Origin of the sequence: Actinoplanes solisilvae, assembly GCF_003999975.1 — a bacterium.
GTDB classification, from domain to species: Bacteria; Actinomycetota; Actinomycetes; order Mycobacteriales; family Micromonosporaceae; genus Actinoplanes; species Actinoplanes solisilvae.
Genome location: NZ_RJAC01000006.1, coordinates 171,393 through 229,063, shown reverse-complemented (window position 1 = coordinate 229,063; position 57,671 = coordinate 171,393). Strand labels below are relative to the sequence as shown.

Below are 57,671 nucleotides of genomic sequence, written 5' to 3'. Positions count from 1 at the left end.
GACGGAGAAGATGGTCGACTACGCGCTCGACGTCGCCGACCGTCTCGAGGGCGAACGGGTGACGGCCTTCCTGAGCGAGGTCGTCGGCTGGGTTCCGGAAACCGACCGCGGCTACCTCGACCTGAGTGATCGCCTGGGCGACGCGCTGGTCGCGACCGGCGATCTCGACGCCGCCCGGGCCCGCTACGAGCTGGCGCTTCAAGCCGCGCAGCGATCGGTCGACGCCGACCCGTCCGACACCACGGCCCTGCGAGATCTCGCCGCCTTCCACAACCGGGTGGGCAACATGGCCCAGTTGCGGCACGACCATCCCACCGCCGAGGCTTCCTACCGTGCGGGACTCGCCATCGCCCGGCGCCTGGTCGAGGCCGACCCTTCCGACACGCCGACCCAGCAGGACCTCTGCATCTCCCTCGACCACGTGGGCGACGAGCTGATGGTGGAGGGCGACACGGCCGCCGCCGAGGCGGTCTACCGCGAAAGCTTCGACATCCGCCGGCGTCTGGCCGAGGCCGACCCGGGCGTCGAACGCGATCTCGGCATCTCGTACTCGAAGCTCGGTGACCTGGCGATCGAGATCGGCGACCTCGACTCGGCCGAGAGCGCCCACCGGGAAGCTCTCGCGATCACTCGACGGCGGGCCGCGGCCGAGCCCGCCGTCGAGCAGGCCCAGGTCGACCTGAGCCTGTGCCTGCTCGGCATCGGCGACCTCGAGATGGAACGCCTCGATCTGTCCGCCGCCGAGACCGCCTTCCGCGACGGCCTCGCGATCGCCGAGCAGGTCGCCGGGCGCATCGCCGACGACGACGTGGCCGCCTTCGACGCCCGCGACGCGCTTTTGCTCCTGCGCGACCGCATGCGGGGTTTCACCGACGGCTGATCCCGGGCACCGCCGGCGCCCGGGACTCCGATCTCAGCCTCGGCGCCACTTCTGGTTGGCGCCGCCCGTGCACTCCCACAAGATCAGCACGGCCCCGTCGTTGGGGTTCCAGGCGTCGATGTCGACACACTTGTTGGCCTGCGGGTTCACCAGGTCACCGGCGGCCGACAGCACGAACTGCTGGGCCGGGTTGCCGCTGCAGGTGACGATCTGGATGACCGCGCCGTTGGCCGTCGAGCCCCACGCCACGTCCAGGCACTTGTTGTTCGAGGTCTGCAGCGTGCCGTTCACGAAGTTCCAGCGCTGGGCGCCGGTCCCGTTGCAACCCCACATCTGCACCCGTACGCCGTCCGAGAAGTTGGAGTTGGGCACGTCCAGGCACTTGTTGTTGAGGCTGCTGATCAGCGACGACGTCGATCCGCCCCCGCCGCTGGTGGTCAGCGACAGTCCGTAGACCGACAGGATCTCGTTGACCGGCTGGAACCACATGGTCGCGCCGCTCGAACAGTTGCCGCTGCCGCCGCTGGTCACGCCCTGGGCCTGGTTGCCGGTGATCCACGAGCCGCCCGAGTCGCCCGGCTCGGCGCAGGCGTTGCTCCTGGACAGGCCCGAGACGGCGCCCTGGGCGTACACGATGGTCTCGTTGCGGCCGAGCAGCGTGCCGCAGCGCCAGCCGGTGGTGCGGCCGGACCGGCAGATCGAGCTGCCGATCGCCGCGTCCTGCGAACCGGCGACGGTGACGTTGCCGCCGGCATAGTTGTTGACCCACGGTTGTGAGGTCCAGTTCCCATTCGTACGCACCCACGCGTAGTCGTTGCCGGGGAAGGACGACCCGGCGAACGTGCCCTGGACGACGTTGTTGTAGCCGAGCGTGGGGCTGCCGGTGCCGCCGCAATGCCCGGCTGTGACGAAGCCACCCGCGACCGCGAACCCGACCGAGCACAGCGTGTTGCCGTTGATCACGTACTGGTCGCCGCCGCGGGTGTCGTACAGGGGGCGGGGTTGCTCGGCGGGCACGACGGTGACCGCGCCGGCGCCGCTCGCCTCGGCGAAACCGCGGGCCGCGCTCTCGGCGCCCGGGGCGGCCATGACGACGACCCGGTTGTTGGGTACATCGACGTACCAGCCGCGTACGACCGACGGGCGGGCCGACGAGGCGCGCTTGTCAAGGGCGGCGCGGGAGGAGGCGAGGTCGGCACCGGTGCGGGCCACGACGCGGGGGTCGGCGCCCTCGGCCCGTACGGCTTCCGCCGAGGCGGAGTCGGTGACCGCGACCGTCAGTCGCTGAGCGCCCGCGGGGATCCAGGCGCCGGCGAAAGCGGGGCCGAGCTTGGCCCGCAGGCGCTTCTCGACCAGGGGCGCGGCGGCCTCGGTGCGCAGCCGGGCGGCGACCTGCTTGTCGCCGAGCTTGAGGTCGCGGCGCATCGCGCTGAGCATGCCCGGATCGGCCGCGGGGGCGGCGGCTGGGGCGGCGGCTGGGGCGAGACCGGCCGCGGGGGCGGCGGCCGAGGCAAGACCAGCCGTGGGGGCGGCCTGGGCGGGTGTCGGGCTGAGGGTGGCGACGGTGATCGCCGCGGCGGCGATCGCCAGGGAACGGTGGCGCATGTCGGGGGTCCTTTCGGTGCGCCCGGGGAAGCGGGGATACATCGGAGATTGTCTATGTGTGACAACGGTGTCAAGAAACAGGAAGGAAACCTGCCCGAACGAACCAGCGGTGAACCACGTGTGCTCCGTCGCCTGCCCTCGCCGATAGGCCGCCGCGCGTGCAAGGCTGTGACTCGGCGCTCGTAATCGGGGACAGGGGTACTGAGGCATGGGCATGGTCAAGGTCGTCGGCCTGGTGCTGCACCCGCGGCGCGACTGCGGATCGGCGATCGACGCGATCGTGAAGTGGGCCGCCCGGCGCGACGTCACCGTGCTCGGCCTGCACGACGAGATCGACCGCATCGACTGCGAGGCCGTCGCGGTCAGCCAGGAAGAGATGGTCGAGCGGGCCGGCCTGCTGGTCAGCCTGGGCGGCGACGGCACGATGCTGCGCACCATGCGGCTGGTCGAGGGCCGCAAGACCCCGGTGCTCGGCGTCAACGTGGGCCGGCTGGGCTTCCTGGCCGAGGTCGACCTGCCCGAGCTGCCGTCCGCGCTCAGCGCCATCGACGAGCACAAGTTCACCGTCGAGCCGCGCCTGGCCGTCCGCACGCGGCTGCCCGACGGCAAAGAGGTCTCGGCCTTCAACGACATCGCGCTGGTGCGGGTGCCGGGCGACGGGCTCGCCGCGATCGGCATCGCGGTCGAGAAGAAGAACTTCGTGAACTACGCCGCCGACGCGGTCATCGTGTCCACCCCGACGGGCTCGACGGCGTACAGCTTCTCGGCCGGCGGCCCGATCGTCTCGCCCAACGTCGAGGGCTTGATCGTGACCGCCTCGGCCGCCCACTCGTCGTTCAACCGCCCGCTGATGCTGGCCCTGCAGGAACGACTCGACCTCGACGTGCTGCCCACCAGCGGCCGGCTCGCCATCGAGGTCGACGGCATCATCGAGGGCTACTGCGGCCCGGGCGACCGGCTCTGCGTCGAGCCCGTGCCGTCGGCCGCCCAGGTGATCCGGCTGGGCAACACCAGCTTCTACGAGCGCGCTCGCCGCAAGCTGCGGGTCGAGGGCAGCGCCCAGGTCGGCGTGCCCGAGTCGGCCGAGGCCGTGGTGGTCGACGCGTTCGAGCGGCAGCGCTACGAGCTGCTGGTCGGCGGCGAGGTCGCCGGCGTGCTCCACTACCGCCGTCACGGCGACCAGATCGAGCTGATGCACACCGAGATCGAGCAGACCTTCTCGGGACGGGGGCTGGCCAGCCGGCTCGCCACCGCCGCGCTGGAGGACGCCCGCAGCCGGGCCACTCCGGTCGTGGCCTCCTGTCCGTTCGTCCACGGATTCCTGGAGCGCCACCCCGAATACTCCGACCTGCTGGCCAAGCAACCCGCAGATAGCTGAGGTATCCCATGGGCCACCCCGCGATCCTGACCGTCGACGACGACCCCGCGGTCTCCCGGGCGATCGCCCGCGACCTGCGCCGCCGCTACGGCGACCAGTACCGCATCCTGCGTGCCTCCTCGGCCACCGAAGCCCTCGAGGCCCTCAAGGAACTGAAACTGCGCGGCGGGCGGGTCGCCGTCATGCTCGCCGACTACCGCATGCCCCAGGTCAACGGCATCGAGTTCCTCGAGCAGGCGATGGACCTGTTCCCCAACGCGCGGCGGGCCCTGCTGACGGCGTACGCCGACACCGACGCCGCGATCCAGGCGATCAACGTCGTCGACGTCGACCACTACCTGCTCAAGCCGTGGGACCCGCCGGAGGAGAAGCTCTACCCGGTGATCGACGCGCTGCTCGACGCGTGGGTGGCCACCGGCGACCGCGAGATGGAGGACATCCGCGTCGTCGGCCACCGGTGGAGCGAGCCGTCGTACGAGATCCGCGACTTCCTGGCCCGCAACCTGGTGCCGTACAAGTGGCTCGGCGCCGATGAGAGCGAGGGCCGCCGCCTGCTCGAGGCCGCGGGCGTGGGTCCCGAGTCGATCCCGCTGGTGGTGACGGCCGACGGGCGCGCGATGACCCAGCCGTCGACGACCGAGGTGGCCGAGGCGGTCGGGCTGTCCACGGCGCCGGGGCGCGACTTCTACGACCTGATCATCGTCGGGGGCGGGCCGGCCGGGCTCGGCGCGGCGGTCTACGGCGCCTCCGAGGGCCTGCGGACGCTGCTGGTCGAGCGCCAGGCGGTCGGCGGCCAGGCCGGGCAGAGCTCGCGCATCGAGAACTACCTGGGCTTCCCCGACGGCATCTCGGGCGCCCAGCTCACCGACCGGGCGCGGCGGCAGGCCGGCAAGTTCGAGGCCGAGGTGCTCACCACCCGCGACGTGACCGGGCTGCGGCCCGACGGTTCGGCCCGCACGCTGACCTTCGCCGACGGCGGCGAGATCTCGGCCCACTCGATCGTGCTGGCCACCGGCGTCGCCTACCGCCCGCTGGTCGCCGACGGCGTGGCCGAGCTGACCGGTCAGGGCGTCTATTACGGCTCGGCCTCGACCGAGGGCCCCTCCTGCGCGGGCACCGACGTCTACATCGTGGGTGGCGCCAACTCGGCCGGGCAGGCCGCGCTTTTCTTCGCGCGATATGCCAAGACGGTCACGCTGCTGGTCCGGGGCGCGGCGCTCGAATCCTCGATGTCGTACTACCTGATCCAGCAGCTCAACAAGATCGACAACATCCGGGTGCGGACCCGGTGCGAGGTCGTCAGCGCCCAGGGCGACGGCCACCTGCAGGCCATCACCATCTGCGACAGCAAGGAAGGCGTGAGCACGACCGTCGAGTGCGGTTACCTGTTCGTCTTCATCGGCGCCGAGCCGCGCACCGACTGGCTGGGCGCCGCGGTCTCCCGCGACGAGAAGGGCTTCGTCTACACCGGGCCGGACCTGCTCTCGAATGGCACCCGCCCGGCGGGATGGGATCGGGAGCGCGATCCGTTCTACCTTGAGTGCAGTGTTCCCGGCATCTTCGCGGCGGGCGACGTGCGGGCCAACTCGGTCAAGCGGGTGGCCTCGGCGGTCGGCGAGGGCGCGATGGCCGTCACGCTGGTCCACCGCTACCTGGAGGCTCAGTAACCCATGACTGATATCGCCGCTGACGAGGTCAAACTCGCTCCCTGCGAGCCGGGGCAGCTCACGCCCGCCGAGCTGCGCACGCTCTTCCTCTTCGAGAAGCTGACCGACGACCAGCTCGCCTGGATCTCGGCGCACGGCTGCACCATGCACATGCCCGCCGGCGGCACGGTGCTGCGCGAGGGCGACCCCGCCCGGCAGTTCTTCGTGCTGCTCAGCGGCACGATCGCGCTCTCCCGCCGCATCGGGCAGGACGACGTCGAGACCACCCGCACCGAGCAGCGCGGCGTCTACATGGGCGCCACCCAGTCCTACCTGCGCGACGACGGCCTCGAGCGCAAATACATGGCCAGCATGCGCGCGCTCGACGACGCCGACTTCTTCGTGATGAGCGCCGACGACTTCGGCCAAATGATGCGCGAGTGGTTCCCGATGGCGATCCACCTGCTCGAGGGCCTCACCCTCGGCATGCGCAGCACCCAGGCCGCGGTCAGCGAGCGCCAGCGGCTCACCGCGCTCGGCGCCCTCTCGGCCGGCCTCATGCACGAGCTGAACAACCCGGCCGCGGCTGCCTCGCGCGCCACCGCCGCCCTGCGCCAGCGGGTCGCCGGCATGCGCCACAAGCTGGCCATGCTCGCCGCCGGCAAGGTCGACCCGGAACGCCTGGTCGCCCTGGTCGAGCTGCAGGAAGACGTGATCGAGCGGGCCGCCAAGGCCAAGCCGCTCACCGCGATGGAGACCGCCGACCGCGAGGACGAGCTCGGCGACTGGATGGACGAGCGCGGCGTGACCGGCGGGTGGGACCTGGCCCCGGTCTTCGCCCAGGGCGGCATCGACATCGACTGCCTCACCCTGATCGAGGAGCGGGTCGGCACCCGCGAGCTGCTCGACCAGGCGATCCACTGGATCGGCTACGCCCTCGAGACCGAGCAGCTGATGAGCGACATCGAGGACGCGACCGGCCGTGTGTCGTCGCTGGTCTCCGCCGCGAAGCAGTACTCACAGATGGACCGCGCGGCCCACCAGTGGATCGACGTGCACACCGGCCTCGACAGCACGCTGGTGATGCTCAACCACAAGATCGGCGAAGGCGTCAAGGTCGTGAAGGAGTACGACCGTACGCTCCCGCAGGTCCCGGCCCACCCGGCCGAGCTCAACCAGGTGTGGACCAACCTGATCGACAACGCGGTGCAGGCCATGAGCGGCGCCGGCACGCTGACGATCAAGACGTACCGCGAGGACGACCACGTGGTCGTCTCGGTCGGCGACACCGGTCCGGGCGTGCCCGAGGAACTGAAGAAGCGGGTCTTCGAGCCGTTCTTCACCACCAAGCCGGTCGGCGAGGGCACCGGCCTGGGCCTGGACATCTCCTATCGCATCGTGGTCAACGGGCACGGCGGCGACATCCGCCTGGAGTCGAAGCCGGGCGACACCCGGTTCCTGGTGCGGCTGCCGCTCACCGAGCCCGCTTCGTCCTGAGCTACAGAAGACCGCGCACGTAGGCCGCTTGGCCTGCGTGCTGCGCGTCGTCGTCGTACACGCTGACCAGCCTGGTCCCGAGGGTCACCGGCGGGTCCCAGTTGGTGTCCACGATCCGGTCGAGATCGTCGTCGCGCAGGCCGGCGAGGTAGCCGAGCGTACGGTCGTTGACCGCCTCGAAATAGTCGAGCAGCACCTGGGCGCTCTCCGGGGCGACCGACGCCACCCGGGACGCGTCATGGCCGTACCCGGTCTCGGTGGTGTCCTTGAGCCCGAACCGCGGGGCCCAGTCGCCGGTCGCGTAGACCTGCTCGGCCCCCATCACATCGGCCACGTGGTCGTCCTGAACGCGGGTGAGGTGCCAGACCAGCCAGCCGATCGAGTTGGCCTCGTCGGCCGGCCGCCACCGCAACTGGTCGGGGGTGAGGTCGTCCACGGCTAGGTGCACGAGCTCGGGCAGACGCCCGAAGGCATCGGTCAGCACGCCCTTGGCGTCCATCGGCTCACTCCGCTCCGTCGGTCAGTCCGGTGCCGCTCTGCTGATTCTGCTGGTTCGGTTGCTCCTGGCCGCCCGTCCCGCCCTGCTGAGTATCCCCGTCGGTGGGGTCGCCGGTGGGCTCGTCGGTCGGCGCGCCGGGTTCGGTCCCGCCCGTCTGCTGCGGGTCGGCCGGCTCGGTCGTCTGCGTCGGTGCCCCGGTGGGCTCGCCCGTCGGGCTGGTGGTCGGAGCGCCGCTCTCCGGCGCTTCCTCGCTGGGAGACGGCGACGGCTCGGCCGATTCCGACGGCGCGGGCTTCGGACTGTCCGATTTACTGCTCTTCTTGCCGAAAGCCGAACCGAACGTCGTACTCGAGCTGGTCTTGTGCCCGACCGCGTCCGCCACCGTGCGACCGGCGATCAGCTCGTACGCCGTCAGGGTGCCCATGGCCAGCACGAAGAGTGCGCCGGCCACGGCGACGATCCGCCCCCACCGCACGTTGCGCCGCGCCGCGTACACCGTCGACGCCGGCACCGGCTCGTCGGACGGAACCTCGCGCCGGGCCGCGACCACCGGTGGCGTACCGATGGCGGCCGGTTCCGTCACGAAGGTCGACTTGATCTTGTTGCTGCCGCGCTGGATGAAGCGGCTGTAGAGCTCCGTGCCGAGCGAGCCGATGACGCTGGCCACGGCCGCGCCGATCAACGTGCCCGCCACTCCTAGAAATGAACCGACCACTGCGGCGGATACCGCGGCGAGGGTTCCAGCGATGATCTTCGGGAAGTCGATGCCGGACCAGATGCGGTCCGGTGCGTGCTCAGACATGTCCTCCTCTGCCTTACCTAGGTTCGGGTCTTCGCCTTTACCGTTCGGGGCGGGGCTAAACCACGCCGCTGTGCCCATACCTCGCGGAGCGGGCGCACGACGATGCCCTCCTCGGCCATGCGCTGCCGGGCCAGCCTGCGGGTTCGCAGGATTCCGACCAGCCCGGCGGCGATGAAGATGTACTGCACCGACATGGCGACTTTGAAGTCGTTGATGTCGTACGTCGTCCCGCCGCCGGTACGCGCGTCGAGGATCAGCCCGATCAGCTCGATCGAGAGCAGCGACGCGACGAACCCGCCGACGTTGACGACCCCGGTCGCCGTGCCCAGGCGGTTCGGCGGGTTGAACGTACGGGCGTAGTCGAACCCGATCATCGAACCCGGCCCGCCCAGGCCCAGCGCGACGATCAGCACCACCAGCACCGGCAGCGGCGCGTGACCGGGCCAGGCCAGCACCAGTCCCCAGCCGGCCGCGTTCGCGCCGACCACGCCGAGCACCAGCCACGAGCGGCGCAGCGGATGTCGCTGCACGAGGATGCCGATCAGGGGCCCGGCCGCCATGCCGACCAGCACGAACAGCGTCAGCAGGGAACTGGCCGTCTCCTGCGGCAGGCCCTGCCCGGCGATGAGGAACGGGAAGCCCCACATCAGCGCGAAGACCGTACCGGTGAACTGGGTGGTGAAATGCGTCCATAGACCGAGCCGGGTGCCCGGATGCCGCCACGCGTCGCCCAGGTCGGTGCGCAGCTGCCGCATCGTCACCGAGGCGCCGCTGTTGATCCGCCGTTCCGGGGTGTCGCGCAGCGCGGCGAAGGCGGCGACCGCGACGAAAAGCCCGGCGCCGGCGGTGGAGAGGAACGCGGTGCTCCACCCAGGCCCGGCGAGCAGGACCGCCAGCGGCACCGCCGAGAGCACCTGACCGGCCTGACCGACCAGCCCGGTGAGCTGGGTCAGCACCGGCACCCGTTTGGCCGGGAACCACTGCGGCACCAGGCGCAACACGCTGATGAAGGTCATTGCGTCGCCCGCGCCGACCAGGATGCGTGCGGCGACCGCGCCACCGACGTGATCGGTGGTCGCCATCAGAGCCTGACCGGCCGCCATCAGCACACCGCCGGTGACCACCAGTCGCAGCGACCCGAAGCGGTCGAGCAGCAACCCGACCGGCACCTGCAGACCGGCGTAGACGAGAAGTTGCAGCACGGCGAACGAGGCGAGCGCCCCGGCGCCGATGCCGAAGCGGTGCTGCGCGTCCAGCCCGGCCACGCCGAGCGAGGTGCGGTGCAGCACTGCGATGATGTACGCCGCGAGGCCGACGGCCCAGACCGCCCAGGCCCTCGTCGAGGGTCGCAGGGCCATGAGTCGCCTTCCACTAGCTTTCCTTGCACGTACGGCCCCTAGCCTTGCCCGGCCGCCCCCTCGGTCACAACGAATCGGGACTCGAACCACACGTGGGTCCGGTCACTGCCGCCACGGTCAAGCGGAATTCGTCACTTGTGATCACCGCAACGACGTGTCACACCCGGGGAACAAATACTTCCGCCGGCAACTTGTGGCCGGAATGCGCGCCGAACTCTCCCCAGGAGAACTCCTGCCCGTCCGCCGCCGGCTGGGCATCGTTCTCATCCTCGGATTCCTGACCGCGCTCGGCCCGCTGACGATCGACATGTACCTGCCGTCGCTGCCGACGATCACCACCGACCTGCACACCACCGAGGCCGCCGTGCAGCTCACGCTGACCGGCACGCTCGCCGGGCTGGCCCTGGGGCAGTTGGTGATAGGTCCGCTCTCCGACGCCATCGGGCGTCGCGGACCGCTGCTGTTCGGCATCGGCGTCCACGTACTGGCGTCCGTGCTCGTTGTCGTCGCGCCCAACCTGGCCGCGCTCGGCGTCCTGCGCGTTCTGCAGGGCCTCGGCGCCGCGGCCGCCGCGGTCATCGCGGTGGCGGTGGTGCGCGACCTGTTCGCGGGCAACGCCGCCGCGCGGCTCTTCTCCCGGTTGATGCTGGTCGTGGGGGTCGCGCCGATTCTCGCGCCCACCATCGGCGGCACCGTCCTCAACTGGACCTCGTGGCGCGGCGTCTTCGTGGTGCTCACCCTGGTCGGCATCGCGATGCTGACGGCGGCCGCCCTGTTCCTGCCCGAGACCCTTCCGGCCGAGCGCCGGCGCAGCGGCGGCGTGGCCGGCACCCTGCGCGACTACGGCACCCTGTTCACCGACCGCGCCTACGTGGGCCTGATCGTCGTCGCCGCGCTCGCGTTCTCCGCGTTGTTCGCCTACGTCAGCGGCTCCTCCTTCGTCTTCCAGGAGGAGTTCGACCTGAGCGAGCAGCAGTTCGCCTACGTCTTCGCCGCCGGTGCGATCGGGCTCATTGCCTCGACCCAGTTGAACGTGCGGCTGCTGCGCCGCTGGCAGCCGGCCCAGATCCTGGGGGCCGCGCTGATCGCCGGCCTGGCCGCCGCCGTCGCCCTGCTGGCCACGGCCATGACCGGCTTCGGCGGCCTGACCGGCTTCCTCATCCCGTTGTTCCTGGTGCTGGCGGCCGTCGGCTTCGTGCTGCCGAACGCTCCGGCGCTGGCCCTCTCCCGCCACGGTGAGGCCGCCGGAACCGCGGCCGCCCTGCTGGGCGCGATGCAGTTCGGCATCGGCGCGGTGGCCGCCCCGATCGTCGGCGTGCTCGGCAACTCCTCCACCGCCACGGCGATCGTCATCGCCGTCTCGATGGTGGCCGCCGTCCTGGTCCTGGTGGTGGTCGTACGCCCCCGCCAACTCCCGGTCGACATCGACGCGCCAGTGATGGCCGTCGCACACTGAGCGACGCGCGTCGCATTCTCGTGAGCCGATCTCACCGGCGGGGTAGCAGCGCTGCATGCGCGAAAATCCCCGCCGGTGGGCCTGGCTCGGCGTTCTGTTCATCGGCCTTGTTCTCTACGTCGTCGTTCTGCGGACCCTCGTCCACACGCAGAATCCCAACTTCGTGCCCGCACTGATCCTGCTCGGCGCGACCGTCGTCCCCCTGGCCTTCCTCACCTTCGCCCGCGCCCACTCCGGCCGCTGGCAGGTGCCCACGTCGGCCCTGGTGATCTCCGCGTTCTTCGGCGGCGTCATCGGCATCGTGGTGGCCGGCACCCTCGAATACGACACCCTGCGCGGCCTCGGCGTGCTCCCGATGGTGCTGGTGGCGGTCATCGAGGAATCGGCCAAACTCATCGTCCCGCTGATCCTGCTGCTCACGATCATGTCGAGGCACGAGCGCCGCCTCCCCTCCGACGGCCTGCTCATCGGCGTCGCGTCCGGCATGGGCTTCGCCGCCCTCGAGACCATGGGGTACGCCTTCACGGCCCTGCTCGCCTCGGGCGGCAACATCGGCAGCGTCGAGCAGACCCTGTTCATCCGCGGCCTGACCTCCCCCGCCGGCCACACCGCGTGGACCGGTCTGACCGCGGGCGCGCTGTGGGCCCTGCTGGCCGCGCCGAACACCCGCCACGTGCTGGCCTTCATCGGCACCTTCATCGGCGCGGTCATCCTGCACACGAGCTGGGACACCTTCGCCTCACCGATCGCATACGTCATCCTCGCCGCGATCAGCCTGAGCTGGCTGTTCCTGTCCCTGCGCCACTACCGCACCGTCGCCGATCACGCCCCGGCCACGATCGCGATGCGCCCCCTGACGATCTGACGGCGCTCCTCCCGCGAGGCAGTGCCGCACGGTGCCGCCGGTCGCGGCAACAAGTGCCCACGCCAAGCCGAACGACGGATCGCAACTTCAAGCAAACGGGCCCCTCCCTCCCCATGATCATGACGAGATCCTGAACGTAGGCCTCTCCGACGCGGTCGAGACCCCTGCATCAAGGATCAGCTGAGTGATCAAGCAAGGGGAGGGGCCCAGTTCCTGGTTGTAGGGCCGAACGAAGAGATGCTTGCACCAGGTCGCCGGGGATGGACCCGAACCTGGAGGCTTACTAGCCTCGTGGCATGACCAGCCCGGACCGGCCCGCCCCGACGATCATTCGGGCGCGGCCGGCTGATGAGCACTTCGCGAGCGTGGCCGCGCTGTTCGACGAATACCGGGTCCACTATGGTGAGCCGGCCGCGCCCGCCGAGACCCACGCCTGGCTGACCGAGCAAGTCAGCACGGGACGGATGTCGGTCGCCGCCGTGCTCGACGGCCCGGCCGTTCGCGGCATCATCACCGTGGCGGTCATGCCCGCCTCACTCACCCTCGGCACGGCCTGGATGGTCCGCGACCTCTTCGTGCCCCCACGGGCCCGCCGCCAAGGCATCGCCCGCGCCCTCTTACACCACGTGGTCGGTGCCGCTCGTGACGCGGGCGCGCTCCGGGTGTCGCTGCAAACCGAGATCGACAACACCGCGGCACTCACCCTCTACGCGGAGGCCGGTTTCCGCCCGGTGACCGGCTTGGAACTGCTCAACCTGACCGTACTGCCGGGCCACGAGCGTGGATGAGCCGTGTCACCGCCGGTGAACTTCGGGTCGGGCCGCCCGTCTGCCGAGCATTCTGTCCGAGCTCGCGCCCCGGTCGTACGGGGATCACGCCGCCCGGGTCTACGGGACGCGGACGCCGCCGCACCTGGCCTGAGCTGCGGTCATAGGATGCTTTCATGACTAGTGACGCCACGGCCGAGCAGCTTCGCAAAGAACTCGAGGACATCGACGGCGAGATCGCCGAGCTGCGCCGTCTGAGCGGGGACGCCGAATCCCGCCGCGGGCAGGACAGCGACACCTCCGAGGGCTACCGCGAGCCCGAGGAGCTGGCCACCGAGCTGACCGGCATCGCCGAGAACGAGGCGATCCTCGACACCCTGCAGCAGCGCCGCGAGCGCGTCGAGGCGCAGCTCAAGGCGCTGAGTTGAGCTGAACTACGGGACTCGGACGGCCAGGGCCAGGAAACGGTCGTCCGGGTCTTCGTAGCGGGTCAGGCGCCACCCGGCCGCGCGCAGCGCCGGGTCAAGGTTTTCCCTGTTCAGAGGCTCGTCGGCGGTCAGCGTGCGGCCGTGGCGGGCGGCCAGGGCGGCGCGACCGCTCGGGTGGAAGAGGATCAGCCGGCCGCCGGACCGGGTGACGCGGGCCAGCTCGGCCAGGCCTGCGGCGGGGTCGGGCAGGTGGTGCACCAGGCCGGCGGCGAAGACCACACCGGCCACCGCGTCGGCGATCGGCAGATGCCGGGCATCCGCCTGGGTCAGCACGGCGCGGGTGTCGCGGCCCTTCGCGCGGGCCGTGGCCAGCATGTCGGGCGTGCAGTCGAGCCCGATCACCCGGCCGGACGGGCCCACCGCGTCGGCCAGCGCCGGCAACGCCCGGCCCGTGCCGCAGCCGACGTCCAGCGCGACGTCGCCCGGTGAAGGCGCGGCGGCTTCCACGGCTTTGACATAGGCGGGCAGGTCGTTGCCGAACCGTTTGTCCCACCCGGCCGCCTTCGGCGTGAAGAACGCGCGGCTCTCGGGCAGGTGCCAGCGCTCGGGGTCGGCCAGGCGCGGATGCACGTGCCGGATCACGGGCCACTGCGGGTCGTGGTTGTCGATGACGACCTGCGCCCGCTTCTCGCCCTCCCCGCCCCTCGGCCCCGTACGCAGATAGACGATCACGCGGTCGGCGGCCGGCTCGAGCACGTTGAGAGCCGAGTCGAGCACACCTCCGGCGGGGCCGCTCAGACCCATCACGGCGTCGACGTTCCAGGCTCGCGCGGCGGCGGGGAAAGCGGCGGCCAGTCGGGCCGCGAACAGCGCGGCGCCGCCGTGGTCACCGCCGTCCACGATGACGGTGAGTGGCGCTCGGGGGGTGAGAACCTCGGCCAGGAACTGCGTGACCTCGGTCAGGCGCTGGGACACGCCCATCAGCATGCCGTTGCCAGTGTGAGGACCGCAACGTTTCCGCATCTGCTAGCTCGTTCCTCTTTCCAGCCTCGCAGATGCAGCCCTAGGGTGACGCTGTGACGACCTACCGCATCGGGGAGGCGGCTGAACTGCTCGGCGTCAGCGTCGACACGGTCCGCCGCTGGATCGACGCGGGCCGTCTGCCGGCCGGCCGAGACGACCACGGTCACCGTCTCGTCGGCGGCGCCGACCTGGCCGCCTTCGCCCGATCACTGGCCGACGAGCCCGACCCGGGCAGCGGCCGCTCCTCCGCGCGCAACCGGCTGCGCGGCATCGTCACCGCGATCGTCCGCGACGCCGTGATGGCTCAGGTCGACATCCAGGCCGGCCCGTTCCGGGTGGTGTCGCTGATGAGCCGCGAGGCGGTCGACGACCTGGGCCTCGAGGTGGGTTCGACGGCGGTCGCCGTCGTCAAGTCGACCACTGTGGTCGTGGAGCGAGGAGACGAGAGATGAGACGCGTCCTGACCGGGCTGGCTATTACGGCCGTGCTGGCCACGGCGGCGTGCGGCGGCACCCCGGCCAACAGCGACGGGGCCAACAGCGACGGCCCGACCGGCGGACCGACCGGCAGCGTCGGCCCCGAGACCACCGGGCAGCTCACCGTGCTGGCGGCCGCCTCCCTCACCGAGTCGTTCAACCAGATCAAGACCGACTTCGAGGCGCGCAACCCGAGCGTCAGCGTCACCATCTCGTACGGTGGCAGCTCCGGCCTCGCCCAGCAGATCGTCTCGGGTGCGCCGGCCGACGTCTTCGCCGCCGCCAGCCCGTCCACCATGAAGACGGTCGTCGACGCGGGCGACGCCGCCGGTGAGCCGAGCGTTTTCGTGAAGAACCAGCTCGTCATCGCCGTACCCAAGGGAAACCCCAAGGGAATCGCCGCGCTGACCGACCTGACCAGGCCCGACCTGAAGGTGGCTCTCTGCGCCGAGCAGGTGCCGTGCGGCTCAGCGGCCAAGAAGGCGACCGAGGCGGCCGGCGTCGCCATCAAGCCGGTCACGCTGGAGCAGGACGTCAAGGCCGCCCTCTCCAAGGTGAAGCTGGGCGAGGTCGACGCGGCGCTGGTCTACCGCACCGACGCGACGGCGGCTGCCAAAGACGTGGACGGCGTCGAGTTCCCGGAATCGGCCAAGGCGATCAACGACTATCCGATCGTCGCGTTGAAGAACGCGCCCAACCCGGCCGCAGCCGCCGCTTTCCTCGATTTCGTACGCAGTGAGCCCGAGCTCAGGGTGCTCACCGACGCAGGGTTCCAGAAGCCCTGAGTCGTTCACGCATCCCGCTCGCGCTGGCGGTCCCGGCGGCGATCGGCCTGGCGTTCCTGATCCTGCCCCTGGCCGGGCTGCTGATCCGGGCGCCGTGGTCGACGCTGCCGGAGCGCCTCACCGAACCGGGCATCCTGCAGGCGCTGCGGCTGTCGCTGCTGACCGCGAGTCTGGCGACGGTCGTGTGCCTGATTCTCGGCGTACCGCTGGCCTGGGTCCTGGCCCGGACGAGCTTTCCCGGACGCCGGCTGGTGCGGGCGCTGGTCACCGTGCCGCTGGTGCTGCCGCCGGTGGTCGGCGGGGTCGCGCTGCTGCTGGTCTTCGGGCGGCGCGGGCTGCTCGGCGAGTGGCTCGACCAGACGTTCGGGGTGAGCCTGCCGTTCACCACCGCCGGGGTCGTCGTGGCCGAGGCGTTCGTCGCCATGCCGTTCCTGGTGATCGCGGTCGAGGGGGCGCTGCGCGGGGCCGACGCCCGGTTCGAGGAGGCGGCGGCCACCCTCGGCGCCACCCGGTGGACGGCGTTCCGGCGGGTCACGTTGCCGCTGATCGCCCCGGGGGTGGCGGCGGGCGCTGTGCTCTGCTGGGCTCGGGCACTGGGCGAGTTCGGCGCGACCATCACCTTCGCCGGCAACTTCCCCGGGCGTACGCAGACCATGCCGCTCGCCGTCTATCTGGCGCTCGAACAGGACGTCGACGCGGCGATCGTCCTGAGCCTGGTGCTGCTCGCGGTCTCGGTCGGCATCCTGGCCGCTTTGCGGGACAAGTGGGTGGCCGCATGACTCTTTCGGCGCAACTGGCTGTTCAACGGCCCGGGTTCGCCCTCGACATCGAGCTGGCGGTTGAGCCGGGTGAGGTCGTCGCGCTGCTCGGGCCGAACGGTGCGGGCAAGACCACCACGCTGCGCGCGCTCGCCGGGCTGCTGAAGCTCGACGCCGGCCACATCACCCTCGACGGCGTACGCCTCGACAGCCTGCCGCCCGAGCAGCGGCGCATCGGCGTCGTGTTCCAGGACTACCTGCTCTTCCCGCACCTCAGCGCGCTCGACAACGTCGCCTTCGGGCCCCGCTGCCGCCACGTGCCGCGCGCCGAGGCCCGGCGGAACGCCCACGACTGGCTGACCCGCGTGGGTCTGGCCGAGCACGTGCGCAAGAAGCCCCGGCAGCTCTCCGGCGGTCAGGCCCAGCGGGTCGCCCTGGCCCGCGCGCTGGCCAGCGAACCCCGGATGCTGCTGCTCGACGAGCCGCTGGCCGCCCTCGACGCCCGCACCCGACTCGACACCCGGGCCCAGTTGCGCGGTCACCTGGCCGCCTTCCCGGGCGCGACCGTGCTGGTCACCCACGACCCGCTGGACGCGCTGATGCTCGCCGACCGCCTCGTCATCGTCGAGGACGGCCGGGTCGTGCAGACCGGCGACGCGGCGACGATCACCGCCCAGCCCCGCACCGACTACGTGGCCCGCCTCGTCGGCCTCAACCTCTACCGTGGCCGCGCCGACGGGGTCACGGTCTTCCTGCCGGACGGGTTCCCGCTGGTCACCGCCGTCGAGGAACACGGCGAGGTGTTCGTCGCGTTTCCGCCTTCGGCCGTCGCCCTCTATGCCGCCCGGCCCGACGGCAGCCCCCGCAACACGTGGCCGGCCACGGTGACCACGGTCTCGCGGCACGGCGACGCGCTGCGCATCGAGCTGGCCGGCACTATCCCGGTCGCGGCCGACGTCACCCCGGCCGCCGCGGTCCACCTGGGCCTCGAACCCGGGCGCGAAGTCTGGGCCACGGTCAAGGCGACGGAGGTTCACGCCTACCGCGCCTGACTTCGATGGTCATCGTCACGCGGCTTTTCCCGGCCGGGCGGCCTAGCCTGAGAACCATGCAGGCACTCGAACTGACCGACTACCGGGCGGCCGTCGCGCGGATGTACCTGTCCGACACCAGCCTCGAAGAGTTCCGCGCCGAACGCGACAAGATCTTCGGCACCCACCCGCAGTCGGCGATCCCGGCGGCGGAGCGGTCCTCGTTCAGCGGCCTGCGCTACTTCCCGCCCAACCCCGACGTGATCGTCGAGGCCGAGGTGCGGCCGGCCAACGGCGAGATCGACATCGACACGGGCGGGCCCGACGGGGTCGTCCGCTACCACCGCGCGGGCATCATCGAGACCCCGTTCGGCGAGCTGTCCCTGTGGTGGATCGCCGCCTACGGCGGTGGCCTGTTCCTGCCCGTGCGCGACGCGACCTGCGGTCATGGGGCGTACGGCGGCGGGCGCTACCTGACCGACACGGTAAAGGGAACCTTCGGCCGGGGGCTGCAAACCCTCGGGGGTTCGCGAGTGCACCTCGACTTCAACTACCTCTACAACCCGTCCTGCGCCTACGACGACGAGTGGCTGTGCCCGCTCCCGCCGCCGGAGAACCGGGTCACCGCGGCGATCGCGGCCGGAGAGCTCACGTATCACTGACGATCGGCCAGTTCAGTCGCCGCCGACACGATCGGACCACGACTGAGTGCCCGCCAGGTTGACCGCTCCTCCGTCGAGCACAGCCGTGTACGCGGCCCGCGCGAGCGGAGCACCCCAGGTCGAGCGCGGCCCGGCGTAGTCGGCGGCCACCCCTTCGGCCGGACAAAGGACACAAACCGCGTCGGTCGCCGTCCCGGTGGCCGCCAACCCGAGTTCCCTGATCGCCTGCGTCTTCGCCTCGGTCACCGTCGCCACCGCGTTAACCAGCGCCCCCGCGCTCAACCGCACCGGCACCCACGCCACGATGTTGACCGTGCCGACGTGGGGATCGGACTCAGCCTCAGCCGCGGCCGCCTGCACCGGAGCGCCCAGCCCGACCGTTGCCCACAACCGCACCCCGCCTTCCGAGGCGGCGACGACATCGGCCACGTCGACTCCGGTCATCAGGCCCACGCCCGGGCCGTGCAGGCCCAGATCCCCGGCGATGCCGGCCAGATGCTCGGCGGGGTCGTCGCGGTCGTAGGACATCGGAACGGTGGCGTTGACCAGCCAACCGCACGGGCCGATGCCGCCGCCCAGCACCGCCGACGAGATCGCCAGCACCGGCTCGGGCAGCCGCCACACCAGCAGCGGCACATCACGGCCGTCCTCGGCGCGACAGGTCAGTTCGGGTTCCGGCAGCAGCGGCCAGGGGCGCCCGGATCTCGTCACGCGGGTTCGCCGGAGACCGGCGAGGCCGGCGTTCCGGAGGCGCGATCGGCGGATTTCCCGAGGCCCGACCATTCGGAGGCCAGGACCGCCCACACCTCGCTGTCGTAGCGGACACCCTGCCACGGGAAGTTGGCCCGCAGCGTGCCCTCGTGCGTCAGGCCCAGCCGGCGGGCGACGTTCGAGCTGGCCACGTTGTCGGGCCGGCATTGCCACTCGACCCGGTGGATGCCGAGCTCGCCGAACAGCCAGCCGATCAGGTGCGCGGCCGCCTTGGTGATCAGCCCGCGGCCGCGGCCGGCCGGTTCGAGCCAGCAGCCGACCTCGGCGTTGCCGAAATGCACGCCGAACGCCATCACGCCGCCGACCAGCACCCCGTCGAGCCAGATGCCGAGAATCCGGCCCTCGCCGCGAGCGAGCAGATCGGCGTACTTCTGCAGGGTTGCCGTCGCGGACTCGAGATCGGTGCTGCGGCTCGCCCAGGAGATCCACTGGTTGACGCTCTCGCGCGCCCGATCCATGTGGGCCAGAAACTCCGTCGCCTGCCACGGCTGCAGCGGGCGCAGCGAGGCTCCCCCGCCCAAATCGATCTCGAACACGAAGCCAGCCTACTGAGTTCGGTGGCTCCGCTTCGCTCCGCAGGGTGGCAACGCATCGACGGCAACCACCCGTCCACCGGCAATTTTTTCTTCGCCTGCCGTCAACCCGTTCCCGAAAGGATCCCCTTAGATTTACGATCATCGATCTGAGGGGGGTAGTCATGGGTGTCGTTCGCAGGGCCGCGGCCGCGATGGCCGGCGTTCTGGCGGCGACCGGGCTCGCCACAGTGGCGGCGGCTCCGGCGCAGGCCGCTCCGAGCCGGGCCGAGCTGGCGCTTCGGTGGGCGCCGATCCACTACCAGGACGTCGATCAGACCGGGGCGCACGCGCTCGCCGGCAAGAGCGACTTCATTACCCGCTACGACTTCGACGGCAATCTGAACGGCCGGGACAACTGGGACAACACCGGGAGGAACACCGCGGCCGCCGTCTACTACTCGGTGCTCGAGACCGGCACCCACTACTACCTGACGTACTTCTTCTTCCACCCGCGCGACTGGATCGACCACCCGTTCTTCGAGACCGAGCACGAGAACGACGGCGAAGGCGTTCTCGAGATCGTCGCCAAGGACGGCTCGGCGTACGGCACTCTCAAGGCCGCGGTCACCGTCGCGCACAGCGACTTCTTCTCGTACGCCCCGAGCGGCTCCGACTGGTCCGACGGGGGCGAGACGATCGACGGGACCCTGCAGCTCAAGCCCTCGCCGCACGACGCGTTCCAGCACCCGGTCACCGCCCAGGAGCGCGGCGGTCACGGGCTCAAGGCCTGGCCCCAGTACGACATCGACGGCGACGGCGTCGTCTACTACCCCTCGGCGAACGTGTCGGAGTCGCCGAGCAGCCCGGACGACCGGGACGTGCGCTACGAGCTGATCGACATCTTCGCGGGCGGCGGTCTGTGGGCCCAGCGCGCCAACGCGAACCTGTTCGCCAACCTCGGCACGTTCGCCGGTGACACGTCGGGCGGCTGCGGCACCGGCACGTACTCGTGCGGCACGAACTCGGCCAACGCGCCGTGGGGCTGGGACGACGGCAACGACGTGCCCGCGCGCGGCGAGATCGCGACTGATCCGGCCCGGCTCGCGGCCGCGTACTTCCGGGTGCCGGGCACGCTCGACCGCTCGTACTCCTACAACCCCTACCTCAGCGAGGCGGCCGCGCTGAAGGCCGCGCGAAACCTTCCGCCGACGATCGACTAGGTCGATCGTCGGGTGCTCCCCGGCGGGTGCGAACCCGCCGGGGAGCGCCTCAGCGCACCTCGAACTCGTAGAGCGAGAAGCCGTACTGGTTGGAGCGCTTCGTGCCGTACATGCGCACGTAGCGGCCGATCGCCCCGTCGGCGTCGACCCGGACCGTGCCGCCCTGGCCCGCCTTCGTCGACCAGATCGTGGTCCACTTGGCGCCGTCGGTCGACACCTCGACCCGGTAGGCGACCGCGTACGCCCGTTCCCAGGCCAGCGTGACCGTCGTGAGCCGCCGGTTCTCGCCCAGGTCGACCTTGAGCCACTGCGGGTCGGAGAAGCCACTGGCCCAGCGGCTCACGCCGTCACCGTCGGCCGCATAGCGGGCGACCCACAGCGCGTCCTCGGCGCTGCTCGCTGTAACCGTGGCGGTGAGCGCGAGGTTGGCCCCGGACGGATTCCCGCGCGCGACGACCCGCGGCGCGGTCGCGGTTGTCTTCACCGTGGGTGATGATGACGGCACCGGAATGCTCGCCGACGGGGTGGCCGACGACGTGGCCGCACTCGCCGACGGGGTGGCGACCGCGGTGTGCGCGGTCCCCGAGGGCGCGGCCGGCGGCGTCGAGGCGGCCACCTGGGCGGCCGGAATGTCCACCGGCGGCACTCCCCGATCGGGGACAGTGGCGTCCGTCGTGACCCGGTAGGCCACGACCAGTCCGCCCGCCACGGCCAGCGTCCCCACCACGCCGACCACGGCCCACCAGGGCTTCCGCGTTTTCCGGCCCTTCTGAACCGGCGGCGGCGGCGCGGGCGGCACCGGCGGCGCCCCCGCGCCGGGCCGCTCCGACGGTCGCACGTCCGGCATTCTCGTCAGCCTCAGGCTGTCCGCCCGCGACGGCCGCTTCGACTCGTCCATCGATCCCTCACCTGCTCCAGCGCGGTCACCCCCTCGCGACCGCCGGACTATCTTGGCGGATCTTGGTTACAGAAGGGAGTTACGCACGAGTAGACACAGATCGATCACATGTCAGTGTTGCGACAAAGATCGGAAGTCACTCTGCGTTCAGTGAGGTTCCCCTTGCGGGCTGTACGCGGTGAGGAATTTGTCACGGAACTCGTTCATCGGCCAGAGCGGCGCGTCCGGCGCGGGGGTGAGCCCATTGGTCCAGCCCCAGCTCCCGATGCGGTCGAGCACCTTCGGGTCCTTGGCGACGATCGAGATCGGCACGTCCTTGGTGGAGTGCGAGCCGACCACGCTCGAGTTCGGCTGGTGGTCCCCGAGCAGCACGAGCACCAGGTTGTCGTCGCCGAAGTCACGGACGTACGAGATGAGGCTGTCGACGGAGTAGGCGATCGACCCGGCGTACGCCTGCTTGACGTCGTCGCCGCCCGGCGCCTCTTTGATCATCGGGCCGTAGACCGAGCCGTCGCCGATCTTCTCCCAGGGCAGCATCGAGGGCACCGGCTTCCACGGCGTGTGGCTCGAGGTCAACGTCACCTCGGCCAGCAGCGGTGGGCGTTTCGCCTTGCCGAACTCGTAGTCGTGGACCTTCTTCATGACGTACTGGTCGGGCATCGTCGACCAGCTCAGTGCCGGCCCGTTGTAGCCCAGCGTGTGCGAGTCGTAGACCTGCTGGTAGCCGTAGAAGTCGCCCTCGGGCCAGGCGAAGGTGACGCCGGGCTCGAAGCCGACCGTGCGGAAGCCGGCGCGCTTGAAGGCCGAGGTCAGCGTGAGCCGGTCGGTCGCGACGAGGCTACGGTAGCGGTTCTGGTTGTCGATCCACAGCCCGGACAGGAACGTCGAGTGGGCCAGCCAGCTGCCGCCGCCGAAGGTGGGCGAGGTGAGATAGCCGCTGCGGGCCGCGAAGCCCTTGGCCTCGAGCTCGGCCTGCCCGGCCCGCAACCGGTCGAGTACGGGCTGGTTGAACTCGGGATTCTCGACCGCGTCGCGGCCGTAGCTCTCGACGAAGCCAACGATCACGTCCTTGCCGCGCAGCGCGCTGAGGAGCTGGTCGTTCGGCAAATTCGCGAACGCGTCGTCCTGCACCTCACGGGCGAAGTCCTTGCGTTCCTGGATGTTCTGCGGGACCGCCAGCACCGTGTCGCGGGCCAGGTCGGTGGCGGTCTGGCTGGCCACCGGGATGCCGCCGACGAGCTGGAAGCCCATCACGGCCAGGGTGACCCAGGCGATCGACAGGGTGACGACCGAGCCGCGTACGGGCCAGGGGTGGGCGGCCAGCAAACCGCTCAGCCGCCGCGCCGAGAACGTCACGGCGACCAGCGCGGCCACCGCGAGCAGGACGCCCCCGGCCGCGGCGCCGAGCGCGGCCGGCCAGCCGTTGGCGTCGACCAGATAGTTGAAGCCGTCGCGGAACAGCACCCAGTCGAGCACGGGGTCGAACTGGCGGGCCAGCACCTTGAAGAACCCGACGTCGATGATCTTCAGGACGGTCAGGAAGCCCAGGGCCAGGCCCAGCACGGTCGCGGTGATGCGGCGCGCCCGCGCGGGCAGGGCCAGCAGCAGGGCGACGGCCAGCAGCGCCTCGATCGGCACCCGGACCAGGGCCGTGAGCCAGAAGTTGCCCGGCGGGAGCCGGGTGATCTGGTCGGGGAGCACCAGCGCGAGGAAGACGAGAATGGCGGCGAGAGTGGTGACCACTCCGCCGCCGATCCGGCGCACCTGCTTGTTGACCGACACTGGGGCTTCCTCACCGCTCGGCTGCTGTACCTACCAATTGGTACACGCGAGGTGGGCGAAAGTGGTTCAAGACAAGATCACGTTCACCTCGCCCAGCAGGGCCCGGATCTGCTCGGCCCCGCCTGGGGTAAGTCCTCAGGCCGGCGCCCATGACAAATGTCAGTGGCTGAGTGAGTGCTCGCTCATTATGCTCGTCGCCGTGGAGAGCAAACGAAGACGTGTCCCCGCTCTGGCGCCCGAGGAGCGCCGGGCGGCCCTGATCGAGGCGACCATCCCGCTGCTGCACGAGCACGGGGTCGATGTCAGCACGCGCCAGATAGCCCAGGCCGCCGGGGTGGCCGAGGGCACCATCTTCGGCGTCTTCGAGACCAAGACCTCGCTGGTCGTCTGCTCGGTGATCAAGGCGCTCGAGCCGCAGCCGACGCTTGACGCGCTGGCCGCGATCGACCGGGGCCTGCCTCTGCGCGAGCGGCTGACCCAGGCGGCCGAGCTGATCCACACCCGGTTCGCCGAGAACGCGCAGATCATGTCGGCCGCCCGCAAGCTGATCCTCAGCGGCGACGCCTCCCACCAGGCGATCTCGAACCGCCGCGCCCTGCAGGACGCGCTCACCGAGGTGCTCGCCCCCGACGCGGACCTGCTGCGCCGCTCGCCGGCCGACGTGGCCTCCCTGCTCCTGCTCTTCTGCGGCGCCAACACGTACGGGCCGTTCGGCGACCCGGACAACTTCAGCGGTGCGGAGACGGCCTCCTTGCTGCTCGACGGATTGCTCCACCGACGGGGGAACCAGTAGTGCTCATACAACTGTTACGCGGCCATCTGAGGCCCTACCGGCGAGACATCGGACTGGTCGTGTTCTTCCAGTTCCTGCAGACGCTGGCCACGCTCTACCTGCCCACGCTCAACGCCGACATCATCGACAACGGCGTCGTCAAGGGCGACACGGGCTACGTCATGCGGATCGGCGGGTGGATGCTCGTGGTCACGCTGGCGCAGATCGCGACCCAGGTCGTCGCCGTCTATTTCGGCGCCCGCACCGCGATGGCGGTCGGCCGCGACGTCCGCGCCTCGATCTTCGGACGGGTGCAGGACTTCTCGGCCCGCGAGGTCGGCCAGTTCGGCGCGCCCTCGCTGATCACGCGCACCACCAACGACGTGCAACAGGTTCAGATGCTGGTGCTGATGACCTTCACGTTGATGGTCTCGGCGCCGATCATGTGCGTCGGCGGCATCGTGCTCGCCCTGCGGCAGGACGTGCCGCTCTCGTCCCTGCTGCTGGTCATCGTGCCGGTGCTGATCGCCACGGTCGCCGCGATCATCGTACGGATGCGCCCGCTGTTCCGCTCGATGCAGAAGCGCATCGACCGGGTCAACCAGGTGATGCGCGAGCAGATCACCGGCATCCGGGTGATCCGCGCCTTCGTCCGCGACGAGCGCGAGCAGGCCCGCTACGAGGGCTCCAACGCCGAACTGACCGACGTGTCGCTCAGGGTCGGCAAGCTGATGGCGCTGATGTTCCCGACCGTCATGCTGATCGTGAACCTCTCCAGCGTGGCGGTGCTCTGGTTCGGCGGCCACCGCATCGAGGACGGCGCGATGCAGATCGGCGCGCTGACCGCGTTCCTCAGCTACCTCATGCAGATCCTCATGTCGATCATGATGGCGACGTTCATGTTCGTCATGATCCCGCGGGCCGAGGTCTGCGCCGAGCGCATCGAGGAGGTGCTCGGCACCGAGTCCAGCGTCGCGCGGGCCGCCGAGCCGGTCACGTCGGTGAGCGAGCACGGGCGGCTCGACCTGCGCGGCGTCGAGTTCCGCTACCCCGGGGCCGAGGCGCCCGTACTCAGCGGCATCGACCTGATCGCCCGGCCGGGCGAGATCACGGCGGTCATCGGCAGCACCGGCAGCGGCAAGACGACCCTGCTCAACCTCGTACCGCGGCTGTTCGACGCGACCGCCGGGCAGGTGCTGGTCGACGGTGTCGACGTACGCGAGCTCGACGCCGGCCTGCTGTCGCGGCTGGTCGGCCTGGTGCCCCAGCGGCCCTACCTGTTCTCGGGCACGGTCGCCAGCAACCTGCGGTACGGCAATCCGGACGCCACCGATGAGCAACTGTGGGAGGCGCTCGAGGTCGCCCAGGCGCGCGACTTCGTCGAACGGATGGAGGGCGGCCTGGACGCGCCCATCGCGCAAGGCGGCACGAACGTGTCGGGCGGGCAGCGGCAGCGGCTGGCGATCGCCCGCGCGCTGGTGCACCGGCCCGAGATCTACCTGTTCGACGACTCGTTCTCGGCGCTCGACTACGCGACCGACGCGGCGCTGCGATCGGCCCTGACCGACCACATCGGGCAGGCCACCGTGGTGATCGTGGCCCAGCGGGTCAGCACGATCCGCGAGGCCGACCGCATCGTCGTGCTCGACGACGGCCGGGTCGCCGGAACCGGCACCCACGCGGAACTGATGGACACCAACGAGACGTACCGCGAGATTGTTCTTTCGCAGCTCACAGCTCAGGAGGCTGCAGCATGACCGCCCCTCGCCGGCCTCCCGTGGGCGGGCCTCCAGCCATGCGCATGATGGCCGGTCCTGGCCCGACCGAGAAGCTCCAGGATTTCAAGGGTTCCACCAAACGGCTGCTCGGGTTGCTCAAGCCGCAGCGCCTGCTCGTCGGGTTCGTGATGCTCGCCGGCGCGGTCAGCGTGACCCTGTCGGTGATCGGCCCCTACCTGCTCGGTCACGCCACCGACGTGATCTTCGCCGGCGTGATCGGGCGGATGTTCGACGGCGACGTGACCAAGGCCGAGGCGATCGCGGCGCTGCGGGCCCGCGGCGAGGACACCCAGGCCAGCCTGCTCTCGGCGGTCGACTTCGTCCCCGGTCAGGGCATCGACTTCGACCGGCTCGGGCGCGTGCTCGCCTGGGTCGCGCTGATCTACGTCTTCGCGTGGGTCTTCGGCGTGCTCCAGGGCCGCATCACCGCGCACGTCGTGCAGACCGCCGTCTATCACCTGCGGCAGCAGGTCGAGGCCAAGCTGTCGCGGCTACCGCTGTCCTACTTCGACCAGCAGCCGCGCGGCGAGGTGCTCAGCCGGGCGACCAACGACACCGACAACATCGCCCAGACTTTGCAGCAGACGTTCGCCCAGCTCACCACGGCATTGCTGACCATCGTCGGGGTGCTCGGGGCGATGTTCTGGATCTCGCCCCTGCTCGCCGTGATCGCGCTGGTCACGGTCCCGGTCTCGTTCGTCATCACGATGGCGGTCGGCAAGCGTTCACAGCCCAACTTCGTCGCCCAGTGGGCGACCACCGGACGGCTGAACGGCCACATCGAAGAGATGTTCACGGGTCACTCGCTGGTCAAGGTGTTCGGCCGGCAGAACGAGGCCAACCAGACCTTCCAGGAGCACAACGACAAGCTGTACGCCTCGTCGTTCCGCGCGCAGTTCATCAGCGGCCTGATCCAGCCGGCCATGATGTTCATCAGCAACCTGAACTACGTACTCGTGGCTGTGGTCGGTGGTCTTCGGGTGGCTTCGGGCGCGCTGTCGCTGGGCGAGGTGCAGGCCTTCATCCAGTACTCGCGTCAGTTCAGCCAGCCGCTGACCCAGGTGGCGAGCATGGCGAACCTGATCCAGTCGGGGGTGGCGTCGGCCGAGCGGGTATTCGCGCTGCTCCACGCGCCGGAGCAGTCGGCTGAGCCGTCACCCGTCGCGCTGGGGAACGTGCGCGGGGAGGTCGCGTTCGAGGACGTGTCGTTCCGCTACGTGCCGGACAAGCCGCTGATCGAGCACCTGTCGCTCGACGTGACGCCCGGCCAGACCGTAGCCGTCGTGGGGCCGACCGGCGCGGGCAAGACCACGCTGGTCAACCTGCTGATGCGCTTCTACGACGTCGACTCGGGACGCATCCTGATCGACGGGGTCGACATCGCGACCATGCCGCGCTCGCAGCTCCGCGAGGAGATCGGCATGGTGCTGCAGGACACCTGGCTGTTCGGAGGCACGATCGCCGAGAACATCGCGTACGGGGCCGACTCGTTCGACCTGGAAGAGGTGGTGAGGGCAGCCGAGGCGGCCCACGTCGACCCGTTCGTGCGCATGCTGCCCGACGGCTACGACACGGTGATCGACGAGGAGGGCTCGAACGTCAGCGCCGGGCAGAAGCAGCTGATCACGATCGCCCGCGCGTTCATGGCCGAGCCCAGCATCCTGATCCTGGACGAGGCGACGAGCTCGGTCGACACCCGTACGGAGGTGCTGATCCAGCGGGCGATGGCGACGCTGCGGCAGGGCCGGACGAGCTTCGTGATCGCCCACCGGTTGTCGACGATCCGCGACGCCGACGTGATCCTGGTGATGGAGCACGGTCAGATCGTCGAGCAGGGGACGCATGATTCGCTGATCGCGGCGGGTGGGGCGTACGCCCGGTTGTATTCGGCGCAGTTCGCCCAGGCGGTCGCCGAGGTGGAGTGAGGTCAGACAAAGGCGACGGGGGCGGCCTCATGGCCGCCCCCGTCTTCGTTGGTTCAGGTGATGCTGTTCTTACCTATCTGACAGTGGTCGTCTGCTGCGGGCTGAAGGCCGGCAACGTGCCCCGGCCGGACTCACCGGAGACCCAGGCCCTCAGGACGATCTTGCTGCCCGAGGCGAACGGGATCGAGCCCCGCCAGACGGCGTCCCCACCGGTCTTGCCGGCCCGAATGGTGGCCCAACCCGAGTTCGTCCAACGCTGCACCGCCACGGTCTGACCGACGGCCCACGGGTAGCCCTTCACACCGAAGTGGATGGCACCCTTGGTCGACGTGCTGACCACGAAGATCGGCTTCTGGACGACCCAGACGACCTTCTCGTCCGACTTCATGTCCTGCGACTCCACCAGGAAGCGGTGACCCCAGGTGATGGAGTGCTCGAAGTCGTAGTGACCCTCGTCGTCGCTGTCCACGTTCTTGATCCACTTAAGAAGGCCGCCACCGACCGGGGCTCCCCAAAGCTCGACCTGCTTGTTCGGGGCAACCATGCCGCTGAGCTCGACCTTCGACGGGCCGTAGACCCGGCTCGCGCCCAGAATGGTCGGCTTCGGGCTGTCACCCGGCTCACCCGGCTGCTCGCCGTGCTCGTTGATCTTGATGACGCCGTCGGTCACGGTGCCGATATTGTTCAGCCCGAAGCCCGAGGCCACGATCGCCTCAGCAGGCTCGGCCTCATCGGTCTTGAGCAACTCGATCGTCGCCACCGAAAGCGACGTGCCGGAGTCGGTGCCACCCTCGATCTTGATCGCCTTGGCTCCCGGGTTCACGAAGTCCGACGGGCTCGCCGCCCGAATACCGTCGACAGTTTTGCCGGCGAAGGTGACGTTCACCGTGACATCGTCCTCGGCGACACCATCCACAGTGCCGGTGACGTTGACCGTCTCGCCCTCGTCGCCCGTCACGCTGTTGATTTCCAGGTTCGGCGCGTCATCGTCGTTGTTCAGCGTGAACTTCGCGGTTTTCGGAGAGCCGGTGATAAATTCGCCATTCGTGGAAGCGGTGATGGTGACGTGTGTCGACTCGTTGCTCTCGTAGACCTTGTCACCCTTGACGACCACGACGCCGTAGCCCGTCGACTGCTCCGCCGGGATGACGACTGTCGTACCGGCGAGCGCGTAGTCCTCAGTGCCGGGTGCCCCGACGATCGTGCTGAGGTAGTCGCCGGTCGTGTTGGCGGCGCCCATCGTGAACGTGATGGGGCGATCGCTGGTGGTACCCACGAGCTTCACCGGCAGCAGCGCGGCCCACACGACGTCGGCCTCGTCGACAGTCGTGTCTTCGAACATGAGAGAGGGCTTGTCGTCGTCGTCCGTGATCATCACCGGCGTCACCTGCACGACCGGGCTGGCGTTCGTGCCGAGGCCGGCAGCCGTCTCATCGACGTTGTGCAATTCGACGTCGAAGGATTCGCCGGTGTCCTCGTCGACCACATCACCCAGGACGTCGACAGTGAAGGTCTTGGTGAGCACACCGGGCTCGAACACGAGCCGGCCCTCGGCCGCCTTGTAGTCCTTGCCGGCGACGGCGTAACCGAGCCCCGGCGTGTGGTCCCCGGTCTCCCAGTCGATGGTGACGGTGCGACCCGACGCCTTGGTAAGCGTCGCCGTGAACGTCTTCGTCAGAGTGCCGCTGTTACCTTCGGTCACCGGTGTGCCCGTGATGTTGACCGACGGAGCCGTGTCGGTGCCGGCGTCGGCGATGACGCCGTTCATCGTGGTGATGGTGCCGGCCTCCGCGTTCGTCAGCGACGCGATCTCGATCGCATAATCCTCGGGCGACTTCTCGTTCAGATTGTCCGCGAACAGGTTGAGCGGAATGGTCGCAGTGGTGCCGACGATGGTGACCCTCCGCGCGTCCGCCGCCGGGTACGGGAAGTCCGTACCCGGAGTGGCAAGGCCATGGGTCGCATCGACCGGCGAAGCCGCTACGGCGTTCCACTGGAACGAGATGGGAAGCTCGGAACCCGGCGTCGCCGTGACCGTGTAGGTCACAGCGTTGCCTTCCTGCTGGGTGCCGGTCCTCGAGAGGTTGAGCTTCGGCGTCGTCTCGTCGTCCGTGATGCTGATGGTGGTCGACGCGGCCGGATTCAGCGTGCCGGTCGCCACACCGTTGACCTTGAAGGTCTCCGTGTCAGCGCTGTCCTTCACGATGTCGTTCAGGACAGTGACTACGGTGGCACTACTGGTCATCGCGCCTGCGGCGATGATGACATTAGTCGTCGCCAGCGCCGTAAAGTCGGATCCACCGGTCGCGGTGCCGTTCTCCGTCACCAGGTCGACGCTGACGGGCACGTCCGAAGCCTTGCTCAGTTCAGCCGTTACCGAGGTCGTCAGAACCGAGGCCGATTCCGCCACAGTGGGCGAGGTCGCGGTCAGCGAGTAAGTCGGCGGGGGGTCACCATCGGCCTGAATGGTCGCGACAACCTCGGCAACCGTAGTAACGGAATCACCGCTAAGAGTGATGCGGAGCTTGAACGTCTCGCTGGTCTCATAGGTGGTGTCCTGTGTGGTCGGCACAGTGACGACCCACGGGCCGTTTCCGGCGGTGGCATCGATGGTTGCCGGTGACGGCGTACCAAGGTCGTTCGCTAGGTTCGCCTTACTGGCGCCAAAGGTGTCGTCCACAACCGTGGCCACATTAAAGGTGCCGGTAGACCCACCACCTTTCTCGGCAATGGAGAACGACAGCGTGCCGCCCTCTACCACGGAACCAACCGTCGGCGTGATAACTAGGTCGCCGGCCGCGGCGGACGCGGGTGTGGCGCATACGAGTGCGGGAACGAGTCCGATGACGCCGGCGGCGACGACAGCCACTGCTGTTCGCAACGACTTGGGGCCACGCGCCATGAACGGAACCGAGCCGCTCCTGGCTGCATGGGCTTCTGGATAGCGCATGTCTTTCCTTCTCCTTCGGCGGCTGGGCGGCCTCCGTCGGGGAGGCTCCTGGCTTTGCGTCCCCGCCTCGCAGCGGGTTTGCCTGTTCGGGTACAGCACCGGTGGGCGGGCTGGAGGGAGCCGGCTGGAGCCGGCCCGAGCAGCGAAATCCGAGAAAGATCCGGCTTCTCGCCTTCCGTAATCTAACCGGCGTATCCCCTCGTTAGCGGCGGAACGCTTTTTTCGGCCGAATTCGGCCTTACGGCCCAACGCATCCCCTATAAGCGGCCCTGCAGCGGGGATCGTGCGTGGCCGGAAGAAGGTCAGACGGGAGCAGACCGACGCCGCCGGAGGACCGCCCCAAGCAGCCACGGCGTGATCCCTACCGCGAGGAAGAACGTCAGCAACGGCATTTGCCACCAGCGCGTGAGCACCCGGGACGGCGGTTCGGCGGGCGGCTCGTGCTCTTCTCGGACAGGCCGACCAGCTCGATCACCTCGGCGGGCGGCCGTGGATCACGGTAGAACCGGCGACGTGCCGCACCATCTCGCGTACGGTCAGTTCGGCGATGTCATCCGTGGTCTGCAGCACGATGCCGATCCGGGCCCGCCAGTCCCGCACCTCAATGGCTGTCATGCCATCGATCGTGCTGCCTACCGAGGTGTCCGCGGGACGACCGCACGACCGTCAGCGGTTGTCCACCGATCGATGGACAGGCTCACTCCCAGCGGAACTTGCGGGCGGCCGCGGTCACGAAGACGACCGCCCAGGCGCCCAGGCTGAGCCAGATCGACAGCGGAACACTCGCGTCGTGCGAGAGCGTCGCCCGCAGCGCCTCGGCGTGCGCGGCCAGCGGCAACAGGAACCAGCCGACCGTGCCCAGGTCAGGGGCGGCGAACATGATCCCGCCCGCGGCCAGCATCAGGACATAGATCAGCGTCGCCGCACCCGTCGTGGCTTCGGGCCGCAGCACGCTCGCCATCAGAAGCGCCAATCCGCTGTACGCCGCGGTGGCGAGCACGGTGACGCCGACCGCCGACAGGGTCGCGCCGAAATGCGGCCGCCAGCCGACCGCGACGCCCACCGCGGCCAGCGCGACGAGCTGCACGACGATCAGGCCCAGCACCGCCGAGGTCTTGGCGAAAAGCAGACCGGGCCGGCTCAGCGGCGAGGCGCCGAGCCTTTTCAGCACCCCATACGCCCGCTCGTAACCAGTGGTGATCGCCTGGCCGGTGAAAGCGGTCGACATCACGGTCAGTGCCAGCACGCCGGGCACCACGAAGGCCAGCCGATCGTTCCCGGGCACGTTGGTGACCTCGGTCAGACCCGCCCCGAGCAGCACCAGCAAGGGGACGCCCATGGCCAGCACGACGGCCTCGCCGCGGCGCGCGGTCAGGGTCAGCTCCATGCGGATCTGGCTGGCCACCACGCTGCGCATGGGGGCACGGCCGGGGGCGGGTGCGAAGATCCCGCTCATCGGTACGCCTTCTCTCCGGTGGTCAGGGCCAGATAGACGTCCTCGAGGGTGCGCCGGCGCGTGTTCACAGCGGTGACCTGGGCGCCCGCCGCGGCGAACCAGCCCAGCACCGCCGAGATCGCCGCTGCGTCGAGGGCGCCCGTCACGGCATACTCCCCCGGGGTGGTCTCCGAAATTTTCAGGTCGGTGAGCCGGCCGTCCGCCGGTTTCAGGCCGGGCTCGGCGCGCACCTCCAGCAGGTCGATGCCGGCGGCGGCGGTGAGCTCGGCGGGCGTGCCGGTCGCGGCGACCACGCCCGAGCTCATGATGACCACGTCGTCGGCCAGGCGCTCGGCCTCGTCGAGCAGATGGGTCGTGAGCAGGACGGACACACCGTCAGCGCGCAGCTCCTCGATCAGCCGCCACGTCGTGTGCCGGGCCTCGGTGTCCATGCCGGCGGTCGGCTCGTCGAGAAAGACCAGCTCGGGCCGGCCGACCAGCGCGATGGCGAGCGAGAGGCGCTGCTGCTCGCCCCCGGAGAGACGGCGCCACCTCGTACGCTCGAATTTCCGCAGGCCGAGGCGGTCGAGCAGCATGTCGACGTCGAGGGGGGAGGCCGCGAACGAGGCGAACAGGCGCAAGATCTCGCCGGCCGTGGCCCAGGGGTAGACGCCGCCGGACTGCAGCATGATGCCGAGGCGGGGCATCAACGTGTCGTGGTCGGCGATCGGGTCCAGGCCGAGGACGCGGACTGTGCCGCCGTCGGCCTTCCGGAAACCCTCACAGACCTGCAGCAGGCTGGTCTTGCCGGCGCCGTTGTGCCCGAGCAGCGAGAGCACCCGGCCGCGCGGCACGGTGAGCGACACACCGTCGACCGCCGTCGTGCCGCCGTAGCGCACGACGAGCCCGTTGACCTCGACCGCGTCGTCCGACATCCGCCCGCCTTGCTGCTCGAGTACATGCGGTCCACTACTTTACGTGCTGCCCTCTGTGGTGACTGGTGGGGCGGGTACGCCCCGTTAGGGTGCTCACATGAGCGTGGTGGAGATTTACACCGACGGGGCCTGCGCGCCCAATCCCGGGCCTGGCGGGTGGGGTGCTGTGCTGCGCTATGGCACCAAGGAGAAGGACCTGTGCGGCGGCACGGCGGAGCAGACCACGAACAACCGGATGGAGCTGATGGCGCCGATCCGGGCGCTCGAGACGCTGAACCGGTCGCCGCTGACGGTGAAGCTCTACACCGACAGCGTCTATGTGCGCGACGGAATCACCAAATGGCTGCCGCGCTGGGCGGCCAACGGGTGGCAGACGTCGGCGAAGCAGCCGGTCAAGAACGTGGACCTGTGGCAGCGGCTGAACGCGGCCGTGCAACGGCACGACGTGCAGTGGCACTGGGTGAAGGGGCACGCCGGACATCCGGAGAACGAGCGGGCCGACCGGCTGGCGGCCCGGGGCCTGCAGGAGGCGGTCGCCAGCGGCGAAATCGTCGGCGGCCCCTGAATTGTCAGAGGCTCCTGATACCAAGGGTGCATGAGCGAAACCTTTCGCGTCGCCATCTCCCCTGAGGCCGTTGCCGACCTGCGGGCGCGACTGCGGCAGACGCGGTGGCCCTCGGCCTCGCCCGTGCCGGGGTGGGCACAGGGGACGCCGCTCTCCTACACGCAGTCACTCTGCGACTATTGGGCCGCTTCCTATGACTTCACAGCGGCCGAGGCCCGGCTCAACCGGCATCCGCAGTTCCGCGCCTCGGGCATCCATTTCGTGCACGTGCGGTCGGCGCGTGCCGACGCCGTGCCATTGCTGATGACCCATGGGTGGCCCGGGTCGATCGTCGAGTTCTTCGACGTGATCGGACCGCTGTCGTCGTCGTTCCACGTCGTCTGCCCCTCCCTGCCCGGCTACGGTTTCAGCGACGCTCCCACCGTCGCGGGCTGGGGCGTCGAGCGGGTCGCCGACGCGTGGGCCGACCTGATGACCCACCTCGGATATGCCCGATTCGTCGCTCAGGGCCACGACTGGGGGACCAGCGTCAGCACGGCCATCGGGCTCCGGCACCCGTCCCGCGTGATCGGCCTGCACCTCGTGCCGCCGTTGGTGGCGCCCGACCCGGCCACCTTCGGCTCTCTGACCCCCGTCGAGCAGAAAGCTCTCGATGACCTGGCGGCGGCGGCCGACGGTGACGGCTACTCCTTCGTGCAGGCCACCAGGCCCCAAACCATCGGGTACGGCCTGGTCGACTCCCCGGCCGCGCTGTGCGCCTGGATTCTCGAGAAATTCCACGCCTGGACGGACGGGGACGCCCTTTCCCGCGACCAGTTGCTCGACAACCTGATGATGTATTGGCTGCCCGGCGCGGGCGCTTCGGCCTCCCGTCTCTACTGGGAGAGCTTTCCCGCGGTGCAAGCCATCTTCCGGGGCGACGACCCTGACGCCGCGCCGCCCGTTTCCGTTCCCGTGGGCTGCTCGATCTTCCCCCGCGAAAATCCGCGCCCGTCGCGACGCTGGGCCGCGCGGCGTTTCACCGACATCCGCTATTGGGGTTCGCCGTCCCGCGGCGGCCATTTCGCGGCATTCGAACAGCCCGAGCTGTTCGTCGAGGAGGTTCGCGCCTGCGTCTCGGCGCTGCTCGCCACCGAATGAGCTGTCCCCTTACTCGATCGGGGTACGTCAAACGGGCCATAGCTACCGATCTATCAACTTCGAAACAATCGACCCCATGACCGCGCCCGGCGACTCCGTGCTGATCTTCATCCTCCTGGCCCTGTTCGTCGCCAGCGCCGCCTACACCATCGGCCGCCTGCACCAGCGTCACCGGTTCCACCAGGACCGGGAGGAGGCCTACCGGGACGGGTACGAGACTGCCTCCGACCGGGTCTTCAGCCTCGCCGTCCGGGCCGTGACTCCCAGACGCGCCCCGCGCGGCACCGCCTCGGTCCAAACCTCCCCCGCCCAGCCGGCCAGGCCTCCCGCCCCCCGCTCCCCTCTCCCAGCCCTCGACACCCCGCCGCCCGCCGCTGCGGCTACCGACTCCACCGCGACCTGTTCCCGGCCTGCTCGCGGGGCCGATCCCGGCCGAGCCGTCAGGCATCAAGGCGTTACGGTCACCGGCAACTCTGCCCCTCTCCCGGCGGCCGTGGCCGACGCGCATACTCCCACTGAGGGAGACGCCGGCGCGGCCCGAATGACGCTCGAGCAGCCGCCGACCGAGTTCAGATCCGGTCTGACCGTGAACCCGATGCTGCGAGACAAGCCGCTGGTCCGGCGACGGCCGGACCAGCGCCGGCCCTGGGAACCGTCACGCTCGAAACCTTCGTGCGGATTCCCGGTCCCCCTGCCGCTGCCGCGGAACACCGTTGCCGAGCCTGCGGCCATCGGCGGGGTGACCTACCAGCCCTTTCCCGACCCACGGCCCGCCGACGGCTCCGGCCCCGTGCTCGGACGCCGCCCGCCCGAAGCGATCTCCTCCGGGCCATCCGCACCGAGCAGCCAGACACCTCCGGCAGGCAACCAGCGTCCGAGGTCCGGATCCGCGTTCCCGCCCGGTCCCGCTCCGGAACACTTCCTAGCCGTCGGCGACAGACACCCCGCTGCCCCCTCTTTCCCGACCGCGTCGACCCAGGTCGGGCCGGCCGAAAGTCTCAGCCCGTCGACCTCGCGGGCCGGTGTGCCGCAGGAGCACAACACGGGGGTTGCCGTGCCGGACGCGAGCCGGCCCTCCGACGGCTCGGCAGTCGTACTGGACGAAGACTCCTCAGGCGGCAAGCACACCGTCCCGGACGAGCTGGTCAAGGCGGCCACCTACCGCCTTCCGGCCGACCGCGTCTTCCGGGCGAGGGTTCCCGGCAGCACGCCGCTCCAGGAAGAGCCGACGACGCCGCTCTCCGTCCCCAGGCCTCGCCGCCACTCGAACGACAATGTCACACCCCCGCCGTAGGGTCGTCGCATGGTCTCCGTCGATGACGTTCGGCAGGTCGTCCGCGACCTCCCGCGCAGCTCAGAGCACCTGATCGCCGACCGGCTGAAGTTCCGCGTCGGCAAAATCGTCTACCTGGCCTTCTCCCGCGACGAGACGGTCATGGGCTTCGCGTTCCCCAAGGACGAGCGTGACGCCCTGGTCGCCTCCGACCCCGCGATCTTCCATCTGCCCCGCCAGTCCGACCTGCGCTTCAACTGGGTTCAGGCCTGGCTGTCCGAGCTCGATGAAGACCTGATGACCGAGCTGGTCCTCGACGCGTGGCGCATTGTCGTCCCCAAGAAGGTCTGGTCCGCCCACCTCCCCTCGCTCGGCCTGGGGCGACCGGCCGTCATCCGCGCAGGCGAGCGACGATCTCCGCCGGGCTGACCACTCGAGCACCACCCTGCCGCAGCGCGGCGCCCAATCCGGACCCCATGAAGCCAGCACTGACCAGCGCGACAGTCACCATTGCTCGGCCTCATTCCACGTTCACACCGAGTGACGGACAGGTCCAAGCTAAGGCCCGTCCCGCCGACGCGCGAAAGTGCGGCAACTCGGGAAAGGCGGACTGGACCGGAGCCTTCGCGGTCGAACCACCCCGTCACCACGCGATTCCGGGCCGCTCCCAGCCGGAGCCGCTCGACGACGCGGTCGAGCCGGTCGCGATGCCGTGGGTGCCGCGTACCACCGAAGCAGATCACCCCGGAGCCCAATGGGCTCCGGGGTGACCGTGCTTACCGGTTGCGGCCTACCCGACCGTCACCGACAGACCCCGGTAACGGGCCGTCGTGGACGTGGGCGTGCTGCCCCCCGCGACGAGTGTCCGCGCGCCGGTCGCACCGGTGATCGTCACCGGCACGCTGAACGCGCCCTTCGAATCCGCCACCACGGAGGCGAGCACGCCCGCACCCGGATAGGAACCAACGGTGATTCCCGCGTACGGAGCGAATCCGTCTCCGCTCAGCGTGGTGGTGCTACCCACCGGCAACGTGGCTCCCGCCGAGCTGGTCAACGCGCCCAGCACGGCGGTCCCCGACGGGATGGTGCCGGGCAGCGTCGGCGCGGCGAAGGACAACGCCGTCACCGAACCGGACGGCGCGCTGGCCGCCGAGCGCAGGTTCGGATTCGCCGAGTTGGCAACCACCGTCACCGTGTAGCTGGTGCCGGGCTGCACGCCGGCGATGACACAGCTGAACGTCGTTGCGTTCGCCGTCGTGCAGGGCCCGCTTGCCGGGCCGCCCGCCGCGGTGGCCGTGAAGTTCGCGGCCGCCGATCCGCCCTGCCCCGGGGTGAAGCGGACCGTCAGGTCCGCCGTCCCGGGCGTGACGATGACGCCGGTGGGTACCGCGACCGGGATCTCCGGGGTCACCACCGCGGACGGTGTGCTGGGCGCCGAGATGCCACTCGCCGCCCGACCGACCGCAACGACCGCGATCCGGTACTCGTTGCCGTTCGTCAGCCCAGTGATGACGCAACTGCGGGTTGCCGCGTCCGGGGTGGTGCACGACTGGCCGTCCGGAGTGCCGGAGGCCGTAGCGACGTAGCGGGCGATGCCGTCACCGACCGACGCCGGTGCCGCCCACGTGACCAGCGCGCTCTGGTCACGTGGTGCCGCCGTCACGTTCGTCGGCGATCCGGGCGGTCCGGCGGTGGGTCGCACCCGCGCCGACGGCGCGCTCGGCGCGGAGTTGCTCGTGCCGTCGACACCGACCGCGACCACCTGCACCGTGTACGAGGTCAGGTTGCTGACCCCGGTGATGGTGCACTCGGTAGTGGTGCCGTCGACCGTCCGGCAGCTCGCCCCGTCCGGGGTGGCCGTCGCTCGGTAGTACGCGATCCGGTTACCGGCGTTCGCCGGCACCGTCCACGACACGGCGATCTGCTGGTTCGCTCCGTTGACGTCGACGTCGGTCGGCGCAGCCAATGCGCCCGGCGTGATCCCGACAGACTGCGGGCTGAAGCCCGAGTTGCCACTCAGCGGCACGCCGACGGCTTGTACCCGGAACGTGTACGCCTGCGTTGGGCTGAGGTTCGACACCACGCAGGAGGTGGAAACCTCCGTGGCGGGCTCGTCACACCCCAGCCGACCCGGGCTGGACTGCACGGTATAGCCCTGGATGCCGGCGCCCTCGCTCGGCGTCTCCCAGCTCACCCGCACCTGGTTGGTGTCGGCGGTCAAGGCGACCGAGGGACGGCCGGGTGTGTCCGGCGGCCCCGGGATGATCTCTTGCGAGGGCGCACCGGTGACCGGGCCACCGACGGGTCCGGTCGTCACGATCCGGAACGTGTACGGCACACCGCTGTCCAAATTCTCGAACGTGCAAGCCAGGACGGTCACGTCCGTGCAGTCCACCGGCGCGAGCACCGCCGGTTCGGACACCACCGAGTAGCGCGCGGCCGGTCCGCCGCCGACCGGCGCCGTCCAGGTCAACCGCACCGTGTTGGGTCCACCCAACTGCACGGTCGGTGCGTCCGGGGCTGCGGGCGAAGCCGGCCTGATCGGCGCGGACTGCGCCGCGGCATCCGTGCTGCCCCCCTTTCCGTTCGCCGTCACCAGGAACGTGTACGTCTGGGTGTCGTCGAGTCCGGTGACGTCACACGTGAGTGCTGCCACGTTGGTGCAGCCCGGCTGCGGGCTGCCGCCGACCGGCGTGGCGGTCACCGTGTAGTTGTCGACCGGTCCGCCGCCGATCGGCGCCGTCCAGTTGACCTGCACCGTTCCGGCCGCGACGACCTGTACCGTGGCCGTGCCTGGCACCCCGCCCGCGGCCGGGGTGATCGACACCGACCGGGCCACCGATGGTGTCCTGCCCGATCCGCCGATCGCCGTCACCAGGAAGGTGTAGGACTTGGCGGCGTCGAGACCGATGAAGTCACAGGTCAGCGCGGCGGTGAGAACGCAGCCCGAGGGCGGCGTGACGACCGGGTCCGAGGTGACCGTGTAACCGGTGACGGATCCCCCGCCGGAGGGCGAGGCCGTCCAACTGACCCGCACCGTATTCGGTGCCGTGACGGCCACCGTCGGCGTGCCCGGAGCGCTGGGCGCACCCGGCGACACCGCATCCGACATGGCTGACACCTCGGAGCCCGCCGGCCCCGTGGCGGTGACCCGGAAGGTGTACGACTCGGACGGGTCGAGGCCCGAGAAGACACAGCTCAGCACCAACTTATCGGTACAACCAGCCGGTGCGGTGACCTCCGGCAGCGACGTCACCGAGTACGTCTGGACCTCTCCGCCGGTCTCCGGCTTCGTCCAGGTGACCGTCACGCTGCCCGGTGCGCCGTTCACCATCGACGGCTTACCCGGCACGCCGGGCTTGTCCGGGAACACCGCCGAAGACGTCGCCGACACCGCCGCCGGCCCCACCGGCCCGGCCGCTGTCACCGTGAACGTGTACGACAACGTCGGGTCCAAGTCCGTGAACACACACGAACGCGCCTCGGTACAACCATCCGGAACCGTGATCGACTGATTCGAAGTCAACGTGTAACCAGTCACCGGACCACCGTCGATCGGCGCCGTCCACGACACCGTCGCCTTACCCGGCGCATTACCCAACACCACCGACGGCGTACCCGGCACACCTGGCTTGTCCGGCTTGACCACAGACGTCCACGGCGACAACGTCGAACCCGCGTTACCGATCGCCTCCACCCGGAATCTGTACGGCAACGTCGGAACCAGGTCCGTGAACGTGCAGGACCGCGCCGCGACACAATCCGCCGGCAGGGTGATCGACTGATCCGACGTCAGCTGGTACCCCGTCGCCGGACCACCCTCGGTCGGCGCCGCCCACTCCACCGTCGCCGTACCCGCCGTCGCGCCCAACGTCACCGACGGCGCCAACGGCGCCAGCGGCTTGTCCGGCTTGACCGCCGGAGAGCTCCAAGCCGACGGTGTCGGCCCCGAAGCACCCACAGCGACAGCACGGAACGTGTACGCCAACGTCGGATCCAGGTCCGTGAACGAACACGACCGCGCCGCGGCACAACCATCCGGCACAGTGATCGACTGATTCGACTCCAACGTATAACCCGTCACTGCACCACCCGAGGACGATGCCGGCGCCGTCCACGACACCGTCGCCTTACCCGGCGCGTCACCCAACACCACCGACGGCGTACCCGGCACACCCGGCTTGTCCGGGAACACCGCCGCAGACGCCGCCGACACCGCCGCCGGCCCCACCGGCCCGGCCGCTGTCACCGTGAACGTGTACGACAACGTCGGGTCCAAGTCCGTGAACACACACGAACGCGCCTCGGTACAACCTTCCGGAACCGTGATCGACTGATTCGAAGTCAACGTGTAACCAGTCACCGGACCACCATCGATCGGCGCCGTCCACGACACCGTCGCCTCACCCGGCGCATCACCCAGCATCACCGACGGCGTACCCGGCGTACCCGGGGCGCCCGGCGTCACCGGATCGCTGGGCGCGGACTCCGCATAGCCGACCGGTCCCTGCGCCCCGACCACGAAGGTGTAGGCCACGGTCGGATCCAGACCGGTGAGGTCGCAGGAACGTTCGCTGACGTCCTCACCGCAGGTGCCGGGGATGTCCACCACGGGGTCGGCCATCACCGTGTACCCGTTGATAAGTCCACCGCCCTCCGGCTCGTCCCAGCTCACCGTCACCTCACCCGACGCGGTGAGGACGACCTCCGGCTTACCCGGTTCCCCGGGCGGGGCCGCCACCACCGGGACGCTCTCACCGGACACGGTCTCCACGCCCTCGATGGAGACCGCCGTGACGGTGAAGGTGTACGTCGCCGCCGGGTCGAGGCCAGTGAAGTTGCACGTGAGTACTTCGGGGTCAGTGCACATCGGCGGGTTGCTCGTCACCGGGTCAGAGGTCACCTCGTATAGGTTGACTGGACTGCCGTCAACGGGCGCCTCCCAGGTGACCGTCGCCGTACCCGCGCCGGTCAGCTCGACGGTAGGCACGCCCGGCACGCCCGGCTTGCCCGGCGCGATGGGGTCCGACGGGAGGCTGGGCTCGGACGCGCCGCCGCCGTTGGCTGTTACCTGGAAGGTGTGCGGTGCGGCCGGGTTGGAGACCGTGACGACACACGAGCGCGAGGCCCCGGTCGTGCCGCAGCCCCCCAGCCCGGTGACGACGTCCTCGCTGTTGGAGGTCACCGTGTAGCTCGTGGCGGGGGCACCCCCGGTCGGTGCCGTCCAGCTGACGACCACCTCATTGTCGGCTTCGCCGCGGGTCACCGTCGGCGCGTCGGGCCGTCCCGGTGGTCCGGCGATGATGGCGTTCGACGCCGTGCTGGCCACCGAGTTGCCGGTCTGGTCCACGCCGAGTGCGATCACCCGGAAGGTGTAGGACGTGCCCGCCGTGAGCGCGCCGAAGGTGCACTCGGTGACGTTCGGCGCCAATGGAGCCGCGCACGTACCCGTCTGACCCTCATCGACCGGCAACGGCGACGGCGTCACGGTGAAGCCGGCGATGCCGGTGGTGCCTCCACTGCCGGGCGTCCACCTCACCATCACCTGACCGCCCGTCTGGGTGTAGGAGACGGTCGGCTTGGTGGGAATGTTCGGGGGCCCGGGGGTTGCGGTCGTTGCTGCTTCAACTGGCGCCGAGCAGTCAACGTCGTTGCTCACCCCCGAGCACGCCTTGACCGTGACGGTGTAGGTCGTGTTGGCCGTCAGCGAGCTGATGGTGCATGTACCCGCGGTGCCGGAGGCCGTGCAGGTCTTAGCACCGCCGGCCGTCGTCGCAAGGAAGTGGTTGACGTCGACGCCGTCATGGGTCCAGTTGACCGTGATGGTCCTCTTGCCCGCGGTCGCCGTGACATCTGCCGGAGCGGCTGGCGCCGCCCGGGCCGGTGCGGGGAGCGCCGCTGTCGCCAGCAGTGCTCCCAGCACCACCGCCACGGCCGCCCTCCACCGATGGCGACCACCGCGCCGTTTTCGCATTCTGTCTGTTTCCAACACCGATCTACCCCCGTGTTCGCAGCCCGGGCACCTCGTCGCCGCAGGCAGGTTCGACACACCTGAAGGTAGTCAAATTAAGTATAAAAAGGTTCGGAACGGGGTATAACGTCGTCACCTTACGGGCGCCGCGCAGCGGTGGATGAACGGCCCGTCATGGCCCACCAGGAGCCGTCACTGTCGCTGACAAGATTCCGGCGCCGGCCCAGCTCAAGGGGCTGGCGGCAGGTCCGCTCGGCCCGAGGGCGGGTCGGGCGGACCTGCCGGACCACCGGCCGCTGAGCCGACGAATGTGCCGCCCTAAGCGGATCAGGCGGCTGACTCCACATTGCCCTGTCCTTCTCGTGCGACCGGAGCCCGATCAGACGCCGGCTTCGGCCACCCCCACTTCCCTGAACCGAGTTGTTCGAGTGGCTGGACGGACCGATGCGACAAAACTCGGCCGCGGAAACCCTCCGGCGGCCGGGAGTTCGCGCACACGGTGGAGGTGGCGGCCGCTCGGTCGATGTCATACTTGGCTGTCTTGCCGCTGATAGTGCTCGGAGCGTTATGCCCGTCGACGATGTGACCGTTCGCCGGCCCACGTTGACTCAGGTGGCCGCGTTGGCCGGGGTCAGCCTCAAGACCGCCTCGCGCGCGCTGAACCAGGAGCCCAATGTCGCGCCGTCCACCGGTCGGCGGGTGCGCGACGCCGCCGACCTGCTCGGCTACCGGCTCAACGGCATCGCCCGGGAACTGCGGCGGGGGGCCACCTCGGCGCTGGTCGGGCTGGTCAGCGGCGATCTCACCAACCCGTTCTACTCCGCGGTCGCCAGTGGGATCGAGCGCGAGCTGCGGCAGCACGGGCTTCTGCTGATCACGGCGAACAACGACGAGGACGCCATGTTGGAGCGCAGCCTCGTCGACGCGTTCCTGGAACGCCGGGTCAGGGCGCTGCTCGTCATCCCCAGCGCCGACGATCACGAATATCTGGCGATCGAGGGCAACCGCGGGGTTCCGTTCGTCTTCCTCGACCGGCCGCCGGATGGGCTGTCGGCCGACGCCGTCCTGATCGACAACGCGGGCGGGGCCCGGGCGGCCGGGCAACATCTGCTGGCCGCGGGCCATCGGCGGATCGCGCTGGTCGCCGACCTCCGCCGGATGGCGCCGCAGCGCGCACGCATCGACGGCTTCATGAATGCCATGCGCGCGGCGGGCAACATCGCGTGGGAGCCCTTCGTCCGCACAGACGTGCACGACGTTCGCCACGCCGAGCGGACGGTCCGCGACCTACTCCAGCTCGACCCCTCCCCGACCGCGATCTTCACGACCAACAACAGGCTCACGACCGGCGCGCTCCGCGGGATGCGCGACGCCGTCGGACCCCCCGCCCTCGTCGGGTTCGACGACTTCGACCTTGCCGACGTCCTGGGCACAACCGTGGTGGCGCACGACATGACCGCTCTCGGGCGCGAGGCCGCCCGGCTGGCTTACGAGCGCATCAGCGGACATTCCGGCCCCGCCCGAACCATCGTGATATCTACTTCTATCATTGCCCGCGGCTCAGGCGAGCGCCCTCCGCGCTGACCCGCGACCGACGCAACGCCCGAGCCACGCCTGAAATGACCCATACCGCAAGGCCGGTCGCAGGTCGAAGATCGACGAAGCATGCCGGGAGCGGGCCGAAAGCAGGTCAACGATCCTTCGAGCAGGTAACGAAAAGGGCCGCACGTAACGACACGGAAACAGCCGTTGACACTTGTGCGGTTGAGGCGGCACGGTACTCCCGATCGTGTGACAACGATGTCAATTCTTCGATGGGAGATACCAGGATGGCCTTCAGTCCTGTAAAGCGGACGGGCTTCACTCGACGGGCTGCTGTGGCGGCTGTCGGTGTCGCCGCGCTTCTGACCGCCGGGGCCTGCGGGTCCAGTGACGACGGTGGCAGCGGCTCCGGTTCGACCAAGGTTGAGGTCTTCACCTGGTGGGCCGACGGCGGCGAGAAGGCCGGCCTCGACGGCCTGGTCAAGCAGTTCGGCACCGACTGCGCCGGGCAGACCTTCGAGAACGGCGCGGTCGCCGGTGGCGCCGGTGCCAACGCGAAGTCTGTGCTCGCGTCCCGCCTGCAGCAGGGCACCCCGCCTGACACGTTCCAGGCGCACGCCGGCGCCGAGCTTCAGGACTACATCAACGCCGGCCAGATCGAGGACATCAGCGCCGACTACGACGCGTGGGGCCTCAAGCAGGCGTTCCCCAAGGGCCTGATCGACAACCTGACCGTGGACGGCAAGATTTACTCCGTTCCGGCCAACATCCACCGCGCGAACGTGGTCTGGACCAACAAGAAGGTCCTCGCCGACGCCGGCATCACCAAGGACCCGACCGACCTGGCCGGCTTCATCGCCGACCTCGACAAGGTCAAGGCCAAGGGCATCAAGGCCCCGCTCGCCATCGGCAAGGACTGGACGCAGCTGATGCTGTTCGAGTCGGTCCTGATCACCGACCTGGGCCCGGAGAAGTTCACGGGTCTGTGGAGCGGCACCACCGACTGGAACGACCCGCTGGTCACCAAGGGCATCAACGACTTCAAGACGCTGCTGACCTACACCAACACCGACCGCGACGCTCTGGACTGGACCGACGCCGAGAAGCTCGTCATGGACGGCAAGGCGGCGTACCAGCTCATGGGTGACTGGGAGGCGGCCGACCTGGACGCCAAGAAGTTCACCGACTACGCGTGGTTCACGTTCCCGGGCAACGGCACCACGTTCCAGTGGCTCGCCGACTCGTTCGTGCTGCCCAAGGGCGCCAAGAACGCCGAGGGTACGAAGTGCTGGCTGAAGACCGTCGGCTCGGCCGCCGGCCAGAAGGCGTTCAACACCACCAAGGGCTCGATCCCGGCCCGTACGGACGCCACGCCGTCCGACTACCCGAAGTACCAGCAGGCCGCGATGGCCGACTGGAAGTCCGCGACCCAGGTTCCGTCGTGTGCCCACGGTTCGGCCTGCTCGCAGGGCTGGCAGGGTGCGGCCAACTCGGCCCTTGGCGCCTTCTCGACCAACCAGGACGTCGCCGCGCTGCAGAAGGCTCTCGCCACCGCCGCGTCGCAGTTCGTCAAGAAGTAAATCGGTAAGTCACCACGGGCGGGACGGCGCTGAGGCTGTCCCGCCCTCGGTGCGTCTATACAAGCAACATGAGGAGCCTCGATGCGCCGACTCCGGCAATGGGGACCGGGCCTGCTGCTGCTCTCCCCCTCGCTGATCCTGCTCGCCGTCTTCGTCTATGGCCTGATCGCCTGGACGACCAAGGTCTCCGTCTCCGACGAGCACAACGCTCTCGGGTCGAAGGGCTTCGTCGGGCTGGAGAACTACACGAAACTTTTCACCGAGGACATCAACGACCGGTTCACCCACTCGCTGAAGAACCTTGCGGTCTTCACGGTGGTCTTCCTGGTCGGCGCGATGTTCTTCGGCCTGCTCTGGGCGTTCATCCTCGAGCGGGGCGTCAAGGCGGAGGGCTTCTTCCGCACGGTCTACCTGTTCCCGATGGCGGTCTCGTTCGTCGCTTCGGGTGTGGTGTGGCGCTGGCTGATGAACCCGAACAAGGGCGAGAACGCGGGCGGCCTGAACGCCGTACTCGGTGGTCTGGGTCTTGATTTCGCGCAGAGCACCTGGTGGACGAACCCGAACTGGGGCATGGCGTCGATGGCGATCCCGGCCATCTGGCAGCTCGCGGGCTATGTGATGGCGCTGTTCCTGGCCGGCTTCCGGGGCATCCCGGCCGAGTTGCGCGAGGCGGCGGCGATGGACGGGGCGAGCACGTACCGGCTCTACCGCAACGTGATCTTGCCGCAGCTCACGCCGGTGGCGCTGTCCGCGCTGATCATCCTCGGGCACATGTCGATGAAGATGTTCGACCTGATCATGAGCGTCTCGGGTCCGCAGTGGCTGACCGAGGTGCCCGCGATCTACGTCTGGCAGACGCTGCTGACCAGCGACTACGCCAAGGCCGCGGCGATCTCGATCATCCTGCTGCTGCTCGTGGCCGTCGTCATCGTGCCTTACCTGATCTACACGAACCGGCAGGAGAAGAACGCATGACGACGCTCGCGACTCCGCCGGAAACCCTGGAACCGCTCGCGCCTCGAAACAAGCCGCGCGCCAGAACCGGGCCGGGGGCGATCGTCAAGTACGCCCTCGCCCTGCTCTTCCTGATCATCGTGCTGATGCCGATGTACGTGCTGATCGTGACCAGCTTCAAGTCGGGCGCGGACATCGGCGTGACCAGCCAGTGGAACCTGCCCGACAAGTGGACGTTCGCGTCGTGGGAGAAGGCCTGGACCGCGCTCCAGCCGTCGTTCATCCGCACGTTCGAGCTGGCCATCCCGGTCGCGGTGATCTCGTCGCTGATCGGCGCGGCGAACGGTTTCGTGTTGTCGCGCTGGCGCTTCCCCGGCGCCGACGTCGTGTTCACCTTGATCCTGTTCGGCATGTTCATCCCGTACCAGGCCGTCATGATTCCGCTGCGCGAGGTCATCACGACGATCGGGATCCCGCCGGGCATCACGACGCTGGTCTTCGTGCACTGTGTCTACGGCATTCCGATCTGCACGCTGATCTTCCGGAACTATTACGCCACCACGGTTCCCGAGGAGCTCATCGAGGCGGCCCGGGTGGACGGCGCGGGTCTGCTGCGCACGTTCGGCCGGATCATCCTGCCGATCTCGATCCCCGGCTTCGTGGTCACGGTGATCTGGCAGTTCACGTCGGCCTGGAACGACTATCTGTTCGCCATCTTCCTGTCGAATACGCAGAACGGCCCGATCACGATCGCGCTCAACGCGCTGGCCGGCGCCCAGTCGCCCGACTACGCGGCGTCGATGGCGGGCGCGCTGATCACGTCGATCCCGACGCTGCTGGTTTATGTGCTGCTCGGCCGCTGGTTCATCGGCGGTCTGATGGCGGGCTCGGTCAAGAGCTGAGGTCTCCGGCCCGGCCATGAACCGGGACCGGCGCCCCCGGTACGCCCGACCGGCGTACCGGGGGCCAAGCAACAAAGTCACAGCAACAAAAGCCAAGCAACAACGCTAGGCAACGATTCGGTCAAATCGCCCGTGGCGCAGCGCACACCGAGGCGGGGACAGCCCTATTCTCAGCGCGTGACCACGGAGGAAGGGCGCACCGCCCACGGCTTCGCCGAGCGCATGGCGTACGCCCGTCAGAAGGACCCGGCCGACCTCGCCCGCCACGTCGCGGTGAAGCGCCGCGTCACCGCCCTGACGATCGGCTGGGCGATCATCGTCCCGATCCTGATCGTGTACGCACTGACCGCCATCGCCGGCTCGGCCGAGGTGCTCCTCGCCGCCGCCGTGCTCACCGTGCTGCTGCCCTTCCTCGGCGCGGTGATCGCCACGCACGGCCGCCGGTTCGGCATCGGCGGGGCGTACGTCGTCCTGACGCTGTTGATGGTCCTGCCCGCCGTATGGGTCGCCCAGATCAGGTAACTCGGGCACGATGGGCGGATGGCGGCTAAGGGCGAAGAGCGGGACGGCGTCGCGCTGACCAACCTCGACCAGGAGCTGTTCGAGGGGGCGGGCGCCACCAAGCGTGACCTCGTCGACTATCTCGACGCGGTGAGCGACAAGATGCTGCCCGTGCTGCGCGATCGGCCGCTGTCGGTGATCCGCCTGCTGCGCGGGCAGGACAAGTTCATGCAGAAGAACCTGCCCAAATACACCCCCGAGTGGGTGCCGCGCACGACGGTGTGGGCCGAGGCGTCGCATCGCGAGGTCACCTACGCCCTCTGCGACGACCGCCGTACGCTCCTGTGGTTCGGCAATCAGCGGGCGATCGAGTATCACCCCGCCCTCATGCACGCCGGCGACCACCACCCGACCCACCTGATCATGGATCTGGACCCGCCCGAGGGCGGCGCGTTCACGCTGGCCGTGCAGGCCGCCCGTCTCGTCCGTGAGGCCTTGGCCAGTGCGAACATGGCGGGCGCGGTGAAGACCAGCGGCGCCAAGGGCGTACACGTGTTCGTGCCCCTTGACGGCAAGAGCGATCCCGAGCAGGTCGCGGCGGCCACCCGAGCCGTCGCCGCCCGCGCCGAGCGCCTCGATCCCGAGCTGGCGACGACCGCGTTCATCCGCGAGGACCGCCACGGCAAGGTTTTCCTCGACGCGACCCGTTCCGGCGGCGCGACCGTCGTGGCCACTTACAGCCCTCGCGTACGCCCTGGCGTGCCGGTCTCGTTCCCGGTGGCGTGGGACGATCTCGACGATGTCACCCCGGCCGACTTCACCGTGCTGACCGCCCCCGCCCTTCTGAACGGCGACGACCCCTGGGCGGCCGCGATGCCCGCGCCCCAGGCTCTCGACCCCGGTCTGGTCGAAGAGGGCCGTACGATTCCGGTCGCCCGTGTGCAGGCGATGCACGAGGGCAAGCGGCGGGCCAAGGCACGTCGCGAGGCCGGCTGACGTACTCCCATTGGTGTAGCCGGTAGTCGGGAGGCGTCGATGGAAGTGTCCGCAGCGGGACGACGTGCCACACCCGTCCCCGGCCATAGTTTTCGGGCCATGAACAGATTCCTCGCTCCGGCAGTCACCCTCGTCGGCGTACCCGCGGGCCTTTCGATCACCGGCGGGACCATCGACACGACCATGACGTTCACGCTGGCGGCCTGGCTCGCGGTCTTCGCCTTCTTCGCCCAGCGTTTCCCGCGTACGTTCCTGGTGCTCTCGCTCGCGACGGTGATCGCGATGCGCACCGCCGACCTCATCGAGGCGGGCTGGGCCTGGCCGGTCAGCGCCGCCTTCGTGGTGGCCGTTCTCGCCGGCCGGCTCCGGTTCGCCCTGGTCGCCGGCGGCGTGACCCTGCTCTACGGCGCGATCTGGGACGGCTTCGCCGACATCAACCACGGCGTCGAGTGGACCCTCGCGCACGTCGGAGGCGAGACGCTCTGGCTGGCGGCCGTGCTCGCCGTGGCCACCGCCTTCGTCAACACCCGCCGCTGGCAGGGTGAGATGGCGCTGCGCCTCGAGCAGGACCAGCACGAACGCGAGCTCGACGCCCGCCGCCGCCGGGCCGAGGAGCGCGTCGGCATCGCCCGCGACCTGCACGACGTCGTCTCGCACACCCTGGCCGTGGTCGGCGTGCACCTCAACGTCGCGCTGGACGCCTTCGACACCGACCCCGAGGAGGCCCGCTCGTCGCTGCGCCTGGCCCAGGAGGTGCGCGGCCGCGCGATGACCGACCTCAAATCCCTGGTCGACGTGTTGCGCGAAGGCGGCGCGCCGGTGATCGCCGAGCCCGCCGACGACCTCGACGGCCTCGAGCGGCTGGCCGACCGGATGCGGGCCACCGGGCTGACGGTGTCGCTGACCGAGTTCGGCGAACGGTCGTACGTGCCGGCCGCCGTCGCGACCGCGATCCACCGGGTGGTGCAGGAATCGCTGACGAACACCGTGCGGCACGCGGGCGCCTCCCGGGTCGTGGTCACGCTGCGCTACACGCCGACCAGCGCGGTGGTCGACGTGCAGGACGACGGCTCCTTGACGGAAACCGTGGTCGACGGCAACGGCATCGTGGGCATGCGCGAGCGGGTGGCCGCGCTGGGCGGCGCGCTCACGGCCGGCTCGGGCAAGACCGGTTTCGCCGTACGGGCGACGATCCCCTACCCTTCGCTTTCGCCGGAGCAGGGATGATCTCGGTTCTGCTCGCCGACGACCAGCACCTGGTGCGGGCCGGCTTCCGCAGCCTGCTCCGCCGCGACAAGGGCGTGCAGGTCGTCGGCGAGGCCTCGACCGGTGACGAGGCCGTGCGCGCCGCCCGCACGCTGCGCCCCGACGTGATCCTCATGGACATCCGCATGCCCGGCCTGGACGGCATCGCGGCCACCCGCGAGATCCTCGCCTTCGCGCCCGGCATCAGAGTGATCATCCTGACCACCTTCGAGACCGACGAGTACGTCTTCGCGGCGCTCGCGGCCGGGGCGAGCGGCTTCCTGACCAAGGAGATCGAGCCGGACGGTCTGCGTCAGGCGGTCCGGGTCGTGGCGGCCGGGGACGCGCTGCTCTCCCCCAGCGTCACCCGGCGGGTGGTGGGCCAGTTCGCGCACCGCCCGGCGGTCTCGCCCGGCGGGGATCGGCTGGCCGCGTTGACCGAGCGCGAGCGTGAGGTCGTACGCCTGGTCGCCTCGGGCCTGTCCAACGAGGAGATCGCCCGTGAACTGGTGATCAGCCCGCTCACGGCCAAGACCCACATCACCCGGGCGATCGCGAAACTGGGCGTACGGGATCGGGTCCAACTGGTGATTATCGCGTTCGAGGAAGGACTGGCCGGGCCGTTATCGTGACCCACATGCAGCGGATCCTGATCTACGGGGTGACGGGCTCCGGCAAGTCGACGCTGGCCGCGCTGGTGGCCGAAGTGAACGCAAGCCCGCCCATTCCTCGGCAGGTAGTTGACTAAGGTCATGACCATGTCAGACGATCAGCTTTGGGGCGTCATCGCCGCCGGAAATCTCGGCACCGTGGCAACCATCAAGAAGGACGGACGGCCGCAGCTCTCGGACGTCAGCTACATCGGTCAGCCCGGCCTGATCCGGTTCTCCACCCGCACCTCGCTGGCCAAGGTGCACAACCTGCGCCGCGACCCCCGGGTCAGCATCAAGGTCACCGCGCCCGACGGCTACGGCTACGCGGTCGCCGAGGGCACCGCCGAGCTCAGCCAGACCGCGTGGAGCCTCGACGACGAGGTGGTCGAGGAGCTGATCGAGATCTACCGCCTGATCGCCGGCAAGGAACACCCCGACTGGGACGACTACCGCCGCGCGATGGTCGCCGACGGCCGCCTGATCGTCCGCATCCGGGTCGAGCACCTGTACGGCTGGGTGCAGTGACCGCCTCTTCCCAGGCGCGCCGTTGACGTGAGCGGCGAGCTGACGCTGAGCCGTGCGCAGGCGCGCCGGATCGCCGTACGCGCCCAGCTTCTCGACGCCCATCGGCCGGCTGACCTGTTCGACGTGGTCAGCCAGCTGGGCTTCCTGCAGTACGACCAGACCGCCGCCGTCGCCCCCAACGCCGATCTGGTGGCGTGGAGCCGACTGGGCTCGTCCTACCGGTCCTCCGAGTTGACCGAGGGCCTCGCCGACCGCACCTACGTCGAGCTGAGCGGCATGATCCGGCCGATGGACGACATCCCGCTCTTCCGTGCCGAGATGGCCGCCCATTCCGCGCGCGACTCACAGTTCGGCTCGCCCCGCGCGCACCACTGGGTCGACGCCAACGACCGTTTCCGTCAGAACGTTCTCGCTCTGCTTGACGTCGACGGCCCTCTTCCCCAGTCGGACATTCCCGATACGTCGCAGGTGCCGTGGGGCTCCTCCGGCTGGAACAACAACCGCAACGTGGGCACGATGCTGGAATGCCTCGTGGTCCGCGGCGAAATCGCGGTAGCCGACCATGACGGCCGCGAGCGCATGTACGACCTGGCTCACCGCGTCTACCCCAGCGAGGTCGTGCCCCTCGAAACGGCCCTGCGCCTGCGGGCCGAGCGCCGACTGCGCGCGACAGGCATCACCCGGCAACGCACCACTACCCGCCGAGACCCAGCGACCCGAGGTGCCCCGGCCACCGACCGCGGCCCGGCCACCAGCCCCGGCCCGGCCACCGACCGCGACCCGGCCGGCGTCGGCGTCCCGGCCCGGATCGAGGGGGTGCGAGGCCGTTGGCTCGTCGACCCCGATCAGCTCGACCGCGCTTTCGAAGGCCGAACGGCCCTGATCTCTCCCCTGGACCGGCTGATCTTCGACCGCAAGCGCATGGCCGACCTGTTCGAGTTCGACTACAACCTCGAGATGTACAAACCCCCGGCCCAACGACGCTGGGGCTACTTCGCCCTCCCCATCCTCGAAAACGACCGCCTGATCGGCAAACTCGACGCCACCGCGGACCGCAAGCGGGGTGTCCTCCGCGTCGACGCCATCCACGAGGATGCCCCCTTTTCCCGATCAACGTCGGCGGCTGTCCACAGGGAGATCCAAGACCTGGCCCGCTGGCTGCACCTGGGCCTAGACCTGCCCGCCTGACCACCCCGCCCGGTCTCCCGCGCCCCGCCCGGTCTCCCGCCCAATCTCCGCGCCTCCCGTCGTCTCCCACCCGATCCCCCGCGCCTCCCGCCGTCTCCCACCCGATCCCCGCGCCTCCCCGCATTCGCTGGTTCTTCTACTTGCGCCGATAGGTTTGTAATGGAAACCTATTGGCATGACCACTGAATCGGTACCCGCCGACGATCCCCGACGGCTCCTGGCCGACGTCCGTGCGCTGGCCCACCGCGTACGCGTCGACCAGCGGATGACCTGGGCCGCCCTCTTGGTGCTGGGCGCGATGACGCTGCTCGCGATCCCGTTCGACTGGTTCGGCATGCAGGTGGACTGCAACCCCGACGGCAGTTGCACGTTCGCGCGCCGCGGCATGCTCTACTTCTGGCCGCCCGCGATGGTGCTGGCCTACGCGACCATCGCCTTCTGTTACCTGCGGGCCGCTCGCACCCGTGGCCTGGGCGCGCGCGTGTTGCCGTACGCGATCACCGGCGCCGTGACGACAGTCGTGTTCCCAGCCGCGTGGCTCGCGGTGCACCTGTACTTCCAGAGCCACCCCTACCCCGACGGCCCTCTCCCGTACTGGTTTTTCGTCCTGGATCGGCTGGTCATGCCTTGGGGCATGATCGGGGTCGCGCTGCTGGTGCTGGCCTGGCTGGAACGCAACGTCGGTTTGCTGCTGTTCACCGCCGGCTACCTGGCGCTGGTGCTTCTGGTGCTGCCGATGAACGACGGTTTCGGCGCGCCCCACTTCGGAATCCGGGCCGGGATGGCGGTGCCGCAGCTCATCGCCGGCCTCGTGCTCCTGCTCGGCGCGTTCGTCTTCGCGCGGCGCCGGCGGCGATCGCTATGACCGACCCGACGCACCCCGTTCTCGGGCTGGACGACGTGGTGCATCAGCGCGTCCGGCTCGGCATCCTGACCATCGCCCACGAAGCCCGCCGTGTCGAGTTCGGCTATCTGCGTACCCATCTGGATCTGACCGCCGGCAACCTCTCCAAGCACCTGAGCGTGCTCGAGACGGCCGGGCTGATCGAGGTCGAGAAGGGCTACGAAGGCCGGCGTGGCCGCACCTGGATCACCCTCACCGCAGCCGGCACGGCCGCGCTCGCCGAGGAGATCGCCCGCCTGAAACTGCTCATCGCCCGCGTGGAGACCACCACCCCCGAGGATCGATGACCACCGCCCTGACCCACCAGGGCGGCTGGAGCCCGCCGTTCCCCGGGGTGCGGTTCGTGCCCTGACCCGGCTCGCGATGATATTCAGATGGTGATGAGGCAACCGACGCTGTTCCTGACCGTGGGGCTCCCCAGCACCGGGAAGACCACGGCCGCCCGGCGCATCGAGATCGAGCAGCGAGCACTACGGCTGACCAAGGACGAATGGGTGAAGGCCCTCTACGGGCACGAGAACCCGCCGTCGGCCGGGGACGTGATCGAGGGACGGCTCATCCGGATCGGGCTGCGCGCTCTCGAACTGGGCAACAACGTTGTGATCGACTACGGCCTGTGGAGCCGGGACGAGCGCTCCGCCCTCCGCCGGGCCGCGGCCGACCTCGGAGCGAGGGCGGAACTCCGCTACTGCGAACTCGACCGGGCCGAGCAGCGACGACGAATCGACCAGCGCCAGGCCGAGGCGCCGCACACGACGTGGCCCATGTCCGACGAGGAACTCGCCGGGTGGGCCGCCCAGTTCGAGACCCCGACCCCGGGCGAACTCGACGGCACCGAACCCATCGACGCCCCACCAGCGGGTTTCGCGACCTGGGCCGAGTGGCGCGCCTTCCGCTGGCCGCCATCGGTCTCCTGACGCCGGACCCCGGCAACGAGGATGGGTTGCTCAACACCCACGATCACCGGAGGAATCCATGAGCGTCGGCAGCGCGCAGGGCGGCGGGCGTGAATTCACGCATCGGGCTGTGTTCTCGATGGGGGTGCTTCTTGCGGACGGAGTGCGGCCAGAAGGCTGTCGAGTTGACCCCAAGCCCGCGCGCTGGCGACGTGGTCGATGTAGTCGCGGGACTCAACGATGAGCCCATCGCGGATGCGCATCACGAAGACGCATGGCACCGTGAATTCCTCACCTGTCTCGGCGACCCGCCCCCGATAGGCAAACTCGGCGACGATCACCTCCGGGTCCGCGGTTTCATGAATCGTCACGTCGACCGGCTTACGATTCAGCGTCCGGGCGACCGGAGGCGGCGCGGTGAAGTGCTCGTGCAGTTCGCTGCGGCTACGCAGTGCCGGCGGGCTGAGTGGGTGGAACGGATGCGTGACATGGGTTTGTTCGGCGTACAGGTCGGCCAAGTCTTCGTACGGACCGTCGCAGACACCGTTCACCAGTCGGAGGAAAGTTTCGCGTGGGCTGCTCATGCCGGGCTCCCGCCAGATCGATCGATGTCATTACGGAACGCTGATGACTACATCCGAGGATGGCTCGCACCCCGTCGGCAGCACATTGTCCTCGGAGATCCGGACGCGGGACGCCCGGTGAGCGTCTTCCCTTGTAGTCGGTAGTCCGCTGCGCTGCCGTCGGCTTCCCGCAGTCGAACTTGCGGATCCTCCGGTCGGTCTTTGTGTGATCTGGCCTTCACCCGTGAGCGGGCCTCGGGCCACCGGCTTTCCGCTGCTCCTGCCGGTCAGGTGGTGGACGAGGGCCACAGGCGGCGGTTACGGGCCGGCGGCGGAGGCACTCACGCTGCTCGACATCTACGCGAGCCGGTCGGCGACCACGCCCAGATCAGTGACCATGAAAGGCGTCATGCCGGACCCCCGGCGGTGGTCAGCGGGCGCAGCAGCTCGCCGGCCTGGGCGGCCGGTACCGGGCGCGAGAAGTAGTAGCCCTGCGCGAAGTGGCACCCCATCTCGCGCAGCGCCGAGAGCTGTCCGAACTCCTCGATCCCTTCGGCCACGGTGTCCATGCCGAGGCTCTTGCCGAGCTGCACGATGGTGTCGGCGAGCGCGGTGTCGTCGGTCAGGGCACCGAGCCGCTCCACGAACGAACGGTCGATCTTGAGGGTGTCGACCGGGAAGCGCCGCAGCTGGGCCAGCGACGAGTAGCCGGTGCCGAAGTCGTCGATGGCCAGGGTCACGCCGAGCGCCTTGAGCCGCAGGAGCTGCTCGAGGTTGTCGTCGGTGTCGGTCATCAGCACGCTCTCGGTCATCTCGAGGCAGAGCTGGTCGGCCGGCATGCCGGTCTCGGCGAGGATGCCGGCGACCACCTCGACCAGGTCGGCCCGGTCGAACTGGCGGACCGACACGTTGACCGCCATCTTGACGGGCCGGCCGGCGCCGGAACCGCTCCACTCGACGGCCTGACGGCACGCCTCGCGCAGCACCCAGCGGCCGATCGGCACGATGAGCCCGGTGGCCTCGGCGATCGGGATGAACTCGGCCGGCGGGATGAGCCCGCGCGACGGGTGGTTCCAGCGGGCCAGGGCCTCGAAGCCGATGACCTCGCTGCTGGCCAGGTCGATGGTCGGCTGGTAGTGCAGTTCGAGCTGGTCGCGCTCCAGGGCCAGGCGCAGGTCGGCCTCGAGCTCGAGCCGCTCGACCAGGCCCGACAGCATCTCGGGGTCGTAGCTGGCGTAGCCGCTGCCGCCGGCCGACTTGGCCTTGTACATGGCCAGGTCGGCGTTGCGCATGAGCTGCTCGGCACCGTCGCCGTCGCCGGCCCGGGCGAGCAGGTCGGCCCCGGCCAGGCCGATGCTGGCCTGCACGTGGATGTCGCGGCTGTCGCTGCCGAACGGCTCCTCGAGCACCTCGATGATGCGCGCGGCGACCTGCTCGGCGTCGTCGCCGCCGAGCTCCGAGGTGATGAGCACGGCGAACTCGTCGCCGCCGAAACGGGCCACCACGTCGCCCTCGCGCACCGAGGCGCGCAGCCGGTCGGCCACCTGCACCAGCAGCTGGTCGCCGGCCAGGTGCCCGAGGCTGTCGTTGACCTCCTTGAACCCGTCGAGGTCGAGGAAGAGCACGGTCACCTGGCCGCCGTCGGGCCGGTCGCGCAGCGCCGCGGCGACCCGCTCACGGAACAGCGCGCGGTTGGCCAGCTGGGTGAGCGCGTCGTGGTAGGCCTCGTGCACGAGCTGGTCCTGCAACTCCTTGCGCTCGCTGATGTCGCGGGTGTTGAGCACCAGCCCGGCCACGTTGGGGTCGCTGAGCAGGTTGGTGATGGTGAGCTCGGCCTGCCGCAGGCGGCCGTCGCGGTGCCGGACGGTCAGCTCCAGCACCGTGGTGGCGTACGGGTGCCCGGCGACCTGCCGCAACGCCTGAGCCAGGCGGATGCCCGACTCGGGGTCGAGCAGCTTGGTGAGGCGACGGCCGGCGAGGGCCCGCGCCTGGTAGCCGAAGACGCGCTGCGCCGACTCGCTCTGGTAGAGCACGTCGGCCTCGGGGCTGACCACGGTGACGACGTCGGAGCTGTGCTGCACCAGGGCGTGGAACCGCTGCTCGCTGGCGAACAGTTCGGCCGTGCGAGCCTCGACCCGGGCTTCGAGCGTACGGGTGAGGTTGCGGTTCTCGCGCAGGGTCAGAAGCTGACGCGCGACGATCAGCAAGATCAAGACAGAGCGCGTGTACGCCACCACGGGGTTGGAGTGGCCGGTCGTGGCATACCAGATGACCGACGTGAACAGGGCCGCGAGCACAGCCACGTACGGGAGGAGGATGCCGACCGGTTGCCCGGTGTCGACCTCGGTCGTCTCCTCGGCACCGCGCGCGGGCATCAGGGCGGCCACCAGGATGAGCGAGAAGCCGGTGAACCAGCCGATGTCGGTGACCCCGCCGGAGTTGTAGCTGCCGAGCAGGTTGAGGTAGGCGTAGCCGATGTCGGAGACCGCGAACGCCGCGATGCCGGCGCCGACGAGGGCGAGCTGGGCGAAGGCCCGTCCATCGCGCCGCTGCTGCGCGAGCATGTAGAGCACCATCGTGACGATGACGACGTCGCCGAGCGGGTAGGTCAGGCTGACGCAGAGCGCGAGCGTCGAACTGGTCGCCGAGTCGAGCAGCGGCTGCACCACGAAGATCCAGGCCATCAGTACGAGCGAGGCGGCCACCATCAGGCCGTCGATGACGCTGCGGGCCCGGTTGGCCAGGGTCTGCGCGCGGCTGGGCAGCACGAGCAGGCCGATCGGGGCGAGCACGACCATGCCGAGATAGCCGAGGTCGGCCGGGGACGGGAACGGCACCTGGTCGCCGCGGAACGTCTCGAGGTAGAGCCACGTGCCCTGACCGAGACCCCAGCTGAGCACGCCGAGACCGATCAGGGCCCAGCCTCCGCGGCGGCGTCCGCTGAACCGCCGGGAACGCCACAGGCAGGCAGCGGCGGCCGCGAGCGCGGCGAAGCACAGACCGAAGTTCGAGACGGCCTGGGCGAGGGCGGCGCCGCCGGCCCCGGTGCCCAGCACGAAGGCGAACGCGGCGACGAACGCGCCCGCGAGCAGGCAGAGGCGATACCCCCCCGTCGGGCGCTCTTCGGTGCTGGCTGCCATAGGTGTCTCCGGTCCGCCACGGCCACCCGGAGTGGGCGGTCGAGCCGATAGATCGGAGCATTCGACCCCACCTTGAGGCCTTCGGCTGGTTGCTTTCGGGTACTTCGGCCCTAGTTCTTCTCCCAGGCGTTCACCGAGTCCCAGCGCTCGAGGTCGCGCAGCCAGGCGTTGGCGTTGCCGTCGGAGGGGGCGCGCCAGTCGCCGCGCGGGGAGAGCGATCCGCCCGCTGACACCTT

Annotated in this window: 51 protein-coding genes and 1 riboswitch (2 of these 52 cut by a window edge); of the genes, 34 read left to right on the top strand and 17 right to left on the bottom strand. The window is 69.7% G+C overall.

Annotated elements, in window-relative coordinates:
* Positions 1-880 carry the 3' portion of a tetratricopeptide repeat protein gene (locus tag EER30_RS18750; RefSeq protein WP_127501774.1) on the top strand. The gene continues 344 nt to the left of window position 1, outside the view, so 880 of the gene's 1,224 nt are visible here — the last part of the coding sequence; its start codon lies beyond the left edge, outside the window; the stop codon is at positions 878-880.
* 33 nt (positions 881-913) lie between these two features.
* Here EER30_RS18750 and EER30_RS18745 read toward each other — a convergent pair whose 3' ends face one another.
* A complete protein-coding gene (locus EER30_RS18745; RefSeq protein ID WP_127501773.1) occupies positions 914-2,485 on the bottom strand; it encodes a ricin-type beta-trefoil lectin domain protein in 1,572 nt (523 codons plus the stop codon).
* Between the two features lie 208 nt (positions 2,486-2,693).
* Here EER30_RS18745 and EER30_RS18740 point away from each other — a divergent pair, with 208 nt between their 5' ends.
* Genes EER30_RS18740 through EER30_RS18730 form a run of 3 tightly spaced genes read left to right on the top strand, consistent with a single transcriptional unit; the run spans position 2,694 to position 7,006 of the window.
* Positions 2,694-3,863 (top strand): NAD(+)/NADH kinase, encoded by a 1,170-nt coding sequence (locus EER30_RS18740; RefSeq protein ID WP_127501772.1) that lies wholly within the window; start codon positions 2,694-2,696, stop codon positions 3,861-3,863.
* Positions 3,864-3,871: 8 nt separating this feature from the next.
* Positions 3,872-5,530, top strand: a complete 1,659-nt coding sequence (locus EER30_RS18735; RefSeq protein WP_127501771.1) for an NAD(P)/FAD-dependent oxidoreductase — start codon at positions 3,872-3,874, stop codon at positions 5,528-5,530.
* Positions 5,531-5,533: 3 nt separating this feature from the next.
* Positions 5,534-7,006, top strand: coding sequence for an ATP-binding protein (locus EER30_RS18730; protein WP_127501770.1), 1,473 nt, complete (start codon positions 5,534-5,536; stop codon positions 7,004-7,006).
* A 1-nt stretch (position 7,007) separates the two neighbouring features.
* Here the strand turns inward: EER30_RS18730 and EER30_RS18725 are convergent, their stop codons facing one another.
* Genes EER30_RS18725 through EER30_RS18715 form a run of 3 tightly spaced genes read right to left on the bottom strand, consistent with a single transcriptional unit; the run spans position 7,008 to position 9,665 of the window.
* The gene (locus tag EER30_RS18725; RefSeq protein WP_127501769.1) at positions 7,008-7,505 is read right to left on the bottom strand and encodes a mycothiol transferase; all 498 of its coding nucleotides are present in this window, start codon (positions 7,503-7,505) and stop codon (positions 7,008-7,010) included.
* A 4-nt stretch (positions 7,506-7,509) separates the two neighbouring features.
* Positions 7,510-8,307 (bottom strand): hypothetical protein, encoded by a 798-nt coding sequence (locus EER30_RS18720; protein WP_127501768.1) that lies wholly within the window; start codon positions 8,305-8,307, stop codon positions 7,510-7,512.
* Positions 8,308-8,324: 17 nt separating this feature from the next.
* Positions 8,325-9,665, bottom strand: coding sequence for an MFS transporter (locus EER30_RS18715; RefSeq protein ID WP_127501767.1), 1,341 nt, complete (start codon positions 9,663-9,665; stop codon positions 8,325-8,327).
* Positions 9,666-9,819: 154 nt separating this feature from the next.
* Here EER30_RS18715 and EER30_RS18710 point away from each other — a divergent pair, with 154 nt between their 5' ends.
* From EER30_RS18710 to EER30_RS18695, 4 genes are all read left to right on the top strand, one after another.
* Positions 9,820-11,121, top strand: coding sequence for a multidrug effflux MFS transporter (locus EER30_RS18710; RefSeq protein ID WP_349290876.1), 1,302 nt, complete (start codon positions 9,820-9,822; stop codon positions 11,119-11,121).
* 55 nt (positions 11,122-11,176) lie between these two features.
* Positions 11,177-11,986 carry a PrsW family intramembrane metalloprotease gene (locus tag EER30_RS18705; RefSeq protein WP_127501766.1) on the top strand — a complete coding sequence of 270 codons (810 nt, stop codon included), beginning with the start codon at positions 11,177-11,179 and terminating at the stop codon, positions 11,984-11,986.
* Between the two features lie 296 nt (positions 11,987-12,282).
* Positions 12,283-12,774, top strand: coding sequence for a GNAT family N-acetyltransferase (locus EER30_RS18700; protein ID WP_127501765.1), 492 nt, complete (start codon positions 12,283-12,285; stop codon positions 12,772-12,774).
* A gap of 155 nt (positions 12,775-12,929) precedes the next feature.
* Complete coding sequence (locus tag EER30_RS18695; protein ID WP_127501764.1) at positions 12,930-13,181, top strand: hypothetical protein; 252 nt, start codon at positions 12,930-12,932, stop codon at positions 13,179-13,181.
* 6 nt (positions 13,182-13,187) lie between these two features.
* Here the strand turns inward: EER30_RS18695 and EER30_RS47950 are convergent, their stop codons facing one another.
* Entirely contained in the window at positions 13,188-14,162 is a 975-nt protein-coding gene (locus EER30_RS47950; RefSeq protein WP_240670154.1) for a class I SAM-dependent methyltransferase, read from the bottom strand.
* A 95-nt stretch (positions 14,163-14,257) separates the two neighbouring features.
* Here EER30_RS47950 and EER30_RS18685 point away from each other — a divergent pair, with 95 nt between their 5' ends.
* The 5 genes from EER30_RS18685 to EER30_RS18665 are packed head-to-tail and all read left to right on the top strand — an operon-like array spanning position 14,258 to position 17,916.
* Positions 14,258-14,656 carry a TOBE domain-containing protein gene (locus EER30_RS18685; protein WP_127501763.1) on the top strand — a complete coding sequence of 133 codons (399 nt, stop codon included), beginning with the start codon at positions 14,258-14,260 and terminating at the stop codon, positions 14,654-14,656.
* On the top strand, positions 14,653-15,465 hold the full coding sequence (modA, locus tag EER30_RS18680; protein WP_127501762.1) for a molybdate ABC transporter substrate-binding protein: 813 nt from the start codon (positions 14,653-14,655) through the stop codon (positions 15,463-15,465). Before EER30_RS18685 ends, modA begins: the two co-directional genes overlap by 4 nt.
* Positions 15,462-16,244 (top strand): ABC transporter permease, encoded by a 783-nt coding sequence (locus EER30_RS18675; protein ID WP_127501761.1) that lies wholly within the window; start codon positions 15,462-15,464, stop codon positions 16,242-16,244. The genes modA and EER30_RS18675 overlap by 4 nt, the downstream gene beginning before the upstream one ends.
* On the top strand, positions 16,241-17,275 hold the full coding sequence (locus EER30_RS18670) for an ABC transporter ATP-binding protein (RefSeq protein ID WP_127501760.1): 1,035 nt from the start codon (positions 16,241-16,243) through the stop codon (positions 17,273-17,275). Before EER30_RS18675 ends, EER30_RS18670 begins: the two co-directional genes overlap by 4 nt.
* A 56-nt stretch (positions 17,276-17,331) precedes the next feature.
* Entirely contained in the window at positions 17,332-17,916 is a 585-nt protein-coding gene (locus EER30_RS18665; protein WP_127501759.1) for a DUF1684 domain-containing protein, read from the top strand.
* A gap of 12 nt (positions 17,917-17,928) precedes the next feature.
* Here EER30_RS18665 and EER30_RS18660 read toward each other — a convergent pair whose 3' ends face one another.
* Together EER30_RS18660 and EER30_RS18655 are read right to left on the bottom strand one after the other, a co-directional pair.
* A complete protein-coding gene (locus tag EER30_RS18660) occupies positions 17,929-18,600 on the bottom strand; it encodes an adenosylcobinamide amidohydrolase (protein WP_127501919.1) in 672 nt (223 codons plus the stop codon).
* A 23-nt stretch (positions 18,601-18,623) separates the two neighbouring features.
* Positions 18,624-19,223, bottom strand: a complete 600-nt coding sequence (locus EER30_RS18655; RefSeq protein ID WP_127501758.1) for a GNAT family N-acetyltransferase — start codon at positions 19,221-19,223, stop codon at positions 18,624-18,626.
* Between the two features lie 161 nt (positions 19,224-19,384).
* Between EER30_RS18655 and EER30_RS18650 the strand changes: the two genes are divergently transcribed.
* On the top strand, positions 19,385-20,422 hold the full coding sequence (locus EER30_RS18650; protein WP_127501757.1) for a hypothetical protein: 1,038 nt from the start codon (positions 19,385-19,387) through the stop codon (positions 20,420-20,422).
* Positions 20,423-20,471: 49 nt separating this feature from the next.
* Here EER30_RS18650 and EER30_RS18645 read toward each other — a convergent pair whose 3' ends face one another.
* Together EER30_RS18645 and EER30_RS18640 are read right to left on the bottom strand one after the other, a co-directional pair.
* Positions 20,472-21,260: a discoidin domain-containing protein gene (locus tag EER30_RS18645; RefSeq protein WP_127501756.1), complete on the bottom strand. Its 789-nt coding sequence runs from the start codon at positions 21,258-21,260 to the stop codon at positions 20,472-20,474.
* 207 nt (positions 21,261-21,467) lie between these two features.
* On the bottom strand, positions 21,468-23,102 hold the full coding sequence (locus tag EER30_RS18640; RefSeq protein WP_127501755.1) for a sulfatase-like hydrolase/transferase: 1,635 nt from the start codon (positions 23,100-23,102) through the stop codon (positions 21,468-21,470).
* A gap of 199 nt (positions 23,103-23,301) precedes the next feature.
* Here EER30_RS18640 and EER30_RS18635 point away from each other — a divergent pair, with 199 nt between their 5' ends.
* Genes EER30_RS18635 through EER30_RS18625 form a run of 3 tightly spaced genes read left to right on the top strand, consistent with a single transcriptional unit; the run spans position 23,302 to position 27,577 of the window.
* Complete coding sequence (locus tag EER30_RS18635) at positions 23,302-23,895, top strand: TetR/AcrR family transcriptional regulator (protein ID WP_127501754.1); 594 nt, start codon at positions 23,302-23,304, stop codon at positions 23,893-23,895.
* Positions 23,895-25,631 carry an ABC transporter ATP-binding protein gene (locus tag EER30_RS18630; protein ID WP_127501753.1) on the top strand — a complete coding sequence of 579 codons (1,737 nt, stop codon included), beginning with the start codon at positions 23,895-23,897 and terminating at the stop codon, positions 25,629-25,631. The genes EER30_RS18635 and EER30_RS18630 overlap by 1 nt, the downstream gene beginning before the upstream one ends.
* A complete protein-coding gene (locus tag EER30_RS18625) occupies positions 25,628-27,577 on the top strand; it encodes an ABC transporter ATP-binding protein (RefSeq protein WP_127501752.1) in 1,950 nt (649 codons plus the stop codon). Before EER30_RS18630 ends, EER30_RS18625 begins: the two co-directional genes overlap by 4 nt.
* A gap of 73 nt (positions 27,578-27,650) precedes the next feature.
* On the opposite strand, the gene EER30_RS18620 is transcribed toward EER30_RS18625, so the two are convergent.
* From EER30_RS18620 to EER30_RS18605, 4 genes are all read right to left on the bottom strand, one after another.
* Complete coding sequence (locus EER30_RS18620; protein ID WP_127501751.1) at positions 27,651-30,527, bottom strand: Calx-beta domain-containing protein; 2,877 nt, start codon at positions 30,525-30,527, stop codon at positions 27,651-27,653.
* 14 nt (positions 30,528-30,541) lie between these two features.
* Positions 30,542-30,620, bottom strand: a riboswitch (cyclic di-GMP riboswitch).
* A gap of 378 nt (positions 30,621-30,998) precedes the next feature.
* Positions 30,999-31,142 (bottom strand): hypothetical protein, encoded by a 144-nt coding sequence (locus tag EER30_RS18615; protein WP_205650286.1) that lies wholly within the window; start codon positions 31,140-31,142, stop codon positions 30,999-31,001.
* An 82-nt stretch (positions 31,143-31,224) separates the two neighbouring features.
* The gene (locus EER30_RS18610; protein ID WP_164842375.1) at positions 31,225-31,983 is read right to left on the bottom strand and encodes an ABC transporter permease; all 759 of its coding nucleotides are present in this window, start codon (positions 31,981-31,983) and stop codon (positions 31,225-31,227) included.
* A complete protein-coding gene (locus EER30_RS18605) occupies positions 31,980-32,897 on the bottom strand; it encodes an ABC transporter ATP-binding protein (protein WP_127501750.1) in 918 nt (305 codons plus the stop codon). Before EER30_RS18605 ends, EER30_RS18610 begins: the two co-directional genes overlap by 4 nt.
* 97 nt (positions 32,898-32,994) lie before the next feature.
* On the opposite strand from EER30_RS18605, the gene rnhA reads away from it, so the two are divergent.
* From rnhA to EER30_RS18585, 4 genes are all read left to right on the top strand, one after another.
* Entirely contained in the window at positions 32,995-33,462 is a 468-nt protein-coding gene (gene rnhA / locus EER30_RS18600; protein ID WP_127501749.1) for a ribonuclease HI, read from the top strand.
* Positions 33,463-33,492: 30 nt separating this feature from the next.
* Positions 33,493-34,602: an epoxide hydrolase family protein gene (locus EER30_RS18595; RefSeq protein WP_127501748.1), complete on the top strand. Its 1,110-nt coding sequence runs from the start codon at positions 33,493-33,495 to the stop codon at positions 34,600-34,602.
* Between the two features lie 76 nt (positions 34,603-34,678).
* Complete coding sequence (locus EER30_RS18590; protein ID WP_127501747.1) at positions 34,679-35,896, top strand: hypothetical protein; 1,218 nt, start codon at positions 34,679-34,681, stop codon at positions 35,894-35,896.
* Between the two features lie 9 nt (positions 35,897-35,905).
* Positions 35,906-36,304 carry an MmcQ/YjbR family DNA-binding protein gene (locus tag EER30_RS18585; protein ID WP_127501746.1) on the top strand — a complete coding sequence of 133 codons (399 nt, stop codon included), beginning with the start codon at positions 35,906-35,908 and terminating at the stop codon, positions 36,302-36,304.
* 361 nt (positions 36,305-36,665) lie between these two features.
* On the opposite strand, the gene EER30_RS18580 is transcribed toward EER30_RS18585, so the two are convergent.
* Positions 36,666-41,807, bottom strand: coding sequence for a fibronectin type III domain-containing protein (locus tag EER30_RS18580; protein WP_164842374.1), 5,142 nt, complete (start codon positions 41,805-41,807; stop codon positions 36,666-36,668).
* Between the two features lie 606 nt (positions 41,808-42,413).
* Here EER30_RS18580 and EER30_RS18575 point away from each other — a divergent pair.
* The 13 genes from EER30_RS18575 (at position 42,414) to EER30_RS18510 (ending at position 53,753) form a co-directional block, all read left to right on the top strand.
* Complete coding sequence (locus tag EER30_RS18575) at positions 42,414-43,430, top strand: LacI family DNA-binding transcriptional regulator (protein WP_127501744.1); 1,017 nt, start codon at positions 42,414-42,416, stop codon at positions 43,428-43,430.
* A 245-nt stretch (positions 43,431-43,675) separates the two neighbouring features.
* Positions 43,676-44,968, top strand: coding sequence for an ABC transporter substrate-binding protein (locus EER30_RS18570; protein WP_127501743.1), 1,293 nt, complete (start codon positions 43,676-43,678; stop codon positions 44,966-44,968).
* An 81-nt stretch (positions 44,969-45,049) separates the two neighbouring features.
* Positions 45,050-45,943, top strand: coding sequence for a carbohydrate ABC transporter permease (locus EER30_RS18565; RefSeq protein WP_127501742.1), 894 nt, complete (start codon positions 45,050-45,052; stop codon positions 45,941-45,943).
* Positions 45,940-46,824 carry a carbohydrate ABC transporter permease gene (locus EER30_RS18560; RefSeq protein ID WP_127501741.1) on the top strand — a complete coding sequence of 295 codons (885 nt, stop codon included), beginning with the start codon at positions 45,940-45,942 and terminating at the stop codon, positions 46,822-46,824. Before EER30_RS18565 ends, EER30_RS18560 begins: the two co-directional genes overlap by 4 nt.
* 177 nt (positions 46,825-47,001) lie before the next feature.
* Positions 47,002-47,346 (top strand): hypothetical protein, encoded by a 345-nt coding sequence (locus tag EER30_RS18555; protein ID WP_127501740.1) that lies wholly within the window; start codon positions 47,002-47,004, stop codon positions 47,344-47,346.
* Positions 47,347-47,364: 18 nt separating this feature from the next.
* Entirely contained in the window at positions 47,365-48,321 is a 957-nt protein-coding gene (gene ligD, locus EER30_RS18550) for a non-homologous end-joining DNA ligase (protein WP_127501739.1), read from the top strand.
* A 99-nt stretch (positions 48,322-48,420) separates the two neighbouring features.
* Entirely contained in the window at positions 48,421-49,548 is a 1,128-nt protein-coding gene (locus EER30_RS18545) for a sensor histidine kinase (protein WP_127501738.1), read from the top strand.
* Entirely contained in the window at positions 49,545-50,198 is a 654-nt protein-coding gene (locus tag EER30_RS18540; RefSeq protein WP_127501737.1) for a response regulator, read from the top strand. The genes EER30_RS18545 and EER30_RS18540 overlap by 4 nt, the downstream gene beginning before the upstream one ends.
* Positions 50,199-50,324: 126 nt before the next feature.
* Entirely contained in the window at positions 50,325-50,744 is a 420-nt protein-coding gene (locus EER30_RS18530) for a PPOX class F420-dependent oxidoreductase (protein WP_205650285.1), read from the top strand.
* A gap of 27 nt (positions 50,745-50,771) precedes the next feature.
* Positions 50,772-51,932 (top strand): DNA glycosylase AlkZ-like family protein, encoded by a 1,161-nt coding sequence (locus EER30_RS18525; protein WP_127501735.1) that lies wholly within the window; start codon positions 50,772-50,774, stop codon positions 51,930-51,932.
* A gap of 175 nt (positions 51,933-52,107) precedes the next feature.
* A complete protein-coding gene (locus EER30_RS18520) occupies positions 52,108-52,797 on the top strand; it encodes an LPXTG cell wall anchor domain-containing protein (RefSeq protein ID WP_127501734.1) in 690 nt (229 codons plus the stop codon).
* Entirely contained in the window at positions 52,794-53,123 is a 330-nt protein-coding gene (locus EER30_RS18515) for a transcriptional regulator (protein WP_127501733.1), read from the top strand. The genes EER30_RS18520 and EER30_RS18515 overlap by 4 nt, the downstream gene beginning before the upstream one ends.
* 93 nt (positions 53,124-53,216) lie before the next feature.
* Positions 53,217-53,753 carry a P-loop nucleotide/nucleoside kinase family protein gene (locus EER30_RS18510; RefSeq protein ID WP_240670126.1) on the top strand — a complete coding sequence of 179 codons (537 nt, stop codon included), beginning with the start codon at positions 53,217-53,219 and terminating at the stop codon, positions 53,751-53,753.
* A gap of 95 nt (positions 53,754-53,848) precedes the next feature.
* On the opposite strand, the gene EER30_RS18505 is transcribed toward EER30_RS18510, so the two are convergent.
* The 3 genes from EER30_RS18505 to EER30_RS18495 all read right to left on the bottom strand — a co-directional run.
* Positions 53,849-54,316, bottom strand: coding sequence for a nuclear transport factor 2 family protein (locus EER30_RS18505; RefSeq protein WP_127501731.1), 468 nt, complete (start codon positions 54,314-54,316; stop codon positions 53,849-53,851).
* 386 nt (positions 54,317-54,702) lie between these two features.
* A complete protein-coding gene (locus EER30_RS18500) occupies positions 54,703-57,435 on the bottom strand; it encodes a putative bifunctional diguanylate cyclase/phosphodiesterase (protein ID WP_127501730.1) in 2,733 nt (910 codons plus the stop codon).
* A 110-nt stretch (positions 57,436-57,545) separates the two neighbouring features.
* Positions 57,546-57,671 carry the end of an NAD(+) synthase gene (locus EER30_RS18495; RefSeq protein ID WP_127501729.1) on the bottom strand. The gene runs 1,917 nt beyond the window's last position, so 126 of the gene's 2,043 nt are visible here — the last part of the coding sequence; its start codon lies off the right edge, out of view; its stop codon occupies positions 57,546-57,548.

Coding starts and splice junctions, on each gene's coding strand:
- EER30_RS18745 (WP_127501773.1), bottom strand. CDS start 2,485: ATGCGCCACCGTTCCCTGGCGATCGCCGCCGCGGCGATCACCGTCGCC.
- EER30_RS18740 (WP_127501772.1), top strand. CDS start 2,694: ATGGGCATGGTCAAGGTCGTCGGCCTGGTGCTGCACCCGCGGCGCGAC.
- EER30_RS18735 (WP_127501771.1), top strand. CDS start 3,872: ATGGGCCACCCCGCGATCCTGACCGTCGACGACGACCCCGCGGTCTCC.
- EER30_RS18730 (WP_127501770.1), top strand. CDS start 5,534: ATGACTGATATCGCCGCTGACGAGGTCAAACTCGCTCCCTGCGAGCCG.
- EER30_RS18725 (WP_127501769.1), bottom strand. CDS start 7,505: ATGGACGCCAAGGGCGTGCTGACCGATGCCTTCGGGCGTCTGCCCGAG.
- EER30_RS18720 (WP_127501768.1), bottom strand. CDS start 8,307: ATGTCTGAGCACGCACCGGACCGCATCTGGTCCGGCATCGACTTCCCG.
- EER30_RS18715 (WP_127501767.1), bottom strand. CDS start 9,665: ATGGCCCTGCGACCCTCGACGAGGGCCTGGGCGGTCTGGGCCGTCGGC.
- EER30_RS18705 (WP_127501766.1), top strand. CDS start 11,177: ATGCGCGAAAATCCCCGCCGGTGGGCCTGGCTCGGCGTTCTGTTCATC.
- EER30_RS18700 (WP_127501765.1), top strand. CDS start 12,283: ATGACCAGCCCGGACCGGCCCGCCCCGACGATCATTCGGGCGCGGCCG.
- EER30_RS18695 (WP_127501764.1), top strand. CDS start 12,930: ATGACTAGTGACGCCACGGCCGAGCAGCTTCGCAAAGAACTCGAGGAC.
- EER30_RS47950 (WP_240670154.1), bottom strand. CDS start 14,162: ATGGGCGTGTCCCAGCGCCTGACCGAGGTCACGCAGTTCCTGGCCGAG.
- modA (WP_127501762.1), top strand. CDS start 14,653: ATGAGACGCGTCCTGACCGGGCTGGCTATTACGGCCGTGCTGGCCACG.
- EER30_RS18670 (WP_127501760.1), top strand. CDS start 16,241: ATGACTCTTTCGGCGCAACTGGCTGTTCAACGGCCCGGGTTCGCCCTC.
- EER30_RS18665 (WP_127501759.1), top strand. CDS start 17,332: ATGCAGGCACTCGAACTGACCGACTACCGGGCGGCCGTCGCGCGGATG.
- EER30_RS18650 (WP_127501757.1), top strand. CDS start 19,385: ATGGGTGTCGTTCGCAGGGCCGCGGCCGCGATGGCCGGCGTTCTGGCG.
- EER30_RS18625 (WP_127501752.1), top strand. CDS start 25,628: ATGACCGCCCCTCGCCGGCCTCCCGTGGGCGGGCCTCCAGCCATGCGC.
- EER30_RS18620 (WP_127501751.1), bottom strand. CDS start 30,527: ATGCGCTATCCAGAAGCCCATGCAGCCAGGAGCGGCTCGGTTCCGTTC.
- EER30_RS18615 (WP_205650286.1), bottom strand. CDS start 31,142: ATGACAGCCATTGAGGTGCGGGACTGGCGGGCCCGGATCGGCATCGTG.
- EER30_RS18610 (WP_164842375.1), bottom strand. CDS start 31,983: ATGAGCGGGATCTTCGCACCCGCCCCCGGCCGTGCCCCCATGCGCAGC.
- EER30_RS18605 (WP_127501750.1), bottom strand. CDS start 32,897: ATGTCGGACGACGCGGTCGAGGTCAACGGGCTCGTCGTGCGCTACGGC.
- rnhA (WP_127501749.1), top strand. CDS start 32,995: ATGAGCGTGGTGGAGATTTACACCGACGGGGCCTGCGCGCCCAATCCC.
- EER30_RS18595 (WP_127501748.1), top strand. CDS start 33,493: ATGAGCGAAACCTTTCGCGTCGCCATCTCCCCTGAGGCCGTTGCCGAC.
- EER30_RS18590 (WP_127501747.1), top strand. CDS start 34,679: ATGACCGCGCCCGGCGACTCCGTGCTGATCTTCATCCTCCTGGCCCTG.
- EER30_RS18585 (WP_127501746.1), top strand. CDS start 35,906: ATGGTCTCCGTCGATGACGTTCGGCAGGTCGTCCGCGACCTCCCGCGC.
- EER30_RS18575 (WP_127501744.1), top strand. CDS start 42,414: ATGCCCGTCGACGATGTGACCGTTCGCCGGCCCACGTTGACTCAGGTG.
- EER30_RS18570 (WP_127501743.1), top strand. CDS start 43,676: ATGGCCTTCAGTCCTGTAAAGCGGACGGGCTTCACTCGACGGGCTGCT.
- EER30_RS18565 (WP_127501742.1), top strand. CDS start 45,050: ATGCGCCGACTCCGGCAATGGGGACCGGGCCTGCTGCTGCTCTCCCCC.
- EER30_RS18560 (WP_127501741.1), top strand. CDS start 45,940: ATGACGACGCTCGCGACTCCGCCGGAAACCCTGGAACCGCTCGCGCCT.
- ligD (WP_127501739.1), top strand. CDS start 47,365: ATGGCGGCTAAGGGCGAAGAGCGGGACGGCGTCGCGCTGACCAACCTC.
- EER30_RS18545 (WP_127501738.1), top strand. CDS start 48,421: ATGAACAGATTCCTCGCTCCGGCAGTCACCCTCGTCGGCGTACCCGCG.
- EER30_RS18540 (WP_127501737.1), top strand. CDS start 49,545: ATGATCTCGGTTCTGCTCGCCGACGACCAGCACCTGGTGCGGGCCGGC.
- EER30_RS18530 (WP_205650285.1), top strand. CDS start 50,325: ATGTCAGACGATCAGCTTTGGGGCGTCATCGCCGCCGGAAATCTCGGC.
- EER30_RS18520 (WP_127501734.1), top strand. CDS start 52,108: ATGACCACTGAATCGGTACCCGCCGACGATCCCCGACGGCTCCTGGCC.
- EER30_RS18515 (WP_127501733.1), top strand. CDS start 52,794: ATGACCGACCCGACGCACCCCGTTCTCGGGCTGGACGACGTGGTGCAT.
- EER30_RS18510 (WP_240670126.1), top strand. CDS start 53,217: ATGAGGCAACCGACGCTGTTCCTGACCGTGGGGCTCCCCAGCACCGGG.
- EER30_RS18505 (WP_127501731.1), bottom strand. CDS start 54,316: ATGAGCAGCCCACGCGAAACTTTCCTCCGACTGGTGAACGGTGTCTGC.
- EER30_RS18500 (WP_127501730.1), bottom strand. CDS start 57,435: ATGGCAGCCAGCACCGAAGAGCGCCCGACGGGGGGGTATCGCCTCTGC.